The 56,019-nt window shown below is 61.7% G+C and carries 53 protein-coding genes (1 of these 53 only partly in view); 26 read left to right on the top strand and 27 right to left on the bottom strand.

What is annotated here, in order from left to right:
• From urtA to zigA, 14 genes are all read left to right on the top strand, one after another.
• Positions 1-474 carry the final stretch of an urea ABC transporter substrate-binding protein gene (urtA, locus tag CDPAHKCJ_RS01795; protein WP_084208274.1) on the top strand. It extends 801 nt beyond the left edge of the window, so the window shows 474 of its 1,275 coding nt (coding positions 802-1,275); its start codon lies off the left edge, out of view; the stop codon is at positions 472-474.
• 179 nt (positions 475-653) lie between these two features.
• A complete protein-coding gene (gene urtB, locus CDPAHKCJ_RS01790) occupies positions 654-2,261 on the top strand; it encodes an urea ABC transporter permease subunit UrtB (protein WP_166018595.1) in 1,608 nt (535 codons plus the stop codon).
• Positions 2,262-2,264: 3 nt separating this feature from the next.
• Positions 2,265-3,434, top strand: coding sequence for an urea ABC transporter permease subunit UrtC (gene urtC / locus CDPAHKCJ_RS01785; protein ID WP_166018340.1), 1,170 nt, complete (start codon positions 2,265-2,267; stop codon positions 3,432-3,434).
• The gene (gene urtD, locus CDPAHKCJ_RS01780) at positions 3,431-4,258 is read left to right on the top strand and encodes an urea ABC transporter ATP-binding protein UrtD (RefSeq protein ID WP_166018338.1); all 828 of its coding nucleotides are present in this window, start codon (positions 3,431-3,433) and stop codon (positions 4,256-4,258) included. Before urtC ends, urtD begins: the two co-directional genes overlap by 4 nt.
• 107 nt (positions 4,259-4,365) lie before the next feature.
• Positions 4,366-5,115 (top strand): urea ABC transporter ATP-binding subunit UrtE, encoded by a 750-nt coding sequence (urtE, locus tag CDPAHKCJ_RS01775; protein ID WP_166018594.1) that lies wholly within the window; start codon positions 4,366-4,368, stop codon positions 5,113-5,115.
• Between the two features lie 11 nt (positions 5,116-5,126).
• Positions 5,127-6,023, top strand: coding sequence for an urease accessory protein UreD (locus tag CDPAHKCJ_RS01770; protein WP_166018336.1), 897 nt, complete (start codon positions 5,127-5,129; stop codon positions 6,021-6,023).
• Between the two features lie 42 nt (positions 6,024-6,065).
• A complete protein-coding gene (gene ureA, locus CDPAHKCJ_RS01765) occupies positions 6,066-6,368 on the top strand; it encodes an urease subunit gamma (RefSeq protein ID WP_107336425.1) in 303 nt (100 codons plus the stop codon).
• 11 nt (positions 6,369-6,379) lie between these two features.
• Positions 6,380-6,709 carry an urease subunit beta gene (locus CDPAHKCJ_RS13285; protein WP_205700768.1) on the top strand — a complete coding sequence of 110 codons (330 nt, stop codon included), beginning with the start codon at positions 6,380-6,382 and terminating at the stop codon, positions 6,707-6,709.
• A 102-nt stretch (positions 6,710-6,811) separates the two neighbouring features.
• A complete protein-coding gene (ureC, locus tag CDPAHKCJ_RS01760; RefSeq protein ID WP_205700763.1) occupies positions 6,812-8,515 on the top strand; it encodes an urease subunit alpha in 1,704 nt (567 codons plus the stop codon).
• Positions 8,516-8,576: 61 nt separating this feature from the next.
• Positions 8,577-9,167, top strand: coding sequence for an urease accessory protein UreE (gene ureE, locus CDPAHKCJ_RS01755; protein WP_166018334.1), 591 nt, complete (start codon positions 8,577-8,579; stop codon positions 9,165-9,167).
• The gene (locus CDPAHKCJ_RS01750) at positions 9,157-9,858 is read left to right on the top strand and encodes an urease accessory UreF family protein (RefSeq protein WP_166018332.1); all 702 of its coding nucleotides are present in this window, start codon (positions 9,157-9,159) and stop codon (positions 9,856-9,858) included. Before ureE ends, CDPAHKCJ_RS01750 begins: the two co-directional genes overlap by 11 nt.
• 81 nt (positions 9,859-9,939) lie before the next feature.
• Positions 9,940-10,578, top strand: coding sequence for an urease accessory protein UreG (gene ureG, locus CDPAHKCJ_RS01745; RefSeq protein WP_054556181.1), 639 nt, complete (start codon positions 9,940-9,942; stop codon positions 10,576-10,578).
• 104 nt (positions 10,579-10,682) lie between these two features.
• Complete coding sequence (locus CDPAHKCJ_RS01740; RefSeq protein WP_166018330.1) at positions 10,683-11,267, top strand: HupE/UreJ family protein; 585 nt, start codon at positions 10,683-10,685, stop codon at positions 11,265-11,267.
• A gap of 287 nt (positions 11,268-11,554) precedes the next feature.
• Positions 11,555-12,823 (top strand): zinc metallochaperone GTPase ZigA, encoded by a 1,269-nt coding sequence (gene zigA / locus CDPAHKCJ_RS01735; protein ID WP_166018328.1) that lies wholly within the window; start codon positions 11,555-11,557, stop codon positions 12,821-12,823.
• Positions 12,824-12,973: 150 nt separating this feature from the next.
• On the opposite strand, the gene CDPAHKCJ_RS01730 is transcribed toward zigA, so the two are convergent.
• On the bottom strand, positions 12,974-13,843 hold the full coding sequence (locus CDPAHKCJ_RS01730) for an EamA family transporter (RefSeq protein ID WP_240916624.1): 870 nt from the start codon (positions 13,841-13,843) through the stop codon (positions 12,974-12,976).
• A 133-nt stretch (positions 13,844-13,976) separates the two neighbouring features.
• Between CDPAHKCJ_RS01730 and CDPAHKCJ_RS01725 the strand changes: the two genes are divergently transcribed.
• Positions 13,977-14,462 carry a MarR family transcriptional regulator gene (locus tag CDPAHKCJ_RS01725; protein WP_166018324.1) on the top strand — a complete coding sequence of 162 codons (486 nt, stop codon included), beginning with the start codon at positions 13,977-13,979 and terminating at the stop codon, positions 14,460-14,462.
• A 47-nt stretch (positions 14,463-14,509) separates the two neighbouring features.
• On the opposite strand, the gene CDPAHKCJ_RS01720 is transcribed toward CDPAHKCJ_RS01725, so the two are convergent.
• A complete protein-coding gene (locus tag CDPAHKCJ_RS01720) occupies positions 14,510-15,349 on the bottom strand; it encodes a metal ABC transporter permease (RefSeq protein WP_166018322.1) in 840 nt (279 codons plus the stop codon).
• On the bottom strand, positions 15,349-16,137 hold the full coding sequence (locus CDPAHKCJ_RS01715) for a metal ABC transporter ATP-binding protein (protein WP_166018320.1): 789 nt from the start codon (positions 16,135-16,137) through the stop codon (positions 15,349-15,351). The genes CDPAHKCJ_RS01720 and CDPAHKCJ_RS01715 overlap by 1 nt, the downstream gene beginning before the upstream one ends.
• A gap of 134 nt (positions 16,138-16,271) precedes the next feature.
• Between CDPAHKCJ_RS01715 and CDPAHKCJ_RS01710 the strand changes: the two genes are divergently transcribed.
• The 6 genes from CDPAHKCJ_RS01710 (at position 16,272) to CDPAHKCJ_RS01685 (ending at position 22,330) form a co-directional block, all read left to right on the top strand.
• Positions 16,272-17,363: a zinc ABC transporter substrate-binding protein gene (locus CDPAHKCJ_RS01710; protein WP_166018318.1), complete on the top strand. Its 1,092-nt coding sequence runs from the start codon at positions 16,272-16,274 to the stop codon at positions 17,361-17,363.
• A gap of 92 nt (positions 17,364-17,455) precedes the next feature.
• Positions 17,456-17,884, top strand: a complete 429-nt coding sequence (locus CDPAHKCJ_RS01705; protein ID WP_077373864.1) for a DUF4440 domain-containing protein — start codon at positions 17,456-17,458, stop codon at positions 17,882-17,884.
• A gap of 139 nt (positions 17,885-18,023) precedes the next feature.
• Positions 18,024-18,923: a GTP cyclohydrolase FolE2 gene (gene folE2, locus CDPAHKCJ_RS01700; RefSeq protein ID WP_166018316.1), complete on the top strand. Its 900-nt coding sequence runs from the start codon at positions 18,024-18,026 to the stop codon at positions 18,921-18,923.
• Positions 18,924-19,454: 531 nt separating this feature from the next.
• Complete coding sequence (locus CDPAHKCJ_RS01695) at positions 19,455-20,417, top strand: TRAP transporter substrate-binding protein (protein ID WP_240916612.1); 963 nt, start codon at positions 19,455-19,457, stop codon at positions 20,415-20,417.
• Between the two features lie 3 nt (positions 20,418-20,420).
• Positions 20,421-21,050, top strand: a complete 630-nt coding sequence (locus CDPAHKCJ_RS01690) for a TRAP transporter small permease (protein ID WP_166018311.1) — start codon at positions 20,421-20,423, stop codon at positions 21,048-21,050.
• Positions 21,047-22,330, top strand: a complete 1,284-nt coding sequence (locus CDPAHKCJ_RS01685; protein WP_166018309.1) for a TRAP transporter large permease — start codon at positions 21,047-21,049, stop codon at positions 22,328-22,330. Before CDPAHKCJ_RS01690 ends, CDPAHKCJ_RS01685 begins: the two co-directional genes overlap by 4 nt.
• Positions 22,331-22,747: 417 nt before the next feature.
• On the opposite strand, the gene CDPAHKCJ_RS01680 is transcribed toward CDPAHKCJ_RS01685, so the two are convergent.
• From CDPAHKCJ_RS01680 to CDPAHKCJ_RS01635, 10 genes are all read right to left on the bottom strand, one after another.
• Positions 22,748-24,328 (bottom strand): aldehyde dehydrogenase (NADP(+)), encoded by a 1,581-nt coding sequence (locus tag CDPAHKCJ_RS01680; protein ID WP_166018307.1) that lies wholly within the window; start codon positions 24,326-24,328, stop codon positions 22,748-22,750.
• Positions 24,325-25,356: an amidohydrolase family protein gene (locus CDPAHKCJ_RS01675; protein ID WP_166018306.1), complete on the bottom strand. Its 1,032-nt coding sequence runs from the start codon at positions 25,354-25,356 to the stop codon at positions 24,325-24,327. The genes CDPAHKCJ_RS01680 and CDPAHKCJ_RS01675 overlap by 4 nt, the downstream gene beginning before the upstream one ends.
• A gap of 73 nt (positions 25,357-25,429) precedes the next feature.
• On the bottom strand, positions 25,430-26,710 hold the full coding sequence (locus CDPAHKCJ_RS01670) for a TRAP transporter large permease subunit (RefSeq protein WP_166018305.1): 1,281 nt from the start codon (positions 26,708-26,710) through the stop codon (positions 25,430-25,432).
• The gene (locus tag CDPAHKCJ_RS01665) at positions 26,707-27,357 is read right to left on the bottom strand and encodes a TRAP transporter small permease (protein WP_166018304.1); all 651 of its coding nucleotides are present in this window, start codon (positions 27,355-27,357) and stop codon (positions 26,707-26,709) included. The genes CDPAHKCJ_RS01670 and CDPAHKCJ_RS01665 overlap by 4 nt, the downstream gene beginning before the upstream one ends.
• A 145-nt stretch (positions 27,358-27,502) precedes the next feature.
• The gene (locus tag CDPAHKCJ_RS01660; protein ID WP_166018303.1) at positions 27,503-28,546 is read right to left on the bottom strand and encodes a TRAP transporter substrate-binding protein; all 1,044 of its coding nucleotides are present in this window, start codon (positions 28,544-28,546) and stop codon (positions 27,503-27,505) included.
• 117 nt (positions 28,547-28,663) lie between these two features.
• The gene (locus CDPAHKCJ_RS01655; protein ID WP_166018302.1) at positions 28,664-29,674 is read right to left on the bottom strand and encodes an amidohydrolase family protein; all 1,011 of its coding nucleotides are present in this window, start codon (positions 29,672-29,674) and stop codon (positions 28,664-28,666) included.
• 37 nt (positions 29,675-29,711) lie between these two features.
• Positions 29,712-30,710 (bottom strand): TRAP transporter substrate-binding protein, encoded by a 999-nt coding sequence (locus CDPAHKCJ_RS01650; RefSeq protein ID WP_166018301.1) that lies wholly within the window; start codon positions 30,708-30,710, stop codon positions 29,712-29,714.
• 161 nt (positions 30,711-30,871) lie between these two features.
• The gene (gene araD1, locus CDPAHKCJ_RS01645; protein ID WP_166018300.1) at positions 30,872-31,879 is read right to left on the bottom strand and encodes an AraD1 family protein; all 1,008 of its coding nucleotides are present in this window, start codon (positions 31,877-31,879) and stop codon (positions 30,872-30,874) included.
• A gap of 10 nt (positions 31,880-31,889) precedes the next feature.
• Positions 31,890-33,062: an L-rhamnonate dehydratase gene (locus tag CDPAHKCJ_RS01640; RefSeq protein ID WP_166018299.1), complete on the bottom strand. Its 1,173-nt coding sequence runs from the start codon at positions 33,060-33,062 to the stop codon at positions 31,890-31,892.
• Positions 33,063-33,122: 60 nt separating this feature from the next.
• The gene (locus CDPAHKCJ_RS01635; protein WP_166018298.1) at positions 33,123-34,151 is read right to left on the bottom strand and encodes a 4-hydroxythreonine-4-phosphate dehydrogenase PdxA; all 1,029 of its coding nucleotides are present in this window, start codon (positions 34,149-34,151) and stop codon (positions 33,123-33,125) included.
• Positions 34,152-34,375: 224 nt separating this feature from the next.
• Here CDPAHKCJ_RS01635 and CDPAHKCJ_RS01630 point away from each other — a divergent pair, with 224 nt between their 5' ends.
• The gene (locus CDPAHKCJ_RS01630; RefSeq protein ID WP_166018297.1) at positions 34,376-35,104 is read left to right on the top strand and encodes a FadR/GntR family transcriptional regulator; all 729 of its coding nucleotides are present in this window, start codon (positions 34,376-34,378) and stop codon (positions 35,102-35,104) included.
• Positions 35,105-35,357: 253 nt separating this feature from the next.
• Here CDPAHKCJ_RS01630 and CDPAHKCJ_RS01625 read toward each other — a convergent pair whose 3' ends face one another.
• The 6 genes from CDPAHKCJ_RS01625 to CDPAHKCJ_RS01600 form a co-directional block, all read right to left on the bottom strand.
• Positions 35,358-36,023, bottom strand: a complete 666-nt coding sequence (locus tag CDPAHKCJ_RS01625; RefSeq protein WP_166018296.1) for a GntR family transcriptional regulator — start codon at positions 36,021-36,023, stop codon at positions 35,358-35,360.
• 174 nt (positions 36,024-36,197) lie between these two features.
• The gene (locus CDPAHKCJ_RS01620) at positions 36,198-37,346 is read right to left on the bottom strand and encodes a mandelate racemase/muconate lactonizing enzyme family protein (RefSeq protein WP_166018295.1); all 1,149 of its coding nucleotides are present in this window, start codon (positions 37,344-37,346) and stop codon (positions 36,198-36,200) included.
• Between the two features lie 47 nt (positions 37,347-37,393).
• Positions 37,394-38,035: a 2-dehydro-3-deoxy-6-phosphogalactonate aldolase gene (locus CDPAHKCJ_RS01615; protein ID WP_166018294.1), complete on the bottom strand. Its 642-nt coding sequence runs from the start codon at positions 38,033-38,035 to the stop codon at positions 37,394-37,396.
• A complete protein-coding gene (locus tag CDPAHKCJ_RS01610; protein ID WP_166018293.1) occupies positions 38,029-38,949 on the bottom strand; it encodes a 2-dehydro-3-deoxygalactonokinase in 921 nt (306 codons plus the stop codon). The genes CDPAHKCJ_RS01615 and CDPAHKCJ_RS01610 overlap by 7 nt, the downstream gene beginning before the upstream one ends.
• 1 nt (position 38,950) lies before the next feature.
• Positions 38,951-39,622 carry an RraA family protein gene (locus CDPAHKCJ_RS01605; protein ID WP_166018292.1) on the bottom strand — a complete coding sequence of 224 codons (672 nt, stop codon included), beginning with the start codon at positions 39,620-39,622 and terminating at the stop codon, positions 38,951-38,953.
• Between the two features lie 34 nt (positions 39,623-39,656).
• Positions 39,657-40,646: a C-terminal binding protein gene (locus tag CDPAHKCJ_RS01600; RefSeq protein WP_166018291.1), complete on the bottom strand. Its 990-nt coding sequence runs from the start codon at positions 40,644-40,646 to the stop codon at positions 39,657-39,659.
• A gap of 436 nt (positions 40,647-41,082) precedes the next feature.
• On the opposite strand from CDPAHKCJ_RS01600, the gene CDPAHKCJ_RS01595 reads away from it, so the two are divergent.
• The 3 genes from CDPAHKCJ_RS01595 (at position 41,083) to CDPAHKCJ_RS01585 (ending at position 43,932) form a co-directional block, all read left to right on the top strand.
• Positions 41,083-42,069, top strand: coding sequence for a TRAP transporter substrate-binding protein (locus CDPAHKCJ_RS01595; RefSeq protein WP_166018290.1), 987 nt, complete (start codon positions 41,083-41,085; stop codon positions 42,067-42,069).
• 88 nt (positions 42,070-42,157) lie between these two features.
• On the top strand, positions 42,158-42,655 hold the full coding sequence (locus tag CDPAHKCJ_RS01590) for a TRAP transporter small permease (RefSeq protein ID WP_166018289.1): 498 nt from the start codon (positions 42,158-42,160) through the stop codon (positions 42,653-42,655).
• Entirely contained in the window at positions 42,652-43,932 is a 1,281-nt protein-coding gene (locus CDPAHKCJ_RS01585) for a TRAP transporter large permease (protein ID WP_166018288.1), read from the top strand. Before CDPAHKCJ_RS01590 ends, CDPAHKCJ_RS01585 begins: the two co-directional genes overlap by 4 nt.
• A 265-nt stretch (positions 43,933-44,197) precedes the next feature.
• Here the strand turns inward: CDPAHKCJ_RS01585 and CDPAHKCJ_RS01580 are convergent, their stop codons facing one another.
• From CDPAHKCJ_RS01580 to CDPAHKCJ_RS01565, 4 genes are all read right to left on the bottom strand, one after another.
• Positions 44,198-44,824, bottom strand: a complete 627-nt coding sequence (locus CDPAHKCJ_RS01580; protein WP_166018287.1) for an XRE family transcriptional regulator — start codon at positions 44,822-44,824, stop codon at positions 44,198-44,200.
• Positions 44,825-45,036: 212 nt separating this feature from the next.
• A complete protein-coding gene (locus CDPAHKCJ_RS01575; RefSeq protein ID WP_200017195.1) occupies positions 45,037-45,417 on the bottom strand; it encodes a nuclear transport factor 2 family protein in 381 nt (126 codons plus the stop codon).
• Between the two features lie 134 nt (positions 45,418-45,551).
• Positions 45,552-46,928 (bottom strand): FAD-binding oxidoreductase, encoded by a 1,377-nt coding sequence (locus tag CDPAHKCJ_RS01570; RefSeq protein ID WP_166018285.1) that lies wholly within the window; start codon positions 46,926-46,928, stop codon positions 45,552-45,554.
• Positions 46,929-47,118: 190 nt separating this feature from the next.
• Complete coding sequence (locus CDPAHKCJ_RS01565; RefSeq protein ID WP_166018284.1) at positions 47,119-48,888, bottom strand: BCCT family transporter; 1,770 nt, start codon at positions 48,886-48,888, stop codon at positions 47,119-47,121.
• A gap of 627 nt (positions 48,889-49,515) precedes the next feature.
• Between CDPAHKCJ_RS01565 and CDPAHKCJ_RS01560 the strand changes: the two genes are divergently transcribed.
• Entirely contained in the window at positions 49,516-51,246 is a 1,731-nt protein-coding gene (locus CDPAHKCJ_RS01560) for a thiamine pyrophosphate-dependent enzyme (protein ID WP_166018283.1), read from the top strand.
• 196 nt (positions 51,247-51,442) lie between these two features.
• Here CDPAHKCJ_RS01560 and CDPAHKCJ_RS01555 read toward each other — a convergent pair whose 3' ends face one another.
• The 4 genes from CDPAHKCJ_RS01555 to CDPAHKCJ_RS01540 form a co-directional block, all read right to left on the bottom strand.
• The gene (locus CDPAHKCJ_RS01555) at positions 51,443-53,671 is read right to left on the bottom strand and encodes a YjbH domain-containing protein (protein ID WP_240916611.1); all 2,229 of its coding nucleotides are present in this window, start codon (positions 53,669-53,671) and stop codon (positions 51,443-51,445) included.
• Positions 53,672-53,736: 65 nt separating this feature from the next.
• Complete coding sequence (locus tag CDPAHKCJ_RS01550) at positions 53,737-54,669, bottom strand: capsule biosynthesis GfcC family protein (protein ID WP_166018282.1); 933 nt, start codon at positions 54,667-54,669, stop codon at positions 53,737-53,739.
• Between the two features lie 109 nt (positions 54,670-54,778).
• Entirely contained in the window at positions 54,779-55,615 is an 837-nt protein-coding gene (locus CDPAHKCJ_RS01545; protein WP_166018280.1) for a YjbF family lipoprotein, read from the bottom strand.
• Between the two features lie 5 nt (positions 55,616-55,620).
• Positions 55,621-56,019: hypothetical protein (locus tag CDPAHKCJ_RS01540; RefSeq protein WP_205700762.1), on the bottom strand; the 399-nt coding region annotated here is incomplete at its 5' end.

Below are 56,019 nucleotides of genomic sequence, written 5' to 3'. Positions count from 1 at the left end.
CATCTCGCGGCCTGGAACTACTTCATGAGCGTGGACAGCGACACCAACTACGACTTCATCGATGAGTGGATCGCCTACACCGGCAAGGAAGATGCGGTCACCAATGACCCGATGGAAGCCCACTACATTGGCTTCAACATGTGGATGGAAGCCGCTCGCAAGGCGGGCAGTGTCGAGGTCGATGCGGTCAAGGACGCCATCATCGGCGTATCCGTTCCCAACCTGACCGGCGGCTACGCCACCATGATGCCCAACCATCACATCACCAAACCGGTGCTGATCGGCGAGATCCAGGACAACGGTCAGTTTTCCGTCGTCTGGCAGACCCCTTCCACCGTGGCAGGCGATGCCTGGTCAGACTATCTGGAAGGTTCCAAGGACCTGATCAGTGACTGGCGCAAACCGATGGAGTGCGGCAACTACAACGTCGTGACCCATTCCTGTGGGGCTCAACAGAACGTCGCCACGCAATGAGGCGTAGCACGTTCTGAGAGTGAGGCGGCGCGCATGTGAACCTGCGTGCCGCCTCGCTGAGTGTCGGCTCCGAGGTCGCGACGCCCTCGGAGACCGATGACGCCTTCGCGCGTTCACCATGGATGGCCTTCTTGATGTCTATCTCCGTTGCAATGATGTTCCGCTGGTGCTGGCAGAGGATGCTGCTGATCTGTCTTCTGTCCTTCCCCCTGTTTGCCGCTGCCCAGTCCGAATCCGCGACTGGGCAGTCAGCGCGTCTGTCTGACAGCGCTGCCCAGACCTTGCTGACCCGACTTGCCGAGGCGCGCAACCCTGCCAAGCGGGACGTGATCGATGAGATCGCCGTGAGCGGCGATGCGCGCGCGCGTGGTTGGCTGGAAGCCTTCTCCTCAAGCAAGCTGGCTCGCCTCAAGAGCGGCGAGCGTTTCCTGATCATCGACAACAATCGCGGCCGCGAATGGGCCGTTTCCGACGCCCTGTCCGGCGATTCCGCCGGCAAGGTCTCGCGGCGTGAACTCGAGACACTGCGCAGCAACAACTCGCTGCGTGGGCATATCGATGGCGTGCTATCGATGATCGACCTGTCGTCCCCGGAGGCCGAGGTCAGACTCGCGGCGGCGCGCGGCCTGCGCGGCAGTGTCGATGAGGCCATGGCCGAGCGGCTGCCGAGCCTGATCGAGCAGGAAGGCGATGACACTATCCGCGACACCCTGGCGGAGGCGCTCGCCATCCAGCAGCTGGAAGCCACTGGCGACCCTGCTGCGCTGGAGACGCTGTCCGGCAGCCTGAACGCCGCCGCCATCGCCGCCATCAATGGCGCCGCGGCGAGTGATGACCCGCAGCTGGCCCAGGCCGCCAAGGTGGCGCTGGCCGGTATCGAGCAGAAGCTGAAGCTCAACAGCGGGCTCGAGACGCTCTACTTCGGCCTCTCGCTGGGCTCGGTACTGGTACTCGCGGCCATTGGGCTTGCCATCACCTTCGGTGTCATGGGCGTGATCAACATGGCGCATGGCGAACTGATCATGCTGGGCGCCTACACCACCTGGGGTATGCAGCAGCTGCTGCCCGGGCAGCCGGGGCTGGCACTGCTGCTGTCGATTCCGGCGGGTTTTCTGGTCGCGGCGGCGGTGGGCGTGATCATCGAGCGCAGCGTCATCCAGCATCTCAAGGGGCGTCCGCTGGAAACCTTGCTGGCCACCTTCGGCATCAGCCTGATCCTGCAGCAGCTGGTACGCACCACCATTTCCCCCCTGAATCGCATCGTGGTCACGCCGGAATGGATGAGTGGCTCGTTGATGATCAACGAGGCGCTGTCATTGACGCTCAATCGCCTCTACATCATCGGCTTCGCGCTGTTCGTGTTCGCCGGTCTGATGCTGATCATGCGCCGCACCCGTCTCGGGCTGGAAGTGCGGGCGGTGACCCAGAACCGTGCCATGGCGCGCTCGATGGGCATCAAGGCGACGCGTGTCGACATCATGACCTTCGCACTCGGCTCCGGCGTTGCCGGCCTTGCCGGTGTCGCGCTATCGCAGATCACCAACGTCGGGCCGAACCTGGGCCAGAACTACATCATCGATTCCTTCATGGTGGTGGTGTTCGGCGGGGTCGGCAATCTGTGGGGCACGCTGGTGGCCGGCATGTCGCTGGGGCTGCTCAATCAGTTCCTCGAGCCCTGGGCGGGTGCGGTCCTCGCCAAGATCGTGGTGCTGGTCTTCATCATCCTGTTCATTCAAAAGCGCCCGCGGGGACTCTTCCCGCAGAAGGGCCGTGCCGCGGAGGGTTGATCCATGCCTGATTCACGTTCCTGGCTGGCGCGCCCCTTCACGGAGCGCTCCACCCAGATCTTCCTCGCGGTGCTGACACTGTCGGTACTCGCGATAACGCTGCTGCATGTGCTGCTGCCCGAGAGTAACCCGCTGCATGTCAGCACCTTCACCGTCACCTTGCTGGGCAAGTACCTGTGCTATGCGCTGCTGGCGGTGGCGGTGGATCTCGTCTGGGGCTACCTGGGTATCCTCAGCCTGGGCCACGGCGCCTTCTTCGCGCTGGGCGGTTACGCCATGGGCATGTACCTGATGCGCGAGATCGGTGATCGCGGCGTCTATGGCAATCCGGAGCTTCCGGATTTCATGGTCTTTCTCAACTGGCAGGAGCTGCCGTGGTTCTGGCAGGGCTTTGACATGCCCGGTTTCGCCTTCCTGATGGTGCTGCTGGCACCGGGGCTGCTGGCGCTGGTGTTCGGCTTCCTGGCCTTCCGCTCCCGCGTCACCGGCGTCTATCTCTCCATCATCACCCAGGCGCTGACCTTCGCCTTGATGCTGGCGTTCTTCCGCAATGAGATGGGCTTTGGCGGCAACAACGGCCTGACTGACTTCAAGGACATTCTCGGCTTCGATCTGCGCACGGATGCGGTACGCATCGCGCTGTTCATCGCCAGTGGCGTAGCGCTGGGACTCGGTTATCTGCTGTGTCGCGGCATCGTCGGCTCCAAGCTCGGGCGCGTGAGCATCGCCTGTCGCGACGCCGAGGCGCGCACGCGCTTTCTGGGCTATCGCGTCGAACGTGTCCAGCTGTTCATCTTCGTGGTCTCGGCGATGCTGGCCGGAGTGGCGGGAGCGCTGTATGTGCCGCAGGTCGGCATCATCAATCCCGGCGAGTTCTCGCCGCTGTTCTCCATCGAGGTGGTGGTGTGGGTGGCGCTCGGTGGCCGTGCGACGCTCTACGGCGCCGTGCTGGGCGCGTTGATCGTCAATTACGCCAAGACGGTGTTCACCGGCATCATGCCGGACGCCTGGCTGTTCGCTCTCGGCGGTCTGTTCGTGCTGGTCACCGTGCTGTTGCCCAAGGGCATCGCCGGTCTGTTCGCCCAGCGTGGCTGGGGCAGACGCTCGTCGTCCAGGGCGAAGATTGATCCGACGAACGCGACTCGTCCCACCGAGCAGGAGGCCACTGCATGAGCCTGTTGAAAGAGATGGCCACGCGGGATCGCGTGTTCGACTTCCTGTCCCCGCGCGTCTCGCCGGTGGATGTGACCCACGGGCCGATCCTCTACCTGGAGGATGTCAGTGTCAGCTTCGATGGCTTCAAGGCGATCAATGACCTCAACCTGACCATCGACGATGGTGAGCTGCGCTGCATCATCGGCCCCAACGGCGCCGGCAAGACCACGATGATGGACATCATCACCGGCAAGACCCGCCCCGACAGTGGCTCGGTGTGGTTCGGCAGCCGCCACGACCTGCTGCACATGAGTGAGCCGGAGATCGCCACCCTGGGCATCGGGCGCAAGTTCCAGAAGCCCACCGTCTTCGAGGCGCTCAGCGTGTTCGAGAATCTCGAACTCGCGATGGCCACCGACAAGCGCATCTTCCCGACCCTGACCGCGCGCATGACCGGCGAGACTCGGGATCGGATCGAGGAAGTGCTGCAGACGATTCATCTCAAGGAATGGCATGCGCGCGAGGCGGGCATCCTGTCCCACGGCCAGAAGCAGTGGCTGGAGATCGGCATGCTGTTGATGCAGAAACCGCGTCTGCTGCTGGTCGATGAGCCGGTGGCCGGCATGACCGAGCAGGAGATGGAGCGCACCGCGGAGCTGCTGACCAGCCTGGCGGGCCGCCAGTCGGTGGTGGTGGTCGAGCACGACATGGGCTTCGTGCGCTCCATCGCACGCAAGGTCACGGTGCTGCATCAGGGCTCGGTACTGGCGGAAGGCAGCATGGATGCGGTATCGACCGACCCGAAAGTCGTCGAAGTCTACCTGGGAGAGAGTGACGGATGACGCAAGCGCAGATGACCGATACCCCGATGCCCAACGCATCGACGAGCCATGACCCGGCGACGAATGACACGGAGACGAGTGACCCGGTGACGAACGGCGAGTCGCCGCTGCTGAGCATCGAGTCGCTCAATCAGTTCTACGGCGAGAGTCATACGCTGTGGGATCTCACGCTGGAAATTCCCGCCGGCCAATGCACCTGCGTGATGGGCCGCAACGGCGTCGGCAAGACCACGCTGATGAAATGCATCATGGGTGAGGAGAGCGTCCGTGACGGCAAGCTCCTTTACCGCGCCGATGGCGATGCCAGTGACAGCGATTCCGGTCGCGATGCCAGTGGCCACGAGCCCCTTGATCTGACACGTCGCAAGCTTGAGGAGCGCGCCCGACTGGGCATCGGCTATGTCCCCCAGGGACGTCAGATCTTCCCGATGATGACGGTGGAAGAGAACCTGCGCACCGGGCTGGCCGTACGTCGTGATGGGCTGCGTCAGATTCCCGAGCGCATCTATGAGCTGTTTCCCGTGCTCAAGGAGATGCGTCACCGGCGCGGGGGCGACCTGTCCGGCGGCCAGCAGCAACAGCTCGCCATCGGCCGCGCGCTGGTGATCGAGCCGCGCCTGCTGATTCTCGATGAGCCCGGCGAAGGCATCCAGCCCAATATCGTCGCTCAGATAGGCGAGGTCATCCGCCGCCTGATCAAGGAAGACGGCCTGACCGTCTTGCTGGTGGAGCAGAAGCTGCCCTTCGCGCGCAAGTACGCCGATCGCTTCGTGATCATGGATCGCGGCCGGCGGGTGGCCGAAGGCGAGATCGCGGCGCTGTCCGATGAACTGATCAGGCAGCACCTGACCGTATGACGATCCAGCGCATGATTTCCGCAGACGGCGCGACGGATGTCGCGTCCGGCCATCGCTTCGATGATCAGCGTCAGTGGCAGGCCTCGCTGGCGCTGCGCTTCGAGACCGACACCCGCGATGGCGCAGGCCCCATCACGCGACTGACGCGTCGCCGCCATCACGGCCCGCTGCGCGTGCAGCGACCGTTCTATCCGGAAGGCCGCCACGGCTGCTGCCATGTCTATCTGCTGCACCCTCCCGGCGGGCTGGTCAGTGGTGATGCGCTGCATATCACGGCAGAGGTCGAGGAAGGCGCGCAGGTGCTGTTGACCACGCCGGCGGCCGCCAAGCTCTACAAGGCGGATCGCAACGGCGTGGCCTGGGGCCAGCATACCCATCTCAAGGTCGCCGACGGCGCCACTCTGGAATGGCTGCCTCAGGAAACGCTGGCCTTCAATGGCTCGCGCGGCGAGCAGACCACCACCCTCGAGCTTGAGGGCAATGCCCGTTGTCTGGGTTGGGAAGTGCTGGCACTTGGCCGGCCCGTCGGTGAGCTGCCCTTCGTCAGCGGCCATCTGGAACAACGCTTTCGCCTGACGCGTGACGGCAAGCCATTGTGGATCGAGCGCCAGTCGCTGGACCCGCTGCATCCACGCTTCACGGGGCGCTGGGGGCAGGGCGGCTGCAGTGTCCAGGCCACGCTGTGGGCGGTCGGGCTTGCAGATGAAGCGGCGGCCATCGAGGCCCTGCGCGAGGCGATGCCTGCCACTCCGCGATGGGCGGTGACACGCCGCGAGGGCGTGTTGCTGCTGCGCTATCTCGGCCATGAACGCAACGAGGCCTGGGCACTGTGCCAACAGGCATGGCGGATCCTGCGCCCACTGATGACCGGGCGTGAGGCACAGGTGCCACGTATCTGGCTGACCTGACCTCGAGAGCCCCCACGCAATGACAACCACAAGAGCCACGACATGGAACTGACGCCAAGAGACAAGGACAAGCTGTTGCTGTTCACCGCAGCACTGCTGGCCGAGCGCCGCAAGGCCAAGGGCCTCAAACTCAATTATCCGGAATCCATCGCCTTGATCAGCGCCGAGATTCTGGAAGGCGCCCGCGAAGGTTTGAGCGTGGCCGAGCTGATGGGGCGCGGCGCGGAGGTGCTGACCCGTGAGGACGTGATGGAAGGCATCGCCGAGATGATTCCCGAGGTGCAGGTCGAGGCGACCTTCCCGGATGGCACCAAGCTGGTGACCGTTCACAACCCCATCGTGTGAGGTAAGCAATGATGATTCCCGGGGAATATCAGGTAGCGGACGGCGAGATCTCTCTCTGCGAAGACCGCCTGCGCACCACGCTCTCGGTCGGCAATACCGGCGACCGACCGATCCAGATCGGCTCGCACTATCACTTTGCCGAGGCCAATCCGGCGCTGGTGTTCGATCGCGAGGCCGCCCTCGGGCAGCGCCTGGATATCGCCGCCGGCACGGCGATTCGCTTCGAGCCCGGGCAGACGCGTGACGTCACGCTGATTCCCTTCGCCGGCAGTCGCCACATCTATGGCTTCCGTGGCGAGGTGATGGGGCAGCTCAAGGATGACGGCAGTGTCGAGCGCTGAGCGAGAGACAACCTTTCCGTCAAGGCGTCAGGCAATGGCACCGACAGGCATTTACCTTGGAGCTCATTCAGAGACTGCGGCTCAGGGATCAAGAGGCAACCCATGAAGATAACGCGACAGGCCTATGCCGACATGTACGGCCCGACCACTGGTGACCGCGTACGTCTGGGCGACACGGCACTGTGGATCGAGGTGGAAAAGGACTTCACTCACTATGGCGAAGAGGTGAAGTTCGGCGGTGGCAAGGTGATCCGCGACGGCATGGGCCAGAGCCAGCGCGCCGATGACAGCGTGATGGATACCGTGATCACCAATGCGCTGATTCTGGACTGGTGGGGCATCGTCAAGGCGGATGTCGGCCTCAAGGCCGGGCGCATCGCGGCCATCGGCAAGGCCGGCAATCCCGACACCCAGCCTGACGTGGACATCGTGATCGGTCCGGGCACCGAGATCATCGCCGGCGAGGGCAAGATCCTGACTGCCGGCGGTGTCGACCCGCACATCCACTTCATCTGCCCCCAGCAGGTGGAAGAGGCGCTGATGAGCGGCATCACCACCATGCTCGGCGGTGGCACGGGGCCGGCCACCGGCACCAATGCCACCACCTGTACGCCGGGGCCCTGGCATATCGGCAAGATGCTGCAGGCGGTGGACAGCCTGCCGATGAACATCGGCTTGCTCGGCAAGGGCAATGCCTCGCTGCCCGAGGGGCTGGAGCAGCAGATCGAGGCCGGCGTGATCGGCCTCAAGCTGCATGAGGACTGGGGCACCTCGCCGGCCTCCATCGACAACTGTCTGACAGTCGCCGATGCCTACGATGTGCAGGTGGCGATCCATACCGACACCCTGAATGAATCAGGCTTCGTCGAGGATACGCTGGCGGCCTTCAAGGACCGTTGCATCCACACCTTCCACACCGAAGGCGCCGGTGGCGGCCATGCGCCGGACATCATCACTGCCTGTTCGCGGCCCAACGTGCTGCCGTCCTCCACCAACCCGACGCGGCCTTACACCGTCAACACGGTGGATGAGCATCTCGACATGCTGATGGTCTGCCACCACCTGGACCCGAGCATCCCCGAGGATGTGGCCTTCGCCGATTCGCGCATTCGCCGCGAGACCATCGCCGCCGAGGACATCCTGCATGATCTGGGTGTCATCTCGATGATGTCCTCGGATTCCCAAGCGATGGGCCGTGTGGGCGAGGTGATCTGCCGCACCTGGCAGACCGCGCACAAGATGCGCGAGCAGCGCGGCCTGCTGGCGGAGGATGCCGAGCGCGGCACCGACAATTTCCGTGCCCGCCGCTATATCGCCAAGTACACCATCAACTCGGCCATCACTCACGGTATCGCCCATGAGGTCGGCTCCATCGAGGTCGGCAAGCTGGCGGATCTGGTGCTGTGGTCACCGGCGTTCTTCGGCGTCAAACCGGCCTGTATTCTCAAGGGCGGCATGATCGCCGCCGCGCCGATGGGCGACCCGAATGCCTCGATTCCCACGCCGCAGCCAGTGCATTACCGCCCGATGTTCGGCGCCTTCGGCAAGGCAGCCAGCGCCACGCGCCTGACCTTCGTCTCTCAGGCGGCGCTCAAGGCCGGTGTCGGCGAGGCCCTCGGACTCGACAGCCCGTTGTCCGCCTGTCGCGACGTACGCCAGGTGCGCAAGCGTGACATGAAACTCAACGATGCCTGCCCGGAGCTCAAGGTCGACCCCGAGACCTACGAAGTCTTCGCCGACGGTGAGCTTCTGACCTGTGTGCCTGCCACCGAGCTGCCGCTGGCCCAGCGCTATCACCTGTTCTGAAGACCGGTTCTGAGGGCCTGTTTCAAGAGCCTGCTCTGATTCCCTATTCGAGATTGACGCCATGATGGAACTGATACATCGCCTGCCAGACGCCAGTGGCTCAGGCGACCCAGCGAGCGCTCACACCGAAGTCGAGCCCCTCGACACCCTGACCCTGCCGCTGGAGCTGCGCATCCGCGGGCGGCTGCGTGCCACCACGGACGGCGGGCGCGAGGTCGGCCTGTTTCTGGATCGCGGACCGGTGCTGCGTGACGGCGATCGCCTGGCCTCACGCGAGGGTGAGGTGATCCGCATCCGCGCCGCGGATGAGCCGGTAGTGACTGCCTACATCGCCGCAGGGCGCCCGATGGCAGCGCTCTGCTATCACCTGGGCAATCGCCATGTGCAGCTGGCGATCGGCATGCAGGAAGCCGAGACCGGCTGGGTGCGCTTCCCGCCGGATCACGTGCTGGAAGCGCTGGCCGAACGACTGGGCGCGACCCTCACCCATCACGAGGCGCCTTTTGACCCTGAGCCGGGCGCCTATGCCCAGGCGGGGCAAGCGCATTCCCATGCTCACGGCCATGACCATAGCCACGATCATGGTCATGGTCATGAGCACAGCCACGGTCATTCTCACAGCCACGCCCATGAGCACACGCATGAGCATTGATGCCATGGCGGGCCTGCCGGCTCAGGAGGACCTGGCACTGCTGGGGCTCCTGCAGCTGGTGAGTCCGGCCTTGCCCATCGGTGCCTTTGCCTGGTCCCAGGGGCTGGAGAGCGCCTTCGAGCTTGGTTGGGTCACTCAGGAGCGCGAGCTTGGCGAATGGATCGACGGCGTGCTGGAAGACGGGCTCGGCCGTTGCGAGCTGCCGTTGCTGGTGCGCCTGCAGCAGGCGTGGGCCGAGGGGGATGCATCGGCGCTCGACGAGTGGGGTGGCTGGCTCAAGGCGACACGCGAGACCGCCGAACTCAGCGATGAGGACGCACGTCTCGGGGCGGCGCTGCTGCGCCTGCTCAGAAGCCTCGAACTTGAACCGCCAGCGGCGCTGATGCCCGAGACACCGGGCTACGTCACGGTGTTTGCCTGGGTGGCGCACCAGCGTGGGGTGCCACTGCGCCAGACCTTGATCGGCTTTGCCTGGGCCTGGCTGGAAAACCAGCTCGCGGTGGCCTGCAAGGCCATGCCGCTGGGGCATACCGCCGCGCAGCGCCTGACCGAACAACTGCGCCCCCGCGTGGTGGAGGTCGTCGCACAGGCGCTTGAGCGCCCGGATGCAGCGCTTGGCCCGATACTGCCGGGGCTGGCACTCGCCTCCGCCCAGCACGAAACCCAATATTCCCGTCTGTTCAGGAGTTGAGCGAACGCCGCCTGTCCTGAGGCGGCAGCGCCTGAACCGACCGACACGAACGCCTGATATCTCACGAGAAAGGAAGCTGTCATGAAGCATTGTCTACGCGTAGGAGTGGGGGGGCCGGTGGGCTCCGGCAAGACGGCGCTGTTGCGTCAGCTGTGTCTGGCCCTGCGCGATCACTACGACATCGGGGTGGTCACCAATGACATCTACACCCGCGAAGATGCCGATTTCCTGCTGCGCCATGAAGCGCTGGAGGCGGACCGCATTCTCGGCGTCGAGACCGGCGGCTGTCCGCATACCGCGATCCGCGAAGACGCCTCGATGAATCTGGCGGCCATCGATGATCTCCAGGCCCGCCATCCGAACATGGAGCTGGTGCTGGTGGAATCCGGCGGTGACAACCTGTCCGCGACCTTCAGCCCCGAACTTTCCGATCTTACCCTCTATGTGATCGATGTCTCGGCAGGCGACAAGATTCCGCGCAAGGGCGGGCCGGGCATCACCAAGTCGGATCTTCTGATCATCAACAAGATCGACATCGCCGAGCAGGTGCATGCCTCGCTTGAGGTGATGGACCGTGACTCACGCAAGATGCGTGGCGAGCGGCCCTTCGTATTCGCCAACCTGTATGACGGCGTCGGCCTGGAAGAGATCATCGCCTTCATTCTGGATCGCGGCATGCTGCCGGAGCGCCGCCCGGAAAAGCTGGCCGCACAGGCCTGACGGCTCAGCGTTTTCTGCCACTTGCCTGTCGCCCATTGTCTCCCGGTAGTCGACACATGGCGGATATCGGGTGAATTCATCATCATCTTGTTCAGGAATGACACATGAAGCGTTCTCACTCTGCACTGCTGGCCACCTCACTGTTGCTGGTGGCGACCTCGGCCTCCGCACATCCGGGCCATGATGCCCAGGGACTGATGGCCGGTTTGACGCATCCCTTCACCGGGCTGGATCACCTGCTGGCCATGCTGGCCATCGGCATCTGGAGTGCACGCCAGTCACGGGCCTTGAGGCTTGGCACGCCGCTGCTGATGGTCATCGGCATGCTGGCGGGAGCGGGGATTGCGCTTCTCAGCGGTGGACAGGCGCTGCATGCGCTGATCGCGGAACAGGGCATCCTGCTCTCGGTGCTGGTGTCCGGTGCTCTGGTGGCATTGCTGATGCGTCTGCCGACTCTGGCTGGCGCCGTCATGGTGGCCGGCTTCATGACGTTTCATGGTTTCGCCCACGCCATGGAGATGCCAGCGTCAGGTAGCGTTACGCTCTATATGGCAGGTTTTGCGGTCGCCACAGTGGTACTGGCGTTGCTGGGCCGTGTAGCGGGTCAGCGTCTGATGGGCGTGCCAACCATCGCATCTCGTCTTGTGGGCGGGGCAGTGATGGCCTCTGCCGTGATGATGGCGGTCTGATCGTCACCTGACATTCTGCTCACGACGAGAAACGCCCCGCTGGCTTGCCAGTGGGGCGTTTTCTTTCTTTCTGATGCTGATGAGACAAGGAGGTGGGGCGGTTCATCAGAAAATGGCTGACGGAAGATTATGTTATAACGTATCATTTATCGCATCTGATGATCGAGAAACCAGCGGTCCCCCACGTCCAGGCACTCACCTGTCCCTCGCCCTGACCCTGCGCCGGCAAGAATGCCTCCAGGCGAAAGCGACGTGGCCAAGACCCTATCCTATCGAGGTACCGCCTGATGACTTCCCCCCGAGTGTCTCCAACGCAACACCCGTCTCAAGCCCTGTCGCGGCCCCTGCCACAATCCCTGCCAGTCACTGTGCTGTCCGGTTTTCTGGGCGCCGGCAAGACGACGCTGCTCAATCACATCCTGGCCAACTGCGAAGGGCGGCGGGTGGCGGTGATCGTGAATGACATGAGCGAGGTCAATATCGACGCCGCCATGGTGCGTGGCGCACCCGGCACAGGCAGCGAGGTGGCGCTCAATCGCGCCGAGGAGCAGCTGGTGGAGATGAGCAATGGCTGCATCTGCTGCACGCTGCGCGAGGACCTGCTCATCGAGGTGCACCGGCTGGCCGAGGAGGGGCGCTTCGACTGCCTGGTGATCGAATCCACCGGCATTTCCGAGCCCCTGCCAGTGGCGGAAACCTTCACCTTCGAGGACGAGGATGGCCAGTGCCTCTCCAGTGTCGCGCGTCTCGACACCATGGTGACCGTCGTGGATGGTGCCAACTTCCTCACCCAGTATCGCGAGGCGCAGTCACTGGCGGAAGCGGGAGAAAGCCTCGGCGAAGACGATGAGCGCAATGTCGCGGATCTGCTGGTCGATCAGATCGAGTTCTGTGATGTGCTGTTGATCAGCAAGACGGACATGATCGAGGCAACCCAGCTGGATGAGCTGAAGGCCGTGCTGCGCTCGCTCAATCCCGAGGCTGACATCCAGTCCATGGCCCACGGCGCAGTCCCGCTGGAATCGGTGCTCAATACTGGCCGTTTCAGTTTTGACCGGGCACAGCAGGCACCGGGCTGGCTGAAGGAGATGCGCGGCGAGCACGTGCCGGAGACCGAGGAGTACGGTATCTCGAGTTTCTCCTACCATGCGCGCGTACCGTTCCACCCCGAGAAATTCCATCAGCTGCTCCACGGAGACTGGTTCGGCGGCAAGCTGCTGCGCTCCAAGGGCTTCTTCTGGCTGGCCACGCGCCCGCAGTTTGCCGGGCAGTGGAATCAGGCCGGCGGCATCGCCCACTACGGGTTCGGCGGTATGTTCTGGAAGGCAGTCCCGGAGGTTGAATGGCCAGAAGACCCCGAGTATCTGGAGTCGATCCAGGACAAGTGGGAAGAGCCCTTCGGTGACATGCGCCAGGAGCTGGTCTTCATCGGTCAGAACCTGGATGAAGCCCGTATCCGCCAGGCGCTGGACGACTGTCTGCTCGATGACGCCACGCTGCTGGCGGGCAAGGAAGCCTGGCGTGACCTGCCAGACCCATTCCCCGCCTGGGAGTGAGCGACGGCATCTGAGTCTCTGAACTGCTGACACTCACCAAGACACCCCACTGATCCGCGCTCAGTGGGGTGTTCTGTTTCTACGTTCCTGGCAGAGATGGCTTTCCCATTGAAGGCCGGCTGCCCATGCACGTCGGGTTTCCCCGGTGGGTCATCGAGTCAACTCATGACGGCTTGGCTGAGCGCTACGTCGCTTGAGCGATGCCCAGAGGGGGAATGTCAGGGCAGAAGTGATGCAGAAAGTGCCAAGCCATTGAAGGGGCCCGAATGACTCGCCCATCCACGCAAAGCCCAGCACCGTTGCCGTCAGCGGGCTGAAGATTCCCAGCAGTGATGCGGAAAAGGCGGGCAGTCGCTGGATGCCGGCAAACCAGAGGCCATAGCCGAGTACCCCACCCGGCAGGATCAGGTAGCCATAGCCCAGCAGATGTTGCGGCTCGAGACTGGTCGGTATGCCTTCCGACCAGGCGGCCAAGGGCAGCAACAACAGTCCACCGAAGATCAATTGCCAACCCGTCAGACTCAATTGACTGACGTCGGGCGGACGTTGCCAGCGCTTGCTGAGTACGATGCCGGCAGCCATCGATACAGCACCGAGCAGTGCGATCCCGACCCCTGTCATGTCCAGCCCACCCTGGCCGGGATTGAGCAGCAGCACCACTCCCACCATGCCCAGTCCACACTGCATTGCGGCTGTCATGCTGAAGCCTGTCCCCAGCCACCAGCGGCTCAGCAGTAGAACCCACACCGACTGACTTGCCAGCAGCAAGGCGGCCATGCTGCCGGGGATGCGGTAGGCAGCGGCAAACAGGCAGGTAAAGAAGAGTCCGATATTGAGAGTGCCCAGCACCATGGCTTTCACCCACCATCCTCCTGACAAGGTCTGTCGTGTCCAGAGCAGAATCAGCATTCCCGCGGGAAGGGCGCGAATGGTGGCTGCGGTGAATGGGGTGTCGGCAGGGAGAAGCGTCTGTGTCACCAGGTAAGTACTTCCCCATATGATCGGGGCCGTGGCGGTCATGGCGAGAACCTTCAGGTGTGAAGATGGCATATTTGTCTCTCCTTGAAGTATCTTTCTAAAAAGACAGATGTGAGAGTACTCGCAAAACCGCCATCATCAAAGTATCTTTTTGGAAAGATAACTGGGAGTTTTCATGATGACGGATGCCGTGGATCGCATTCTTGCGCAGTGGGAGAAGGCTCGCCCCGATCTGGATTGCCGGCCGATGGGCATATTCGGGCGTATCAGCCGAGCAGGTCGCGTGTTTGGCTCGAGGATGGAGCAGGTATTCGAGAAGGAGGGCCTGTCGACTGTCGAGTTCGACATCTTGGCGACGCTGCGACGTTCACAGGCGCCTTTGACACCGACGCAGCTGTATCAGACGTTGATGCTCTCTTCCGGTGCCATGAGCACGCGGATAGATCAGCTGGTGAAGCGAGGGTTGTTGCAGCGACAGGCCAGTGATGAGGATCGGCGCAGCAATCGGGTCGCTCTGACCGAAAAGGGGGCCCGCCTGATCGACGGTACGCTGGAGGCGCATGTGGAGAACATGCATCGTATGGCGAGTGCACTGGACAGCGATGAGCAGCATCAGCTTGCCTGTCTGCTGCGCAAGCTGATGCTGGAAGAAGAACGCTAGTCAGGTGTCATGCCGGCCCAGGCGGCCGCTGCCTGGGCGCGCACACGTCAACCTCGAGCAGAGGTTCCGCTGCCGGCCTGTGAGCCACGGCGGATGAGACGGGCTGATACGCTGCTCAAGGCAAACAGCGAGGCGGCGAGACACACGATGGTCGGGCCGGTGGGGGTATCCAGCCAGTAGGCCGCCTGCAGTCCGCCGGTGGTGGAGACTCCGCCGATGATGGCCGCGGCGATTGCCATGAGTTCGGGGGTGCGACAGAAGGGACGCGCCGTGGCCGCGGGGATGATCAACAGCGCGGTGATCAGAAGCGCCCCGACCACCTTCAGGGCAACCGCGACCACCACGGCCAACGACAGTGTCAGCACCAGCTGCTCACGTCGTGGGTTGATGCCGCTGGCGCGCGCCAGGTCCTCGTTGAGCGTGGCGGTGAGCAATGCCGACCAGCGCCAACGGATGAGACCGATGACCAGCAGGCCACCTGAGGCAATGATGGCGAGATCCGTCTTGCTGACGGCCAGAATGTCGCCGAACAGGTAGGCCATCAGATCGATGCGCACCCCAGGCAGGAAGGAGACGGCGACCAGTCCGAAGGCAAGCGCGGAGTGCGCCATGACGCCAAGCAGTGTGTCCATGGCATAGCCGCGCCCACTGAGCAGCGTGACCAGTGTTGCCATGATCAGCGAGACGGCGAGCACGCCGATCAGAATCGAGGTGGACATCAACAGCGACAGGGCTACGCCGAGAATCGCGGCGTGGGCTGTGGCATCACCGAAATAGGCCATGCGTCGCCAGACGACGAAACAGCCCAAGGGTGCTGCTGCAAGCGCGACGGCAATGCCTGCCAGAGCGGCGCGGACCATGAAGTCGTCCAGGAAGGCGTCAAGCATCAGTGCAGTCTCTCTGAAACGGGAGTCGTGGAGGTATGTGACGGGATACTGTCATCCAGCGGCGGTGCCGAGTGGCTGTGGTGATGGCTGTGTCGATGGTCATGACGGTAGAAGGCGAGGGCGTCAGCGGTGTCGAGTCCGAACAGATCCTGATAGGCCGATGACGCCATGACGCGCTCGGGCGTGCCCTGACAACAGACGTGCCCATGCAGGCAGACGACGCGGTCCGAGGCGCGCATCACCACATGCAGCTCATGACTGACCATCAGGACTCCGCAGCCGAGGGTGTGACGGACACGGTCGATCTGACGATAGAAATCCGCGATGCCTCGGTGATCCAGCCCCTGAGTCGCTTCATCCAGCAGCAGGAGATCAGGGGAGTCCAGCAGTGCGCGGGCCAGCAGAATGCGCTGGAACTGGCCGCCGGAGAGGCTGGCGACCTGTTGCACCTCGGCTCCGGGAATACCGGCCTGCAGGAGGGCATGGGCCACGGCATCCAGCGAATGCCGATGTGGCAGGTTCAGGAAGCGTTCCACCGTCATCGGCAGTGTCGGGTCCAGACTCAGACGTTGAGGGACATAGCCGATCTTGAGTCCGGGCTGTCGCGCTATCTGGCCACGCGAAGGGGTGATGGCCCCGATGATGCTGCGAAGCAGCGTGGACTTGCCCGATCCATTCGGTCCTACCAGAGTGACGATTTCACCGCGCTCCACCTGCAGATCGATATCCTCGAGAATGCGGTGTTTGCCAAGGGTGACGGTGAGATTCTCGATCGATAACAGCGGCATGGAGTGGCCAGGGCCTCCAGGTGATGAAGTGTTGACGGTTCAATGACACGAAGTGTTATGTTATAACATATTTTGTCGGGGCGGTAGCGTCGCCGACTTTCCTTCCGTGACATCGCATCTTCTGGAGAACCGTCATGCGCAATCGGTCGCTGCCCTTCCTCTCGCTGCCTTTGATGATGGCTCCGGTCATGGCCATGGCTGACGTGCCCTCGGTCGCGGTGGACATCCCCCCGGTGCATTCATTGGTCGCGCGCGTCATGGGAGAGCTGGGCAGTCCCGAGCTTGTCATTCAGCCGGGTGCCTCTCCGCATGGGTATTCCATGCGGACCTCCGAAGCCAGATCACTCGCCGACGCGGATGTCATATTCTTCGTCAGTGATGACCTGACACCCTGGCTTGCCAAGGCGCGTGCGTCGCTGGCGGCGGATGCCGATGTCGTCGAGCTGATGGAAGTGCCCGGCACCCTTCATCTGAGCTATCGCGAGGGGCCCACCTTCGAAGCGCATCATCATGATGACGAGGCGTCTTCTGAACATGATGAAGTGCATGGCGATCATGAAGAGCATCATGATGGTGATCATGACGAGCACGGTGATCATGAAGAGCACGGTGACCATGACGAGCATCATGATGGCGGTCACGAAGCCCATGCGGAGCACGACGAGCATCACGACGGCCATGACGAGCACCATGAGCATGCCCACGATGGCATGAACCCGCATGGCTGGCTGGACCCGATGAATGCGCGTCTCTGGCTGGCAGCGATCGCGGAATCGCTGGCAGCGCAGGACCCGGAGCACGCGGCGACCTATCGCAGCAATGCCCGGGCCGGTCAGCAGGAGCTAGAGGCGATGACGGACGCACTGTCTGCGCGTCTGGCGCAGGTCCAGGGCACTCGCTATATCGTCTTCCATGATGCCTACCAGTACTTCGAGCACCGCTTCGAAGCTCCGGCCTCCGGTGCCATCTCGCTGGGGGATGCCTCCACGCCCAGCCCGGCGCGCATCAAGGAGATCCAGGCGCGTGTAGCGCGAGACAACATCCAGTGCGTCTTCCGTGAGCCACAGTACAACCCGGCGTTGATCGAGAGTGTCTTCGAGGGGACCGGCGTCAAGACCTCTATCGTCTTCGAGCCGCTGGGGGTCGGGCTGCCGCTGGGCGAGACACTCTATCCGCAGCTGATCGAGCGCCTGGGGCAGGGCATCCTGCAGTGTGCAGACGCCTGAGCGATCACGTGACATCAGGGCGGGGAGGCCGGCAGGTCCCCGTCTTTCCTTCCAAGTTCTCAAGAGCCTCATCCTCAAGGGAGAGCCACAGCATGCCTCATCCGACGTCCCCTCCATTGACGGAACGTGACGCTGAATTCTGCATCAATGCCGCGACGCGCACGCTTGAGCGCTGGGCGATCGCCGTCACTCGCGGCGAAAAGGAGACGCTTCTCTCGCTGTATGCCGAGGATGCGATTCTGGTGCCGACGGTCGCCGATGACGTGCGTGAGAATCGCCAGCAGCGTCAGGCCTACTTCGATGGCTTTCTCGCCAATGAGGCACTGGCCTGCGAGCTGGGTGAGTACTCGCCACGGGTCAGCCGCAAGCTGGGGACCGTCGTGATTGGCGGGCACTATACCTTCGAGTATCGCGCCGCTGACGAGACGGTCACGATACCGGCCCGTTTTCTGTTCACCTTCGAGGAGATCCTCGGCGAGTGGAAGATCACCGGCCATCACTCCTCGCGACTGGCGGGATGAACCTGCGCTGATGTCGAGTCGTCCGCGCTGTGTTCTTCACCTCTCCTGACACTCCTCACACTTCGGCGGAACTCAGTGCCTGCCTCCCACCGACGTGAGGGCGGCGGCGCTGTTGAGAGCCGCTCTGGATATCTGACGAATGACCGCAATACTCCCCGACGTTTCCCTGACCGAGCGCTCCCGCTCCCTGAGCCCTCTGGAGTGGGTGGGCATGCAGGGGATCGATCTGCCCGTACTCATCGAGGAGGGCGATTATCGCCGCGAATTGCATGCCCACGTGGATGCGCAGGTCGACCTGCCGATGCCGCATACCAAGGGCATTCACATGTCGCGCCTCTACCGCCTGCTGGATGGGCTGGCGGAGGGCAAGGCGCTGACCCCGGGCAATCTGCAGGAGGTACTTGCCGCGATGGTGGCAAGTCACCATGACTGCGCTTCACGCAATGCCCGCGTGAAGATGGCGTTCGCACTGCTGGTGAAGCGTCCGGCGCTTGTCACGCCGGAGCTATCTGGCTGGAAGTCCTACCCCGTCACGCTGGAGGCCAGGCTGCAGGAGGGTAGGTTCTCATTGCTGGCGAGCGTCACGGTGGGCTATTCCTCCACCTGCCCCTGCTCGGCGGCCCTGTCGCGCCAGCTGATCGAGCAGGCGTTCCTGGAGGCTCACCGCAATGACGCCACGCTGACGCCTGAGCAGGTCGCCGAGTGGCTCACCCACCATGCCACCCTGGCCACGCCCCATAGCCAGCGCAGTGAAGCGCTGGTTCAGGTCACGCTCAAGCCTGAAGCCGAGGATCTGGGGCTGATCGCACTGATCGATGCCATCGAGCAGGCCGTGGCCACGCCCGTCCAGACAGCCGTGAAACGCGCCGATGAGCAGGCGTTTGCGGCACTCAATGGTCAGAATCTGATGTTCGTTGAAGATGCCGCACGTCGCTTGATCAATGGTCTGGCGATCACCGACGGCGAGGCGCATGTCCATGTGCGGCATATCGAGAGCCTTCACCCCCATGACGCCGTCGCCTGGGGACGCCGTGACTGAGTGACGCCCCGTCGGACTGTCAGCCGGGTTTTTCAAACTAGCGCCTCAGCCGGCTGTCCAGTCGGGCTGTCCAATCGTAGTCTTCGCCCCCTTTGCCGTCCCCTTTTGCGGAGACGTTGATATCTCTGCCCTGTCGGAAAGCCCTGCCGAGGACATCGGCGGGGCTTTTGGTTTTGAGGGGGGCTGAAAATCCTTTAAAGACCGCGGCTGACAACATCAGATGATTGATGTCGGTATGTGGTTTGCCATTCAGTCCAGATAAGCTCGGGGAAGGGGGATTGTTGCGTTTATCGCTAGACAAAGGTCTATTTCTGCGGCGCTTTGATTGACCGGTGAGGCAGTGGGCGACTAAGTTTTGCTTCATCTGGTATGGTTTGCAGTCCACTTAAGGGAGTGGCGTTTGAGCGTGAGTCACCTGGGTCTGCCTCGCCAGCACAGGCTCAGGCCCGAAGCGATCAAGCGACAAGCCAGACCCGATACGCCCATCTCCAGAATCATAACAATCAAAGGGATTCGACAATGAAGCGAGCCATGCTTGCCGCCACGCTGTTAGCCGCCACCCTGGGTACCACTTCCGCACATGCCGACAAGATCGTGTTTGCCATCGGGGGAAGCCCCAACAGTCTGCAGGGCCTGACTGCACAGCATTTCGCCGATAGTCTGCAGGCGCGACTCGGCGATGAACATCAGGTCGAGTACTACCACAGTGGCCAGCTGGGTGATGAGCGCCAGCTGATCCAGAAGCTGCGCCTGGGTACGGTCGACCTGGCCGCGATTTCCTCGGTGATGTCGTCCGTGTCACCAAGCTTCGCCCTGTTCGACATGCCGTTCATGGTCAAGGACCGTGAGCACCTCAAGCGCATCGATGACGAGATCGTGATGACGGACCTGGCCGAGGATGCCAAGGCCAAGGGCCTCAAGCTGGTCTCCACCTGGGAGAACGGCTTCCGCCAGATCACCAACAATGAACATCCCGTGGTGGAGCCGGAAGACTTGGACGGGCTGAAGCTGCGCACCCCGCAGAGCGAATGGCGTACCGGCATGTTCACAGCGTGGGGTGCCAATCCGACACCGATGGCCTTCTCGGAAGTCTTCGTGGCACTCCAGACCGGGGTAGTCGACGGCCAGGAGAATCCGCTGTCCAATATCGATGGCGCCAAGTTCCAGGAGGTGCAGAAGTACCTGTCACTCTCCAATCATGTCTATTCGCCCATCTGGCTGACCAGCAGTCAGGCCGGCTGGGGCAAGATGCCCGAGGACGTGAAGGCCGCGATTGCCGAGGTGTCTGCCGAGACCCAGAGCTGGGCCTTCGCCAAGGGCGCAGAACTGGATGACAAGCTGCTGGCGAGCCTCAAGGCGGGCGGCATGGCCGTCAATGAGGTGGATCGGGATGCCTTCGTCACCGCGAGTGCGCCGGTCTATCAGGCGTTCTCCGACAAGGTCGACGGTGGCCAGGCGATGGTTGACCGGGCCATGGCACTGGCCAAGGAGTAAGTCATGAGCTCGCATTCCCATGCGGCCAAGGCAACCTTCCCCACCGAGAGTGGGGAAGGACTGACGGCCACGGCTGACTTGACAGTGCTGGAAAGGATCAACCGTGTGGTAGAACGCTGCCTTGAGGTATTTACCGTCAGCCTGCTGTTGTCGCTGACGGTGATCGTGCTGGCGGCGGTGGCCTTGCGCACCTTCGGTGGCTCCTTGCCGTGGTATGACGAGGTCGCCTCGATCAATCTGGCATGGCTCAGCTTCTATGGCGCCTGTCTCGCGGCCTTGAAGCGTTCGCACATGGGCTTTCCCGGCTTGATCACCAAGGCGCCCATCGCACTGCGCAGTACGCTGTTCATTACCTCTGAGCTGATCGTGATCGGATTCTTTGCCGTGGTGGGCTGGTTCGGGTATCAGGTGCTGGACGTGCTGGCCTGGGATGCCTTGATCGCCTTGCCAAGTATCGGCCTGGATGTCACCCAGTCGGTGATTCCGATCAGTGCGGCGCTCTTCATCCTGTGTGAACTGCTGAGCCTGCCCCACGCATGGCGCAAGATGTGTGCAGGCGTCAACAGCGAAGAGGAAGAGATCGCGGAAGCCATCCGCCTCGCCGAGCAAGACCTCAAGGAGCACCGCTCATGACGCTACTGATCATTATCGCGGCCCTGTTCGCACTTGTGCTGATCAACGTGCCCATTGCGGTCGCCATCGGCACCGTCGGGGTCGTGGGAGTGGTGATCTTCATGGGCGTGGACGCGCTGGTGAACGTGCCGCTGACGCTCTTCAATGGCGCGACCAAGTTTCCGCTGATCGCGATTCCGCTGTTCATCCTCGCCGGTGCGCTGATGAACACGTCAGGCATCTCCATGCGGCTGATCAATCTCGTCACGGCGATGGTGGGGTTCGTGCGCGGTGGCCTGGCCATGGTCAATGTCGGGGTGTCGCTGTTCTTTGCCGAGATTTCCGGCTCGGCGGTCGCGGACGTGGCAGCCACGGGGTCGGTACTCATTCCCGAGATGAAGAAGCGCAAGTACACGCCAGAGTTCTCGGCGGCGATCACGTCATCCTCCGCGTCATTGGCGATCATCATTCCGCCGTCGCTGTCGATGATTCTCTACGGCGCCATCGCGGACACGTCCATCGTCAAACTGTTCGTCGCCGGCATCATCCCGGGGATCCTGGGTGGTCTGGGGCTGGCGATGCTCTGCTACTACTACGCCCGCAAGTACGACATGCCGCGTGAGGCTGCCTTTTCGCTGTCGACGCTCGGCAAGGCGTTCCGCGAGGCCTTCTGGGCGCTGACGCTGCCGGTCATCATCCTGGGTGGCATCTTCGGCGGCTTCGTGACCGCGACCGAAGGGGCTGGCATCGCTGTGCTGGCGGCGCTGGTCATCGGGGGCCTGGTCTATCGTGAGCTGAACCTGCAGGTGCTGTATCGCGCGGTGATCGATGGCGTGATCCAGACGTCCGTCGTCATGCTGCTGGTCGCCACGTCCGCGGTGCTGGGGCTGTTCCTGACCGAGATGCAGCTGCCGCAGCAACTGGCGCAGGAAATCACCTCACTGACCACGGACCCGGTGGCGGTGCTGGCGTTACTCAATATCCTGCTGCTGTTGCTGGGGATGTTCCTGCATGGTGCAGCGGCCATCATCCTGGTCGTGCCGATCGTGATGCCGTTGATCCAGCAGATCGGGATCGACCCGATCCACTTTGGCCTGATCCTGACGCTCAACCTCGCCATCGGTCAGCAGACCCCCCCCGTCGCCTCGGTGCTGGCGACCTCCTGCTCGATTGCCAGAACGGACATGTGGGAAACCACCAAGGTCAATCTGCCGATGATCTTCGTGCTCTTCCTGGTGTTGATGCTGGTCACCTACGTGCCGGCGATTCCCATGAGCCTTGTCGAGCACTTCTATGGTTAAGCAATATGGCTGAGAGGGCAGTGGTGGAGACTGCTCGCCAGACATGCCAAGGCCGCCCTTTGAGGCGGCCTTGGCATGTCTGAAGCCAGCAAGCGACCCCCGAGGTGCATGCCCCTCAGGCAAGTCACGCTGCAGAAGGCGGGGGATTTCACTTTTCCGGTCCAGCAACCGGCACGCCTTGTGCTATCTGGCGGGGGCCGGACACATGCTGTTCGGCGCGGAGAATCCGGGTGACACCTCCAGGCATCAGCAGCATGCCCAGCACTTCGTTGGTCTGGGGCCATCGTCGAAGCTCAGGACATATAGTGCGACGGGGCAGGATGTCTTGGCAGCAGCCCTGAACGTGAAAGAGCCACCCCGTGGGGTGGCTCTTCTAACAGGCGTGGACTGCACTACATATTGTTCAATGGCGAGGCATCACCCCTCCCGCACCCCACCCACCAGTCGACTGATGCCGGAGGGCGCGTCGTGCTTGAGTTCCGGTGGTAGCAGGGTATCCGGCAGGTCCTGATAGCAGACCGGACGCAGGAAGCGGTGAATGGCGGCGGTGCCCACCGAGGTGGTGCGGCTGTCGGAGGTGGCGGGCCAGGGGCCGCCGTGCACCATGGCGTCACAGACTTCGACTCCTGTCGGCCAGCCATTGACGAGGATGCGTCCGGCGCGGCGCTCCAGCACCGGCAGCAGCTGACGTGCGGCGTCGTGATCGGCGTCATCCAGGTGCAAAGTGGCGGTCAGCTGACCTTCCAGCGCGCTGCAGACCTGCTTGAGCTGAGCGAGATCATCGCATTCGATGATCAACGAGCTGGAGCCGAAGACTTCCGCCTGCATGGCTTCATTGGCCAGGAAGTCACTCGCCCGGGTGCTGAACAGCTGGGTCTGGCAGGGGCTGGCGATGGGAGAGTCGCTTTCGCCACTGGCCAGGCAGGTAATGCCGGGCTGTGAGGACAGGCTTGCCACGCCCTCGGCATAGGCCTTGTGGATGCCCGGCGTCAGCATGGTCTGCACCGGACTTGCCTTGATGGCGGGAATGGCGGCTTGCTTGAAGCGCTCCAGTGCTTCGCCCTTGATGGCCAGCACCAGCCCCGGGTTGGTGCAGAACTGACCGGCGCCCATGTTGAGCGAGCCGACGAATGCGCTGCCCAGCGCTTCGGCGCGGGCTTCCAGGGCCGCTGGCATCAGGATGACCGGATTGATGCTGCTCATCTCGGCGTAGACCGGAATCGGCTGCGGACGCGATTGGGCGAGCGTCAGCAGGGCGGTGCCACCACTGCGCGAGCCGGTAAAGCCGACTGCCTGAATCTCGGGATGCTTGACCAGTGCCTGACCGACCTCATTGCCGGGTCCGAACAGCAACGAGAAGACGCCTTCTGGCATCTGACAACGCCTGGCGGCGCGAGCGACGGCCTGACCGACCAGTTCCGAGGTGCCCGGGTGGGCCGAGTGTCCCTTGACCACGACCGGACAGCCTGCGGCCAGCGCAGAAGCGGTATCGCCGCCGGCCACCGAGAAGGCCAATGGGAAGTTGCTGGCACCGAAGACGGCCACCGGGCCAAGCGGGATCTGACGCTGGCGCAGGTCTGCCCGCGGCAGGGGAGTGCGCTCCGGCAGCGCAGGATCGACGCGCACATCCTGCCACTCACCGCGACGCAGCACCTTGGCGAACAGCTTGAGCTGGCCGCAGGTGCGACCGCGTTCACCGTTCAGGCGTGCTTCAGGCAGGCCGGTTTCCTGCATTCCACGCTGGGTCAGGGTCTCGCCGAGTGCCTCGATCTCCTCGGCGATGGTCTCGAGGAAGAGGGCTCTTTCTTCGGGCGTCGTGGCGCGATAGGCATCAAAGGCCTGACCTGCCAGTCGGCAGGCGTCTTCCACATCCCCTGCATTGGCCCCCGGGTAGCCGGGCGCCAGGCGCTCTCCGGTGGCCGGGTTGATGGCGTGGATCGCCTCGCCCTTGGCGGCAAAGCTGCGCTGTCCGATGAGCTGATGGCCGTTGAGTGTCATGGTGCCTCCTGTCTGGCATGTTGGGTGGGTCTGGCATCGTGGGTGATAGCGGCATCGTGGGTGATAGCGGCAATCGGCAGCCGATACCAGTGAATGGCGTTATCGTGCAGAACCTGGTCGAACGCGATCTGGCGTTGGTCGTGAGACGCCGTCTGCGCGATGGCACCCGTCACCAGCGATAGCCAGTCGCCATAGCTGACCTTGAGTCCGGAGACCGGGAAGTTGCTTGCGAACAGGCAACGACGGGGGCCGAAGATGTCCAGTACCTCGCAGAGCAGCTCGTGATTGGCGCTGGCATCCCAGGCATGCCAGGGCGTGCCCAGTTCCGAGAGCTTGACGGCGACATTCGGGTTCTCAGAAAGCGCCCGCATACCTGCGCGCCACTGGGCGAGGCCTTCCGGCGTGCGATCCCACGGCAGGCCGCTGTGATTGAGAATGACGCGCAAGCCGGGATAGTCCTGAAGCGTCGTGGCCGCCTCTTCGAGATGCCAGGCGGGCACGCGCAGGTCCCAGCTCAGGTCACGCTCCGTGAGCAGCGCCAATCCCTCGCACCAGCGCGGGTCTTGCAGACTGCCACTGGTGCCCGCCACCGACTGGCGGGTCTGGGGCGTGGCGGCGGTGACTGGCTTGGCACGCACGCCACGAAACAGCGGTGAGTCACATTGCGCGTCCAGCTGTGCGGCGCACGCTTCAGTACCAAAGGCCGCCCAGCCGACATGCGCACTCGGCAGGCCATGAATGGCTGCTTGCTCGGTAATCCAGCGCGTCTCTTTCTCAGCCTGTGGGCGTGACGCTTCGGCTTCGCAGTGCACACTGCCGACCAGCTCGAAGCCCTCAGGCACCAGACGCTTGAGATCCGCGACCTGAAAGGGCTGGCGGATCGCGGCATAGTCGCCGAGAAAGAAGTTCTCTACCGGCGAGTCTTCCAGCCAGGGGTACGCCACCTGGCCATCCAGCGCCCAGAAGTGATGGTGCGCATCGATCAAAGGGTGCGCGTGAATGTTGCTGTTGATCGAAGGCGAGGTCATCTGCATCTCCTTGCATTCATGATTGAGCGCAGGGTTGCCCTGTGTAGCGTCCACGTCTTCATCGTCAAAGCCATCATGAGGTCATCCAGTACAGGGGCGCGGTGATGATCTGCGGGAAGGCCACGAACAGCAGCAGAATCACCACATAGGCGAGGGCGAAGGGCGCGACCCCGCTGACGGCCTTCTCGAACTTGAGGTTGCCGACGCTGGTGATCACGTTGAGCACGTTGCCGACCGGTGGGGTGATCAGGCCGATGGCACAGTTGAGGACGAACATGATCCCGAAGTAGACGGGGTCGATACCGGCCAGCTTGACGATGGGCATCAGGATCGGCGTGAGCACCAGAATGGTAGGCGTCAGGTCCATCACCATGCCGACCACCAGCACGATGCCCATGATGGCGAGCATCAGGATGCGCGGGTCATCGGCCAGCGGCTGCAGCAGGCCGGCGACCATCAACGGCAGCTGGGCGATGCTGATCAGCCAGGAGGCGACCATCGCCGCAGCCACCAGGAACATCACGATGGCGGTGCTGCGCGCGGCCTGGGCGAGCACGTCATACAGCTGGCTCAAGTCCAGTTCGCGGTAAACCACGGTGGCGACGAAGATGGCGTAGACCGCCGCGACCACACCGGCCTCGGTCGGTGTGAAGATGCCGCTCTTGATGCCGCCGATGATGATGACCGGCAGCATGATCGCCCAGAAGCTGTCCTTGAGTGCCTTGAGGCGCTCACGCCCAGTGGCCTTCTTCGTGACGACCAGATCTTCCTTGCGGGTCATGAATAGCCACATCACCACCAGGGTCACGCCCATGATCAGCCCCGGCACGATACCGGCGAGAAACAGCTTGCCGATGGAGATGCCACCGGCGACCCCGATGATGATCAACGGGATGGAGGGCGGGATGATTGGCGCGATGATGCCGCCTGCGGCCATCAGGCCGGAGGAGCGGCCCAGTGGATAGCCCGCCTTGCGCATCATCGGCAACAGCATGCTGGCCAGCGCAGCGGTATCCGCGACCGCCGAGCCGGACAGGCTGGCCATGATGATGGCGGCAAAGATGGCGACGAAGCCCAGGCCTCCCTTGCGGTGTCCGACCATGGACATGGCCAGACTGACGATGCGCTGGGAGAGACCACCGCGTGACATCACCTCGCCTGCAGTCAGGAAGAAGGGGATGGCCAGCAGGGTGTAGCTATCCGCGCCATTGACGAGGTTCTGCGCCAGTATCTGGGAATTGAACAGGTCCAGGTGCAGCATCAACACGATGGCACTGACCAGCAGGGCGAAGGCGATCGGGAGGCTCAGGCCGATGGCGGCCAGCAGGGAGCCGAGGAAGAGCCCGATGGTCATGGCGTGTCTCCTTGCTGTTCAGATGAAGGACTGGTGGCATTCGGTGGCGTGATGCCATGCAGGGCAAGGGGCGTCAGCAGTCGCCAGAGCAGGATCAGCGACATCAATACGCCTGCCATCAGGCCGGCGAGATAGAAGACGCCGACGGGAATGCCACTGATGGGGGAGAGATTGCGCCAGTTGAGCACCGTCTGATCGAAACTGCCCTTGAGCAGCATCAGGCAGCAGCCGAGCATCACCAGGGTGACGACGCGATCCAGCACCCTGCGACATGCCGCCGGCAGCTTGTCGGCGAAGGTGTTGACGCTCAGGTGCTCCTGGCGGATCAACGCCGTGACGGCGCCCATGAAGGTGACCCAGACGAACAGGAAGCGGGACAGCTCGACGCTGATCGAGATGCCGCTGTTGAAGCCGTAGCGCAGCACGACATTGACGAAGACCAGCGCGATCATCGCCACCAGTGCCAGCACCATCAGCAGAGTGAGGGCCTTCTCCAGTCCCTTGAAGATCGTCGTGATGCCGGTGGCAGTGCGGGTAGGCGCCGCTGACGCCAGCGGGGTGGCGTGGCTTCCCCGTGACTCGGCGGATGGCGCGATGGGCGGTTTGATCGACATGGATAACGGCATCTCGTGGGTCAGTTTGTTCATGGTGTTATCCCCGAAGGAAGCATCTCGATGACGGCGCGACAGTGCGACGCTGTGGCGAGTCGTGGCAGCACTGCCGCGGGTCGTTTTCTGAGACTGGTCACCGGAACGGGTTGCTCAGACTGGTTGCCGGGACTGGTTATGTTGACTAACGGGCGTCGGCCAGCGCTGCCTGGAATTGCGTCACCACCGCCGGGTCCAGTGCCTGGGTGTGCTGCTGGATCACCGCTGCCAGTGCCTCGCGCATGCGTTGACGTTCACTGTCCGCCACCACGTTGACGGTCATCTTTTTCTCTAGCGCGCTCAGCAGTTCCTCGTTCATGGCACGGCTCTGTTCACGCTGATAGAGCGTGGCTTCACGAGCGGCCTCGCGGACCAGCTGGCGTTGGGCGTCATCGAGTGACTGCATGAAGCCTGCCGAGGCGACCAGTACCTGGGCGTCATAGGCATGCGCGGTACGCGACAGGTACGTCTGGACCTCGAAGAAGCGCTTGGCGTCGATGACGGTGTAGGGATTTTCCTGACCATCCACCGTGCGGGTTTCCATGGCGGTGAACAGTTCATTGACCGCCATGGGCACGGCGTTGGCGCCCAATCCATTGAAGAGGTCGATGTAGAGGGCGTTCTGCATGGTGCGGATCTTTAGTCCTTCGATATCCTCGAGCGTCTCGATGGGGCGCCGGCTGTTGGTCATGTGACGGAAGCCGTTCTCCCAGTACTCGAGCGCCACCAGCTTCTTGTCATCGAGGCTTGCGAGCAGGGCGCGGCCAGCCTCGCCATCCAGTACGGCATCGGCGTGTTCACTGTCATCGAACTGGAAGGGCAGGCTGATGATATTGAAATCAGGATTGAGGCTGCTCAGGGTGGCGGTGGAGGGCACGGTGAAGTCGAGCGTCCCGGACTGCAGCATCGAGGTCATGTTGACGTCGTTGCCCAGAATGCCGTTGGAGAACACCTTGATAGTGACCTCACCGTCAGTCTTGTCCTCGACCAGCTCCGCGAACTTCCTGGCACCCAGCGTCTGCGGGTGAGCATCCGGCAGACTGGTACCCATGCGCGCGGTGATCTCTGCGTGGGCGGTGGTCGCGAAGCTCAGCATCAGTCCCAGGGTGGAGACCGTCTTGAGCAGGGTATTCGTGTGCCGGGAGTTTTTTAACGGAGTTTTTTTGAGCAAAGCGTGGCGGATGGACATGGCAAATTCCTTGCAGGTTGTTGTTATAGGGACTGTTGTTATAGGGACTTTTTCAGAGCCCGTGGTCATGGGGACGGATGTCATGACGTCGAACGAGCGCTAGGTACTGATGTCCAGCTAGGTACTGATGTCCAGCGAGTAGCAGCGCACGGCGTTGTCACAGAACAGCTTGAGGCGGTGTTCGGGACTCAAGGCGCGACTGAGGTCCTTGAAGGCCTGCCACAGCGTATCGAGCGAGGTCACCAGCCCATCGACCGGGAAGTTGCTGGCGAACATCACGCGGTGGACCCCGAAATGGCGCAGCACGATCTCGAAGACCTCGCGGTTGTCTTCCAGCCGCCAGGGCTGGCCCGCGATGCCGAGCCCCGAGAACTTGATCATCACATGTGGCCAGGCGGCGACCTTGTCCAGGGCCCGTGACCAATGACGCAGGGTGTCGGGATGACGATCTCCGGGCACGCCGGCGTGATTGATCACCACCGGCATCTCGGGATGGCGTTGCAGCAAGGGCAGCAGTTCCTCGAGGTGCCACCAGGGCACCTGCAGCTCGAAGATCAGGCCACGACGTGCGACTTCACCGACGCCGTACTGATAACGCGGGCACCGCAGCGAGCCGGGCAAGGCGTGGGTGGCAAGCCTCGGATCGTGACGCTCCAGTGCGACCGGCTTGTGACGGACACCCTTGACCATCCCTGACATGCAAAGCCTCTCGAGCTGCTCGCCGATGTCATCCTGATCCAGCCAGGCCTGGGCGATCATGGCGTTGGGCCAGCCGCTCTCGCGGGCAGTCTCCTCGATCCAGCGCACTTCCTTGAGCGCATCGCCCCGCACCCATTCCGCCTCCATGTAGACACACCCGAGCAGTCGGTGCGCCTCGCTCGCCGCCTGCAGATGCTCGGCGGGCAGGTAAGGGCGACGGATCGCGGAGTAGTCGCCGTAGCGGAAGGGGATTATCGGCTCATCACACAGCCAGGGGTGGTAATTGAGCGTCGGATCCCAGACATGCATATGGGCATCGATGATCGGCAGGTCATTTTCTTGCTGCGTGGCCAGATAGCGCTCGCGCTGCTCGCCCAGTTCGGCAAGCGATACGGGCCCCACCGGGGATTCGAGTGAGTCAGAGAGCATGGCGGGCTTCCTCTGGTGGCGAGTCAGGTGAGCGTGATCAGCGCGCAAGCGCGGTGTCGATGCGATCCAGCAGCTCGCTGCCGTGCTTTGCGGTGAACTCGGCGCGTACCGGCTCGGCGACCTTGGCACGCATGCTGGCGGTGTCGGGCTCGCGCACGACCTGCATACCCTGATCTTCCAGGAAAGCCAGATCGCCCTGCTCATTGTCATGATTGAGCTGACGCTGATAGCGGGCCGCTTCCTGAGCTTCCTCCTTGAGCAGCGTCTGCAGTTTGGGCGCGAGGCTGTCGAACGTCTGCTTGTTCATGATCAAGGGCGCGGCGGTGTAGGCGTGTGCAGTGAGCGACAGGTGATCCTGCACGGAATACAGGTTGGCGGAGCGGATCAGGCTGACTGGATTCTCCTGGCCGTCCACGGTGCGGGTTTCCAGCGCGGTATAGAGCTCCGCGAAGGGCATCGGGGTCGGGTTGGCGCCGAGTGCCTGGAAGGCGGCGATATGCGCCGGATTCGGGGTGGTGCGCAGGGTCAGGCCGCTGACGTCATCGGCAGTCTCGACAGCACGCCGTGAGTTGGTCAGGTTGCGAAAGCCGATTTCCCAGAAGGCGAGTCCTTCGATCTGTTGCGGCTGCATGGCGGTCAGCAGGTCCTGGCCGATATCGCCGTCCAGTACCTGATAGGCCTGCTCGCGGGTGTCGAACAGGAAGGGCAGGTCGAGCACGTTCAGCTCACCGACCAGCCCGCTGAAGTAGGGGTTGCCTGAGAGCTCGATATCGATGGTGCCGCTGCATACGCCCGAGATCATGGCCTGGTCATTGCCCAACTGGCCGTTGGGGAAGATCTTGACGGTCAGCTCACCGTCACTGCGTTCTGCCAGACGTTCGGCGAAGCGTTCGGCGGCCAGGTGCTGCGAGTCGGTGACCGGATGCGCATGCGCGAAGGTCAGCGAGGTGGCGGCGTGTGCGGCTCCTGCCAGTAGCAGACTGGCAAGGGCGGCGGTGATGAGTGAGGCGGCGGTGTGGCGGGTCGAGAGTGTCATGGCGAAGCCCTTTTCTCGTTATTGTCGTGATGCTTCTGGTGCGTACAGGCGTTATTGACGCCGGTGTTGCTGGTGCTGGTGCTGACGGGGTCAGGGCCGGGTGGTGGCGACACCCTCCAGGCCCTGATCCCTCCTCTATGGCTCGTACTTATCAAGCGTGCTCACAGCACTGCCATGGCGGATGGCTGCTCAGCGTCGTTGGCGTGGATCTCGAACGCGACGGGATTGCGCAGTGCACGCCCGAAGGCGGGCAGTTCGATCTCGAAGCGATCACCCTCCTGCACCTTGATCTGATCGGCGAAGCTCAGGGTGGCGGTGCCGAAGAAGTGCACGTGCAGATCTCCTGGCGCGCGGAACTGGGCGTACTTGAAGTGGTGGTGTTCCAGATTGGCCAGGCTGTGGGCCATGTTGGCCTCACCGGTCAGGAAGGGCTTCTCCCACAGGGTCTGGCCGTCGCGGGTGATGCGGCTGGTGCCTTCCAGGTGCTGGGGCAGCTCGCCGATCAGCAGTTCAGGGCCGTAGCTGCAGGCGCGCAGCTTGGAGTGGGCCAGCCACAGGTAGTTGGCGCGCTCGGTGATGTGGTCGGAGAACTCGTTGCCTACCGCGTAGCCGATGCGATGCGGCTGACCGTTGGCATCGTTCAAGTACAGGCCGACCAGCTCGGGCTCTTCGCCGGCGTCTTCGGCAAAGGCCGGCACGCTGATCGCGGTTTCCGGTGCCACCACGATGCTGCCGTCACCCTTGTAGAACCACTCCGGCTGCGCGCCGACCTGCCCCTCGGCAGGCTTGCCGCCCTCGAGTCCCATGCGGAACATGCGCATCGAGTCGGTAAGGCTAGCCTCATCCTGCGCCTGAGCGGCGGCATGCATGGCGTCGCGGGTATCGGCGCTGCCCAGATGGGTCAGGCCGGTACCGGTGACGGTGCAGCGCGCGCGATCCGGGTGGGTGACCGGCGGCAGCAGTTCGCGGCGATCGATGGCCTGCTTGTAATCGACCAGGGTGTGGGAGTAGTGCTGCTCGATCAGCGCGCTGAGCCCGATGCCCAGCTCGATGGCGCGGGAGGCCAGCTCATAGGTGCCGCCCGGGAAGTCGAGCAGGCGCAGCTGGTCGCGGCTCTCGACCACGGCGACCCGTGGGCCATTGGCGGTGCGAAGTTGGACGAGTCTCATGATGGCTTCCTCACTCGATGATGTTGAACTGATCGAAGTAGTCGCTGTTCAGCTCAAGGCCCAGCCCCGGGGTTTCTTCGTCGAGATCGATGAAGCCGTTCACCGGCTCCGGGTCGCCCTTGAAGATGTAGTAGAAGAGCTCGTTGCCGATCTCGACATCGTGCACCGGGAAGTACTCGCTCATCGGGGAGGCCAGCGAGGCCATGGTCAGGTGGTAGTTGTGCATCTGGCCGGCATGCGGGATGACCGGCACGCTGAAGGACTCGGCTAGCGCATTGATCTTGCGCGCGGCGGTGATACCACCGACCCGGTTGGTGTCGTACTGGATGACGGAGACGGCACGCTTTTCCAGCAGCTGGCGGAAGCCGTAATGGGTGAATTCGTGCTCGCCACCGGAGATGGGAATGCTGGTCAGCTGATTGAGTTCGGCGTAGCCATCGATGTCATCGGCGATCACCGGCTCTTCCAGCCAGCGCGGCTGGAAGCGTTCCAGCTTCGGCAACATGCGCTTGGCGTAGTCCAGGTTCCAGCCCATGTAGCACTCGAGCATCAGGTCGACATCCTCTCCGATGACTTCGCGCACGGCGGCGACGCTATCCAGATTGGCACGTACGCCTTCGACGCCGTCACGCGGACCGTAGCCGAAGCGCATCTTCATGGCGGTGAAGCCTTGATCCAGATAGGACTGGGCCTCTTCCTGCATGCCCTTGAGGTCGGTGCGGTAGAGCTTGGAGGCGTAGCAGGGGATCTTGTCCTTGGTGCGCCCGCCCAGCAGCTTGAAGACCGGCTTGCCGACCGCCTTGCCCATGATGTCCCAGATGGCGATATCCACGCCGGAAATGGCGGCCATGCCGATGCCCTTACGGCCCCAGGCGTGGGTGGAGCGGTACATGCGCTGCCACAGGTATTCGTAGTCGAAGGGGTCCTGGCCGATGATCAGCGGCGCGAGGTATTGATCGATGATCGCCTTGGCGATGCGCGGCGCCAGTGCCACGTTGCCAAGTCCTATCAGCCCGTTGTCGGTCTCGATTTCCACCACCGTCCAGCCGTGGAAGCGGAAGGTGCCCATCGAGTCGCCCTTGTCCCACAGCTCATCCATGGCGTTGGAGCAGAAGTGGGCAGTGGGAGGAACGGTATGGCCTTTCCATTCGAAGACGCGGGTTCTGACCTTGGTAATCTTCATCGAATTATCCTTGTTGTGGATGGCGTTGATTCAGGTTCATGAGCGTGAGGCGCAAGCGCATCAGGCCGACGCGGTCTCGAGCCGCAGCGCACGCAGGTTGGTGCCCATGCGCTTGGCGATCGCGAAGGCATTGCGGGTCGGGTTGACGTCCGCCTTGCCCTGGCCGGCGATATCAAAGGCGGTGCCGTGAGCCGGCGTGGTGATGGGGATCGGCAGGCCGCCCTGGACGGTGACGCCGGACTTGAAGCCCAGCAGCTTGATCGCGATCTGCCCCTGGTCGTGGTACATGGTCACGATGGCGTCGTACTCGCCGTCGCGTGCCTTGAGGAAGATGGTGTCAGCCGGGAAGGGGCCTTCCACGGGGTAGCCCTGGGCGCGGCACTCGGCGACGGCCGGCGCGATGACATCGATCTCCTCACGCCCGCAGGTACCGCCCTCGCCACCATGGGGATTGAAGGCGGCCACGGCGATGCGCGGGTGCTCGACACCGGCCAGTGTCAGCGAGTCATGGATCAGCTGGCTGGCGGCGATGATGCGTGGCTGGGTGACGTATTCGGCAGCGTCCTTGAGCGGAATATGCGACGAGATACGCGAGGTCCACAGCGTCCCCAGCGTATTGAACTCGCAGAAGTAGCCGCTGACGCCAAGCTTCTCGGCGAAGAAGTGCAGTTCGTCTTCATGGCCCAGGCCGCCTTTCTTCATCGACAGCTTGTTGAGCGGCGCGAAGCAGATGGCGTCGACTTCCTCGTTCTGGGCCGCTTCCAGGCAGCGAGACAGCACCGCGAGGGTCGAGGCGCCACAGGCAGCGCTCTCCTCGGCGATGGTGACATCGGCCTTCGCGACGCTGTCCACGGTCATCATGGTCAGGCCCTCATGCTCGCGGGCAGCTGCAAAGCTTTCGACACGGGGGAGATCACTGAACAGGCCGGCCTGCTGCTGGCCCTGTTCCCACAGCCATTGATCGCCGATCAGCACCGTATGGGTATCCGCGAACTGTTCGCGCTCCGCGATCAGGCGGGCGATCAGTTCGGGGCCGATGCCGGCAGGGTCACCAAGGGTCAGGGCAATGACGGGGCGTGTTGCGGACATGTGAGTTCCAGCCTTGTGAGAGTTGGCGTTGTTGTTGGTATCTACAGTGAATTCGCATCTTATGGTCTGCTGGTTGGTTTACCAGACCAGTTGATGAAAAAGCTAGCTGACAAGTTCTCTTCTGGTCAAGGTTTTTGGTGAATTTGCGACTATGGTCGGTTTTCTGGTGCGGCATACGAGCGTTTCAGTTATGCTGGTATGAAATGTATACCAGTGGGGGCCACATGAACCAGACGCCTTTCGCCTTCGAGAAAGCGCTGAAGAATCAGACCAAGAAGGAAATTCTCGCCGACAAGCTCATCGAGATGATCCTGACCGGCCTGCTGCGCGATGGAGATGAGCTGCCCAGCGAGCGTGAGCTGGCGCAGTTGTTTGAAGTGAGTCGCGAGACCGTTCGTGGGGGGCTGGCGCTGTTGACGGGCTATGGCCTGCTGAATGTCTCGCATGGCAGCAAGTCAAGGGTCTGCGCGAGCGAGGCGGTGATCGACAGTTTCCGCAATCATCCCGCGCGTCAGCAGGGCGACGAGCTCAACAACCTGGATATCGAGAGCGTCTTCGAGAGTCGGATCGTGGTGGAATCGGCCATTGCCCGTCGTGCCGCACGACATATCGATGAGGCAGGGCTCAAGAAGCTGGACGCCTTGCTGGATGCCCAGTCCCAGCACTTCGACTCACCGGTGAATTTCCAGCTCTCGGATCAGAATTTCCATCACGTCATCGCCGAATACTCGCGCAATGAGATCCTGATCCGCTATGCCGATGAGCTGTATACCTACGCGCTCAACATTCGCCGCCAGGTCATGGCCGAGCATGGCTCGATCAAGCGCAGCTATGAAGAGCACGTACGCATCGTCGAAGCGCTGCGCGCCGGCGACCCTGACGCCGCCGAACGCGCCATGCTCTCGCATATCGACAGCGTCTATTACACGACGCGGGACAAGATGAAGCGCTGATGGATGGTGATTTTAACGGCTAATCCTGGCAGGCGGAATCGACTGACATAACGCAGTGCTAACTCGCTCACTGGCTATTGCTGAGGTGCCAGGCTCGCATGATTTCTTCTGGGGATATGGCGGTCGCATTGAGTCATGTTTAAAGCTAAAGCCTCACTAGGCACTCAGATGATGTTCAGACCTTTTCAAGGGAGAGCCCACATGAGTTGGGAGTCAGCGAGACAGGTCGATGGCTTCCCTGTGGGTGCTGATTTCACAGTTGGGTAATATCTTCCACACCAACTTCGTAAGTCTCTTGGGTGCGGCCAATGTGTGCATCCAGTAGCGCGCGCAGAGCGGTGATGTCCTTGGCTTGAACAGCGTCGACTATCTCGGTGTGTTCTCTGAGCGAAAGACGGGTATGGTCCGGCCGGGTTGCCAGGTGAGTGCGTAGGGCGGCGATCTTTCCAGCGTATTGCTCGTAGGAACTCTTTAAGTAGGCGTTTCCACAATGGTTGAAGAAGGCCATGTGGAAGGCCGAATCCAGGTCCAGATAATCGGTTATGCGCCCAGATCCGTGTGCCACCTGCATCTGGCTTTCTACCTGTCGGAGCTCGTGATAGAGGCCAGGCTGATCAAACTCGATTGCCAGTGCCAGTGCGGCTGGCTCCAGCGTACGGCGAAAGGTACAGATGTTACCGACTTCGCGGGCGCTCAGGGTGAAGACCTGAGCACCAGATTGCGGTTTTATGATCACCAGGCCCTCGTGCTTGAGCCGAGCCAAAGCTTCACGCACCGGTGTCTTGGATACGTTCAGCAATGCCGATATACCGCGTTCAGAGATAGCTTCGCCTAAGGCGAGTTCGCCGCGTACGATCATGTTACGTACGTGATCGGTGACGAGGGTTCCTAGGGAGGGGGGGCGTTCAAAGTCCTGCATCTCGGTCCTTGTAGGCTGTGGTTCAGGCCCGAGACGGGCCCTGGGATTTAGCCACAGAGTAGCACAGGCGACTGGAATACCAGATGCCTATGTCATTGGGAAGATTGATCAAAGATTTTAGACCTATGGCAGCAGGGCCGAGCAAGCATGTGAACTTGTTTTCCAGCCCGTGTGTCAGTATGGACGGGCGTGTTCACGCAGGAATTCACGATCGATGGTAAACCCGAGGCCATCACCTGTGGGGACGGTGACCCAGCCTTCACTTTGAGTGATCGCTGCGGTGACCAGGTTGGAGCGGAAAGGATGGCTCGAGGTGTCGTATTCGAAGATCGGACCGCTGGCCGCCAAGGTGGGATTGACTAACGGCATCGCGGCGATTGCATGCAGCGATGCATACTGACCGATCGCGGTCCCCCAGACATGGGGGTTCACCTGGATACCGTTGGCGAGGGCCAAGGCAGTGATATGCGTCATCGCGGTCAAGCCGCCGGCCATGGCCACATCTGGCTGGGCGATATCGATACAGCGTCCGGCCAGTAGGTCGCGGAATCCGAAGAGAGTGAATTCTGCTTCGCCACCTGCCAGGGGTATCAGCGTCTTCTGCTTCAAAAGACGATAGCCCTCCTTATCATCAGGATTCACCGGTTCCTCGAACCATCGTAACCCGTATGCCTTGAGGCCATCTGCCAGCTGCGCTGCTTCGCTGACGGTATAGGCGTGATTGGCGTCAATCATCAGTTCGACATCATCGCCCACAGCATCACGTATATCGGTCATGACTTTGATGTCATTGGCCACCCCGAAGCCCAGTTTTATTTTCATGCTGGCAAAGCCTGCGTCACGGTGGCGACGCGCTTCTTCGACAAGACTGGCGGTGTCTGTACCAAGTTCGATGCGAAAGAAGCCGGTAGCGTAGGCTTGCACCTGTTTGCGAAAACCACCGCCAAGTAGCTCAAAGACAGGTCGTTGCGTGATCTTGCCCTTGAGATCCCAGAGAGCGATATCGATAGCACTGATGGCGGCGATCACGACTCCCTTGCGTCCGTAGTCTCGAGTGTGATTGTAGAGCTCGTGCCAAATGACCTCGCTTTCGAACACTGAACGGCCGATCACCAATGGCGTGATTATGTGCTTGAGGACTGAAGCGGACAGTTCCGGTTCCAGCAGCCCTGCGCACAGCGCTTCACCCCAGCCGCTTTGTCCATCCTGAGTTACCACTTCCACTAGCGTTGCGGATCGACGGGTGATCCATTGCTGGGAGAAGGCGAAGGGGCGTGGCAGCTCGGATGTCATTGTGTAGATGTTGACTTGCTTGATGATCATGGAAGTACTCCAGCGGAGGTAAGGAGCTTGCAAGCGCGTTGTGCTACCTATGGCTTGGCTGTCGCAGCCCAGCTGGCGTGGGCTGCGATAAATGCTCTTGCTCGCCTGGCGACCTCTGTATTGGCGATGCCAGATTGATAGAGCGCGCCACCGAGGCCGAACCCCCGTGCTCCTGCCTCGAGGTAACCTGCCATGGTGGCTGGCGTGATGCCTCCCACCGGCAACAACGGCGTTGTCTCTGGTAGCACAGCACGCATGGCCTTGACTGCCGCAGGCGAGATCGCCTCGGCAGGGAATAGTTTGAGAAAGTCGGCACCGGACTCGATGGCAGTGAAAGCCTCACTGACAGTGCCTACGCCGGGGCCGTAGATGAGCCCTCTGACCGAGGCTTCGCTTGCGATCCGGGGATCCAGGTTAGGGGCAATGATCAGGCGGCCACCAGCCTGCTCAACATCGGCTACGCTATCTGGCGCGGTGACTGTTCCTGCCCCCACTAAGGCATCGTCCCCGACATGGGCTGCCAAGCGGCGAATGCTTTCCAGTGGGTCGGGAGAATTGAGCGGGACCTCGATCAGCCGGAATCCTGCCTCAAGCAGGGCATCGGCTACCGGTATGACTTCCTGGGGTTTGATGCCGCGCAGGATGGCGATGAGAGGGCAGGCGTCGAAGGCCTGTTGCCAGTTCAGCATGTAATCAGCTCCGCGGCTCTTGCGATGGCCAGCTGTCCGTGGCGTGACAGCCCGGGCGTCGCCATAGTGGAGGGTAGTGACAGAAAGTCGGTGGCAATACGGTATCGTTCCGCAAGATCATGGCGGCCGATGATGGTGACCTTGCCAGGGGCTGCCCCCTGTTGTAACTGGCCGAGGCATTCCTCGCCGATCAGCAAGCCGGAGAGGTAGTCAGCGCTTTGCTCTGGGGATAGCTGGTCGAATAGGTGAAGCGCGCGAGTGGTGAATAGGGTCGCTAGAAGTTGTCCAGGATGCTGGCGGGCGGTCTGTAACCCACGCTGAAAGGCTTCTGGTGAGAACTCGCCTTGGCGTATGGTGCGGCCAAGCAGTGAGTGCTCACGAAGAATCGCATAGAGTTCGCCGGTCATGCAGGTGACAAAACGGGTGATCTTATCGTGCTCGACCGTCAACCATTTGTTGTGTGTCCCGGGCAGCAGGAAGGTGCCATCGCTGACACCTTGGGTAGACAGATACCCGACTATCTCGGTTTCTTCGCCACGTATGACATCGGGGCGCTCGCCATCGGGCGATTGCACCGCGCCAGTGACGAAGTGCACCTGGCCGAGGTCGGGAACGGTTTCGCAGACCAGAGCATTGGCCAGCTCATTGATCCCCAGAGGGAGAGGTTGGTAGGGCGTCTCAATCCAGCCATTACGGCTGGTTATCATGCCCGAGGCAAGAATCGGGATGCCGGGGAAGTCGGTCAACCAGCTTTTGATGCTGTAACGAAGGAAACCTGCAAAGTCCCTGTCGGATACCGCGAGAATCCCGTTGGGACTCTCGCGGGTATCGAGGGCCTCGCCGTGACGATTGACGAGGCTTGCACGAAACGATGAGGTTCCCCAATCGATGCCAATCATGAGGGGGCGCGACATCCTAGATTCTCCCGAACTCGGCCAGCAGGTCCTCGACGGTCTTGCCTTGCTGAACCCATGCGCGGGTAGCTTCCTCACGCTCGGCCTGCTCCAATGCCAGTTCGACTACCTCGGCTGCTCGGGCCAGCGGAATGACGGTTACCCCCATCACATCGGCCACGATGAAATCACCAGGATTGACCGGTACGCCGCCACAGGCGATAGGCACGTTGATCGACAGCTCCTCCTTGCGATCGGAGAACATGGTGTGGGTACCACGCGGAGTGATGGCGCGTGTCCAGATCGGCCATTGGATATCTTCGAGTTCATCGGTATCACGCCCCGCGCCGTCCACTACCATGGCTCGAATGCCACGATTCTGGGCCAACGCGCCCATCAGGCCACCACATACCGAAGTGTTGGGATCCCCACCGGCGTCGACAACGATGATGTCACCTGGCTGACCCATCTCCAGTGCTTTGAGGGGATCGACCAAGTCACCTTTTGATAGCTGCACGGTAATTGCCTGGCCACAGACCTTGGCGCGGAAAGCCGGCTTGATGCCGCTGTCCATCACGCCAGTTCGGTACTGGGAGTCGGCGAAGACAGCCGTGGCGGAGTAGTAGGACAACACCTTGTCGAATTTCTCGAGCAGTGCCGGATCACGCTTGAAATCATTGAATTGCTTGAGCATGGGTTAGTTCCTCTGATCGTTGTGTTTTCGTGTTTCAGCGAGCCGGCGTGTTGACCGGATTAAGTGGTGCCTGGCCGGTCAGCACCCGGGCGACTTCCTGGGCAGCGATAGTGCGGGCCGCACGCAGTGATTCCTCCGAGTAGTAGGCCGCATGAGGGGTCACGATGACGTTGGGGAGTGAGAACAGAGGGTTGTCGTTGGGGGACCAGTGTTTACGTTTGGCTGGCTCCTCCTCGGGATCATCGAGTCCCGCCCCAGCTATCCATCCCTCTGACAACGCCTTGTAGAGCGCGCGGTTATCGATGGTGGGGCCACGGCCAGTGCAGATCACCAATGCGTTGGGTTTCATTGAGCGAAATTCCTCCTCGCTCAAGAAGTGACGAGTTTCCGTTGTCATAGGCACCTGCATCATGACCACGTCGGACTCTGCCAGTAGTGCACCCTTGTCCACTGCCGCAACCTGATGGGCCGCGATGGTGGCGCTATCGACGTAGGGGTCGTGAATGATCACCTGGGCGCCGAATGCCTTGGCACGCTGTGCTATGGCCTGGCCGATGGCACCAAAGGAAACGATGCCAACAGTCTGGCCACGAAGACGATTTAGAGGAGCCGCGGTCTGCCAGCGCCACTCACCACGATGGGTGGCCCGGTCGTAGGCGAACAGCCCGCGCGCCAAGGCCAGCCAGAGACTGATGGCGTGGTCAGCAACTTCCTCGGTGCAGTAATTGCGCACGTTGGTGACCTGGATCCCCTTGGCGGTGGCTGCCGCCACGTCAACGATGTCCGTGCCGACGCCGTAACGGGCGATGACCTTGCAGCGCTGCATGGCGGCGATGGTGCTGGCACCGATGTAGGCATATTGGTTGATCATGGCAGCGCAGTCGGCAGCGTGTTCTAGTAGGTCCTGCTCCGATTTGGCTTGCAGGGCTATTACTTGGGCTCCCGCCTTCTCGAGAATTTCGCGCTCCAACTCGATATCGGCGAAGTCGTGATCAGTGATGATCACCTTCTGTCTGGTGGGCATGGCACTACCTCGTAATTGTTCGTTGCTGTCTTTTGTTCAACTGGTGTACCAGGCACCAGATGAGCTGAAATATACAAGCTAGCGGTGAGCTGTCAAAGAGGATTGGTCGATAGTGTCATTAGACATTGGTCATGTGAACTAAAGTAACCACGGTGCCGAAGTCGCTATCTTGAGGTGTTGGAAATCGATGCTTCGTGCGCTTTCTAACCTAATAATTATTCATTTAAAACAATGTTCTAGGTGTGTCTTTCGGAAGGCGTGACGCTACCGGTTTGGCGGGGAAGTAAGGCAATGCAAAACAGAGGTAGATCAGAAGAGGGGCGATAGCGCCATGGCGCTTTCTTGACAGATCCTTTTGGCATCAATCAATCTTCATTTCGAGATCTGGAATACCAGTTCCGAATTGACTACTCAATAACAATAGTGAGAGTTCGCCATGATCAAGAAATGGATGCTTATCAGCCTGCTGGTCGCCGCCACGCCGGCTCAGGCCACCACCATCATCAAGCTGGGACACGGGACCAATGAAAATTTCCATATGGCGCGAGCGATGGTGGAGTTCGAGCGTCTGGTGGAAGAGGGCTCACATGGCGAGATTGACGTACAGATCTTCCCGTCGTCCCAGCTGGGGGGGGATCGATCCATGATTGAAGGGGTGCAGACAGGCATTCTTGAAATGGCGGTGTCGCCGTCATCGTTTTTCACCAACTGGGACCCGGCTTTTGGCGTGGTCGAGCTGGCCTATATCTACCCGGACAAAGACACTGCGCTTGAGGTACTCGACGGCCCAGAAGGCGATGCCTTGTTGGGACGACTCGATCGGATCGGTCTGAAGGGACTTGGCTGGGTCGAGAGTGGCATGCGCCACCTCACCAATAATGTTCGTCCGATCAAGACTCCGCAGGATCTGGAGGGCATCAAGCTGCGCACCATGAAGGTGCCTGCCCATGTCGATACCTTCAAGGCGCTGGGGGCCAATCCGACGCCGATGAACTTCGGTGAAGTTTATTCCGCTCTACAGCAGGGAGTCATCGATGGTCAGGAAAACCCGCTTTCGTTGATCGACACGCAGCGCTTCTATGAGGTGCAGAAGTACCTGACACTTACGGGGCATATCTTTACGGCCTATACGCCGGTCATCTCCCAGACATTCTTTGACTCTCTGCCTGAAGGTCAGCAGCACTTGATTGAGCAGTCGATGGATCAGGCCATCGCCTACGATCGTGAGCTGGTAGCTGAGGAGGACGCCGATCACCTGGCGCATATCCAGAGCTCTGGTGTTGAGGTAAACAACCTGTCCGATGAGCAGCATCAGGCCTTTGCTGATATCGCCGCAAGCGTCAACGCCCAATATCGGGAACGTATTGGAGTTGATGTCTTTGATGGATGGATGGCTGCCATCCATCGCGCCTCTGAACAGTGATTAAGCACAGAGCCGGCACGCCAACCGCGAGATGCGACCAATTGGAAGAGGTCTCTCACTCAATGCGCGAAGCCGGGAATTCGAGGACATGCCGATGATTCGTTGGCTGAATGAAAGCTTGGAAGAGTGTTTGTCAGTTGTGCTGCTAGCACTGATCGTCGCACTGGTATCTGCCAATGTGCTGGCGCGCTACGTGTTCAACGCGTCCCTGTCCTGGGGGGAGGAGCTGGTGGGTTGGCTCTTTATCTGGTTTATCTGGATAGCGGTAAGCTACGTCTTTCGTCAGGACAAGCATATCGAGATTACCTTTTTGAAGGAGCAGCTGCCTGAAGCGATCCAGCGTTACTTGACACTGGTGGTTAGGCTGGTCGTGGTGGCATTTCTAGTCACCATCAGCCTCTACTGCATCCAGCTGATGCTCAATCCCATGGTGCGGTATCAGGTATCGGTGGTGCTCCAGATGCCGATGCCCCTTTACTACGCCTCTGCACCCGCCGGTGCGCTATTGTCGGCGTTTCGCATTCTGCAACATTGTTGGCTGGCGTGGAGATTGCCTCGCACCCGCCTTGAAGGAGGTGCCCTATGATCGCTGTTTCACTGATCGGCATGTTATTCGCCTTTATCGCTGTGGGCATGCCGGTGGCCATGGGGATGGGGCTTGCTACGCTACTGGTGATATTGCTGATCGATGGTGCGCCACCAGTGGTGCTTCTAGCGCGTTCGCTGGTGACGGCAGCGGACTCCTTTCCGCTGATTGCCGTTCCCCTTTTTGTACTGGCCGGCGATCTGATGCAAATGGGGGGCATGTCACGACGTATCGTCGGTTTTGCTCATTCGCTGGTAGGGCACGTCAAAGGCGGGTTGGCCTATGTCAATGTGCTAGCTTGCTGTTTCTTTGCCGCCATTTCCGGCTCGTCACCGGCTACCGTGGCAGCGATTGGGTCGAACATGGTGCCGGAGATGGAAAAGGTCGGTTACTCACGCCGCTTCTCGTCTGCTTTGACGGCAGCCGGAGGCATGGTAGGGGTGATGATTCCACCGTCCATCCCCTTCATCATCTATGGCGTATCCGCGGAGGTCTCGATCGGCAAGCTATTCATGGCGGGGATCGTCCCTGGCATCATGTTTGGTATTGCCTATATGCTGACCGCACGTCTGATGCTCAGGCACAATCGTAAGTTGTTGGAGGAGAGCACCAGCTTCTCGAGAAAGGCGATGACCACTTCGCTGCGCGATTCGATCTGGGCGCTGCTGGTCCCAGTCATTATCCTGGGTGGGATTTATGGTGGGATATTCACGCCTACCGAAGCGGGTGGGGTAGCCGTCATCTACTCGATCATCATCGGCGTCTTCGTCTACGGTGATATTCGCTTGTCGGAGTTGCCCAAGGTGTTTGCGCGTAGTGCCTCGACTAGCGGACAGATCCTGATCCTGGTAGTGGTGGCCGGTGGCTTTGGCCAGTTACTGACCATTGCCCAGGTGCCGAAAGATCTGGCAGCTGCCATTACCGGGTTTTCGACCAATCCTTTGGTACTACTACTGATGATCAACCTATTGCTACTGATCGTCGGCATGTTCATGGAGACCATTGCAGCAATCATCATCCTGACACCACTTTTATTACCGGTAGCGATTGCTGCGGGCGTCGACCCGATCCACTTCGGAGTGATCATGACCGTAAATCTTGCTATCGGCTTCTGTACGCCACCTTTGGGGGTCAACCTGTTCGTCGCCTCATCCGTATCCGGCGTCAAGATCATGGATGTATCGGCGGCAATCATTCCCTACTTTGTCGCAATGATAGCGCTGCTGCTGGCCATCACCTATCTGCCGGGCATCTCGATGTTCCTTGCAGGCGGCTAGCTGTACCAGCGGATATTTCATACCGTTGCTTGTACTCTTCAACCGGCGCTTCGATCCTGTATCGTGTGCCGGTTTTTTGTATATGGCCGCATATCGGTACTTTGTTTCTCCTCGATGTAGCTTGTGGAATCAGCATGTAGGATCAGTAAGAGCTTGCTGTGCGGAGAACTTTCGTAAAGGAGTGATGTTCGTACGGGGTACAGTGTCGGGCCTAGCGAGGCGACCCCCAGCACCTTTTTCAGAACTAGCCTGTTACCCCATTGCATCAATACTCCACGCCCGTCATCACCCAGACGATGCGGGTCTCGGTCTCACCGGGGTTGCGAATCCAGTGCGGTTCCTCACCGGTCAGCGAAAAGCTGTCGCCCGGGTTGAGCAGGAATACCTGCTCGCCGATGGTCAGCTCCAATTGGCCACTTTCCACATAGCCCGCTTCCTCACCGCGCCGCTCACGAGGCGTCTCACCGCCGCTGCCGCCGGGCTGCAGGCGGGTCATGATCAGGATGAGCTGACCGCTCAGGCGGGGGGAGAGCAGTTCTTCCCGTGCACCGATGGCGCTGAGATTCATGGCACGGCGTTGATCCGCGCGCACGATAGTTTCCTGCTCGGCCGCCGAGTCACTCCCGCCCGGCTGGAAGAACCAGCTGACGCGCACACCGAGGGCATCACTCAGGGCCTGTAGTACCCCGATGGGGAGGGATGAGACGCCGCGCTCCACCTGGCTCAGATAGCCGACGGATTTTCCGACGCGCTTCGCCAGCTGGCTGAGTGTCATCTGCCGGGACTTGCGCAGGTCGCGCAGCTGTCTGCCGATACGACGGTCTTCCTGTTCTGCATTGCTGAGTGCGGTGCTGCCGACTGATGCCTGTGAGGAGTCTGTCTCCGTGGTCATCCGGTTTCCTCTTGGCAATGGGAGCTGGCGGTCAATGCGTGGCGTTTCATGTGGATGAAAAGCATGCTGCAGTTTTCATCAGCAAGATTATCAGCATGCGGCGTGAAGAGATAAGCCTGTGTCGTTATCAAATCGTCGTGTTGAAATAGGTATTGATAAGCAAAAGGCCAGTCATGATGACTGGCCTTTTGCTTATGCGCTGCGCGTTACCCTCAGGCAGCTGGAGTGAAGGCCGGTCGTTGCTTGCGGAAGGCCTGTTTGCGGGTGATCTTGCCCTTCTCGATGGTGAAGAGATCCACGCTGTCGGCCTCGACACGCAGGCCATCGGGCTGGGTCGCCATGAAGGTGCATTCGGAGACGACACGCTGATCGGCGAAGAAGAACTCGCCCTTGGCCCACTTTACATCGGGCATGGTCGTCCAGGTGTTCACGAAGGCATCGCGTACGGCGGCCTTGCCGACGATTCGCGTGCCGTGCGCCTCATCGCCGGACACGGTGTCGAAGACCACATCATCGGCGAAGTACTCCATGACGTCATCGATGGCGTGGCGATTGAAGGCATCGAACATGGCGGTCATCTGTTCACGGTTCATGGTACGGGTCTCTGGTGCATGCATGCCGCGAGTGGCATGCCAGTGGGAGGTGCCGCGACGTCATTCGGGAGCGCCGCGGCGTGTTGAGCAGCATGAAAGACGCTGGTCGATGAGCGTAGAGAGCGAGTCGAGGCTCAACTCACCTTGTCCAGCACTTGGAAATACTTGTAGAGCAGATGCTGCCCCATGCGCCGGATCGGCCTGAGCGGATGGGCGGGCAGCGGGGAGTTGAAGATCGGCAGGTGGCGCTCGGGCAGTGACTGACCGGCGATCAGCGCGGCGAGTTGTCTGGAGGCATAGGCCGAGAACGACACGCCGTTGCCGCTGTAACCCTGGGCATAGAAGATCTGCTGCTTGGGGTCCGGCTGCACGATGCGCGGCATCATGTCGTGGGAGATATCCATCCAGCCATGCGAGAACCACGGCGTCTCGATGCCGGCCAGCGCCGGGAACTTGCGTGCAATGGCGGCATGCACCACATCCAGATGACGAGCATTCTGCGCATCCGCGCCGCTGATGGCGCTGCGCGTGCCGATCTGCAGGCGTTTCTCGGGCAGCAGCCGATAGTAATAGCGCAGCTTGCGGGTATCCGTGGTAAGGATGGTCGAACGCAGGCCGCAAGCCTCGATCTCATCGTCGGTCAGTGTGCGCGTCCATACCGAGTTGGCCATGATCGGCATGTTGCGATAGGCAGTCAGTGAGTGGAGGTTGGGGCTGGTGTAGCCCGCCGTGGCGATGCCTACCGCGCGTGCCTTTACCGTGCCTCCCGGTGTCTGCAGATAGTGGATGCCGTTCTCTGTCGTCCACTGCTGCACCGGGCTGCTGGTGTGGATTCTGGCGCCGTGGCGGCGTGCGATACGCGCATAGCTGTAGGCCAGCTTGAGCGGCTGTACCGCGATGCCCTCGGGCTCCAGCATCGCGCCGTGACTTTCCTGATCGCCCATGAAGTCCCGATGTACCGTCGCACGGTCCAGTGTCCGGGTTCGGTAACCGAGGATGTTGTTGCACAGGCGTGATTCGGCCTCGAGATGCTGCATGGCCTGTGGGCTGTGGGCGATCAGCAGATTGCCCAACGGTTGAGGCTCGCAATCCACTTCCGGGTCCTGGGTCAGAGACTTGAAGACTTCGAAACCCTCGAGGCTATTGGCGTGCAGCTGGCGCGCCATGTCGACGCCCCATTTCCTGACCCACTGGCTGCGGCTCAGGCGTCCCCAGGCCAGATGCCCCTGGCCGCCATTGCGGCTGGTGCAGCCCCAGCCGATCTGATTGGCCTCCAGCACCACCGCCTTGATGCCGTGCTCGCGTGCCAGGAACATCGCCGTGGCAAGGCCGGTAAAGCCGGCGCCGATCAGCACCACGTCGGCCTCCATGTCGTCAGTGACGGGGCCATCATCCTCGGGAGGCGGGCCGGCGTGGTAGCGCCAGTAGCTCGGCGCATAATCCACTCCTTCACCCGGGGAGCTGTCCTTGAGAGGGTCGTAGTGAGGGTTGTAAGGCTGCTTGACAGTCATCGTGGGTCACCATCCGTGTTGTTGTTGGCGATCGTTGTCATTGGTGATCGTTGTCATTGGTGATCGTTGTCATTGGTGATCGTGGTTGTCGGTGATCAGTGTCATTGGCGATCAGTGGCGGTGCTTGTCCAGGTGCGCTGCGCTCTGGGGGCTCTGCCTGCCCGAGTCGACGTGAGGCGCGTCATACCGCTCAGGTCGCGCCCGGGATGGGTTGGCTTTCCGATCCAGGGAGGGCGTGCGGCGTTGGCGTGGCTGTAGCACTTGGCGTGATACTGGACGTACTAGCTGGCGTGGCGGGTGTGGCAGCGCTCGAGGCTTCTGGCTCGGCAATGTCGGCAGGCATCGGTCTGGCCTGAGAGGCCGGTTGCATGGCCGTCGCCGGCTGCTCGTGGGTCGCCTTGAGCATGCGATAGACCGAGAACATGTAGGCGATGCTGACGAGGAAGAAGGGCGCGCCGACCACGATCGCCAGGCTCTTGATGGCGTTGAAGCCTCCGGCGAGCTGGAAGACGATGCCGGTGACACCGATGATCACGCCCCACAGCAGGCGCATCAGGATCTTCGGATTCTCGTTGCCATTGGAGACCTGCATGGCCGAGAAGAACGAAGCCGAATCCGAGGTGGTGACGGCGAAGACGACGATGTTGAACAGCACTGCGAGGCATAGCCACCAACCGCCGGGCATGCTCTGCAGCAACAGGTAGATGCCGGATTCCGGGTTGCCCTGCACGCTTTCCCATAGCGGCACGATCTGATTGACCTCGGCATAGCCGGCCGAGCCACCCCAGATGCTGAACCACACGATCGACAGCAGCATCGGCACCACCACCACGCCGAATACAAATTCGCGCAGAGTGCGACCACGGGAGATGCGCGCGATGAAACCGCCGCAGAAGGGGATATAGGAGATGTACCAGAGCCAGTAGAAGATCATCCACCAGCCCACCCATTCGCGCTGTTCGAAACTGCCCGCGTCGGTCCAGAACTGAGTGACAAACACCGAGCCGAAGTAGTCACCGAACTGCTGGGTGATCATGTTCAACAGGTACTGCGCCGGGGCGTGACCGAAGGCCAGCAGCGCCAACAATATGGCACCGGCCATGACCATGTTGAGCAGGCTGAGGTACTTGATGCCGCGCTCAATGCCGGTTGCCGCCGATGCCACGTAGGCGATGATGATCACCAGCATCACCATGGCCTGACCGAAGGCACCGAACTCGAGCCCGAACAGCACCTTCAAGGCATAGCTGATGGAGGTGACGCCCAGGCCGATCATGGTGGCATTGCCGCCGATGGTGCCGATCACGCCCAACCCGTTGGCAAGCTTGCCCCACAGGCTGCTGTTGCAACGCTCCCCCAGAAGACCGTAGAGGCCGGTGGCGACCGTCAGCGGCTGTCCCAGGCGATAGGCCGGAAAGGCGATGGCCCAGGCGGCCACGGCAAACAGTGCCCAGCCATTCATGCCCCAGTCCATCAAGGTGTCGAGAATCGCGGTCGATACCCCGGCCTGCTGGCCGACTTGATTGAGGTCCTGCACATGCGAGGAGGTGTAGAGATGCGTCAATGGCTCGGCGACGCTGAAGAACACGAAGCCGATGCCCAGTCCGCAGCTGAAGATCATCGAGATCCACGCCACATAGCTGAATTCAGGGCGTGAGTCGTCCGGCCCCAGCCGGATGCCGCCAAAGGGGCTGAGCAACAGATAGAAGCTGAAGATCAGTGTCGCGGCGACCCCGAGCACGAAGCTCCAACCGAAGTTGAAGATCAGGAAGTCACGTATGCCGGACAGCGCCGCGCCGGTCTGCTCCGGTGCCGCCAGGGCGTAGATCATGATCAGGGTGTAGATGCTGAGAACGGGCCAGAACAGCCCCTTGTCGTAGTCACCAAGCAGACCGGACGAGCGCGGAACGCCATTGCTGCCAGCGCGCTCAGCCGCTGCGGGATTGCGTGTTGCTGTCACTGGGTTGCCTCCAGGAAGGGGCCCTGATGCTCCAGCCAGATCTCGTCAGACACCTGACAAGCCGACAGGAATATCGAGAGCAGATTTTATTGTTGTCATGGGAGCGGGGGCTGGGACTTCGCCATTCATCGAAGCGGCAAGGTCCCCATTCATCGACAGTGAATGCGCTGCAGCTCATACAGCACTCGATGAATACTCTCGCGTCACAAGTGAAAATAGACGTCGGCATAAATCACGCAAGTGAAATTTTAAGGTATTTTTTCATTCACATGTAAAGTGATCCCGTGTCGACACCAACTCATTGAAATACAGCGAAATTAACGCCGGTACGCAGCCCGGTCCGATGGTGGCAGCTCAGTGAACAGAGGTCGGGATGGGAATAGAGAGGGAGGGGTGGAGAGAGCAGGGAGCAGGGAACAGGGAGAGCAGCAGGGGAATCGGCAGCGGAGGTGGAAGACAGTTTTCAACTCCGGCCCCACTGCACGCAACGCCGTGTGCCACTTGTGCCTTGTGCCCTCACCATTGCATTTCCTCGGGTCATCCCAACGTCTTGTGTACTGTTTATTCGAATGAGTGAATGTATTGCTCATCCTTCACCGCAACTCCACGGAAAAGGAAAGCGCCCCCATGTCCAAGTCCCATTCTTCAGCACATAGCGTCTCCGAGATCATCACCGAATCCCTGCTCGAGGCAGGTGCCAAGCGCTGTTACGGCATCGTCGGCGATACCATCAATCACTTCACCGACGCCATTCGGCGTTCCGAGATGGAGTGGGTGCATGTGCGGCATGAAGAGGTGGCCGGCTTCGCGGCAGGGGGCGAGTCCTTCATCAGCGGGGAGCTTTCCTGCTGTGCCGGCACCTGTGGCCCGGGGAGCACCCACTTTCTCAATGGTCTGATCGAATCACATCGCAATGGGGCACCGGTGGTGTTCATCGCCTCGCAGATCGATACCGCCGAGATGGGCGTGGGCTTCCCGCAGGATGTGGATCAGAAGGCACTTTATTCCCAGTACAGTGTGTTCTGTGAATACCTGACCAATCCCGAGAATGCTCGCCGCATGGTGGCCATCGCGGCGCAGAAGGCGCTGGCGGAAGGTGGGGTAGCGGTGCTGATCGTCCCGGGGGACCTTTTCCCGCAGAAGCCGAAAGCCTCGCTGCCCTGGCGCGCCCACCGCTTCTCGCCGGTGATCCGCCCGAGTGAGCAGGAGCTGGCCGCCGTCGCCGAGGCGCTCAATCAGCCGGGCAAGGTGTCGATCTACGCCGGGGTCGGCTGTCAGGAGGCGCAGGAAGAAGTGCTGGCATTGGCACGTCGCCTCAAGGCGCCGGTGGCCTGGACGTCGCGCGCCAAGGACTTCATCGAGCCCAACAACGAGCAGGAAGTCGGCATGACCGGCGTGTTCGGCCTGCAGGGTGGCTACGAGGCCGTCGCGGAATGTGACATCTTGCTGCTGCTGGGCTGCAGCTTTGCCTGGTCCCAGTTCTATCCGGACAAGGCCACCGTGATACAGGTGGATCTCGACCCCGGCAAGATCGGTATCCGTCACCCGGTGGATCTCGGTGTCGTCGGTAGCGTCAAGGACACCTGCGATGCGCTGCTGACCCGCGTGGACCCACGTGACGACAGCGGCTGGCTCGATAGCTGCCGCAAGAAATATCTCGAGGCACGCGACGAGGCCGCCGTCACCTCCGACGATGAGCATCTGATTCACCCGCAGGAGCTGACCCTGGCGCTGGACCGTCATGCCAGTGAGGACGCCGTCTTCACCGCCGATGGCGGCAGCCCCATGGTGTGGTGTCTGCGTCATATCCGCGCCAACGGCAAGCGCCGCACGCTGCCAAGTCTGATGCATGGCACCATGGCCAATGCCTACCCTCAGGGCATCGGCATCCAGAAGGCTTACCCTGAGCGTCAGGTGATCGCCATGTGCGGTGATGGCGGTCTGTCGATGCTGATGGGGGACCTGCTGACCATCAAGCAGGAGAAGATTCCGCTCAAGATCGTCATCTTCAACAACAGCACGCTGGGCTTCGTGGAGCTCGAGCAGAAGGTCGAGGGCATCCTGGATACCTACACCGAACTCGAGAACCCCGACTTCTCGCTGGTCGCCCAGTCCATGGGGCTGTGGGGGCGTCGTGTCGAGGAGAAGCACGAGCTGGATGAGGCAGTGCAGAGCCTGCTGGCCCAGGAAGGCCCCGGCATTCTCGAGGTCAAGGTCAACCGCATGGAGCTGGTGATGCCGCCGCATATCGAAGCCGGCCAGGTCGCCTCCACCGCACTCTACTCTGCCAAGGCGGTGCTCAATGGGCGCATGGATGATGTGGTCGATCTGGTGCGCAACAACTTCACCGGTCGCTGAGTATGGCGTGAGAGGTTGTGACCCACTCATGCCTTCACTCAAGAAGGCATGAGTGAAGGCGCAGACCAGAAGTTGCCAACGACAAGGCCCCGATCCAGAGGATCGGGGCCTTCTCGTTGGCACGGCAGATGACGGAAGGAAACTTCAGCACGACCGGCCGTCGTCTGCGAGAGCAGAGGTCAGCTCGCGGCCAGGATCACTTCCATACCTGTGAGGCGAAGCCACGCCAGTAGTCATCCATGTCGCGATAGCTGGTCATGTCATACAGGCTGAACTTGCGATTGAGGCGAGCGCCACCATCGCGGGTCAGCGGGTTCCAGGCCAGGCCGACAGTGTCGCGACTGGAGTGCATGAAGAATGCATCCAGCGGCAGCACGATGTAGAGGCCCTTGTCGAAGCTACCCTCGCCGAAGTCGTCGCCGGCATCGGTGAAGGTGGCCCAGGCACCCATGCGTGCACCATTGGCGAAGCCGCGTGAGACATCCAGCGTCATGCCGACATCTTCTGCCAGGTAGCGGCCGAAGCTGGCCTTGGCCAGCACGTCTTCATAGCCGGTATCCCAGTAGATGCTTGCATGGCCAGTGGTGGTCGAGTAATCGCGCAGCCCGAACTGCTGATCGAACTCGCGCTGCTTGACCCAGTTCACATCGACCCCGTAGGCCAGTGGTGAGCCCAGCGGGCGATAGAGCACCTCGGCGCCGACACCGGCATACATCATCTCCAGAATGCCGCCGTAGGCCATGCCATACCAGTCGCGCCCGAACTGGTGAGTGCGGGTGTACTGCAGGTTGTCGATACCGACGTCGGTCTCTTCGATGTAGCGACCGATATAGGAGCGTACCCTGGGCAGCTTGGAGTCCGAGATGTAATCGAACTTGTCGAAGTTGTCGAACAGGGTCAGCTGTGCCGAGCCGGAGAGCCAGCCGTGGCGATCGGTACGCCAGGCGGCCGAGCCACGCAGGTAGGCCTGATACAGATAGCCATCCGGGCCGCCGATGTTCTGGTTGAGGCCAGGCGAAAAGCCGGCGCTCCAGCGATCATCAGGATTCTCGAGCAGCACCTTTTCACCGGTATAGCGGGCCGCACCTTCACCATCCCCATCGGTCGGCTCGGTGGCCGCCAATGCATAGACGCTGTGGGTATAGCGCAGCTGCTGGCGTGCATCGTGACCGGCGTTGACGATATCGGCGCGCTGGTGGACATCTTCCCGAGTATCCAGACCCCCGGAGCGCAGGCGGTAATGGAAGCTCTCGAAATAGTCATCCAGTCGGTTGTGCAGCACGCGGTTGGCACGGCCTTCGGCCTGAGCGGTAGAGCGGAAACGCGTGCTCTCGCCACTGACGATCAGCGCTGTGCCTTCGCGGGACAGGCTATCGACACGAATGCCGGATTGCACCTGGATCTCGCGGGAAAGCTCGGGCCAGCTGACCTGGTTGCGCGTGGGGGCTTCGGCATTCAGGCGCTCCGGTGGGCTATCCAGCTTGGCCTGCGATAGCCCGGCGAGATCCACCCCGAAATTGACGCCGAACATCGCGGTATTGCCACGCTCCCAGCCGGCCTTGACGGTCAGGTTGTCGGTCACGCTCAGGCGGGCACCCAGGTTGATCGGGCTGTCCTGCGCTTGATCGTTGTCCTGCGGCTCGCTCTGATAGTCATTGCCATCAAGCTCTGCCATCAGCACCAGCGGGTCCCACGGCGTCTGCCATTCCACACCGCCGAAGATGCCGACATCACCCTTGAACAGGCTGTTGAGAGAGAACTCACCGCCCTGGTCACCGCCGGTCTCGCCACGGCCGGGACGGTCGTTGTAGCTGTCACGCACCCAGCCAAGCGGGTTGCTGATGTCACCGCGTGAGCCGAGATAGCCCCAGCCAAGCCCCAGCGTGAAGTCAAGGTCATACCAGCGCTTGCTGGCGACCAGGTATTCACTGCCGAACAGGCTGGTACCGCCCATGTCGCGCAGGCCGACCGCGACTTCAGGCAGATAACGGCTCTCTTCCCAAAGTCGGAACTTGGCGTCGACACCTTTATCCAGGTAGTCGCGGTCACCGGCGATGGCTTCGCCATACAGGCGGTTGGTGACTTCCGTGTAGCGGAAGCCGACCTCCAGCCAGTCGAGCGGCTGCAGGCTGACGTTATAGCGCTGGTACGGTTCGACCTGGCTATAGGAGAAGTGAATGCTGCCCGGCTTCTGCATGCGCGCGGTCGGTGTCTGCATCAGGCCGACACCGCCGAAATCCGATTGTCCATGCCCCAGGCCGCTGAGACGTGTCTCGATCGGCTGCGGACCATCCAGCAGGCCGGCGTAGCTCATCGGGGCCAGCAGCATGCCCGCACTGAGCATGGCCAGTTGCCGGATGGCGCGCGTCAAGGGAGTGAGCCGGGCACGCGCCGGCGCCATGGAAGTGAAGTGCGAATGATCCATGCTGTCTGCTGCCATCCTTTGCCTGCCTGAGCACGAGGCGTCCTGCTGTGTCATTGTCGCGTCGCTCATGGAGTCTCGCCCTGAGGGTGCGCGCCACTGTCCGTGTCATCACTTTCATTACTGTCATCACCCTCAGCGTATTGGCGCGCTATCTGCAGATAGTCGCGCTGCTGGGGCTCACCCGTGATGGCGTCCACGCTGCGGCACTCCTTGCCCGGCCATTGCAGACTCAACCACTCGGGCAGGCTGCGATTGACCCAGGCGGCGGCCGCCGAGATACGCGGCATGTTGACCACGACACGGTCACCCGGCGCCAGCGTATAGGGCTGATCATTCCAGGCGCTGATGCCGCGGACGATGATTCTGCCGCCCAGTGTGATGACGCTGGCGTGTTCCGAGTCCGCCTGCGCGCCTGGCAGGCCAGCGATGGCGTCGTGCAGCGTCAGGCCGGGGCGCCAGTCCAGCTGGCGCACCCCAACGGCACTCCAGAGCTGAATGCGAGTCTCTGTCTGGCATTGGCCTATCCAGTCGCCCGTCGTGAGCGGGATGTCCAGGCGCGGAAAACGCCACAGAGCGATGGGATCGATCCGCCCGACCTGCCGTCCCTCGACCGGCGTGCGACCGATGATGCGCATCCAGTGCTTGAGCCCTTCAGCCGACAGTCGATCATCAAAGACGGCCTGCGAGCTCAATTGACGCAGCTCGAAGAACAGGCGGCGCCCAAGCTGACGTGTCCTGTCGCGCGTCTGCTGGGTGGCCACGAACGCATGCGGCCACTCGATACCGTTGGCATTGGTCAGCACGCCGAGCTGGCGCGATAGCGCCTCACTGATGGTCAGTGTCTGGGTGCTGGCCTCCTGGTCTTGGGATAGGCCTGACGATACTGTCGGAGTCTCGCTGGCCAGCGCTGCGCCAGGCAACAGGAGCACGCCGCAAGTCGATGCGAGCACCGCTGCGCCAAGGGCGGCCTTCAGACGTTCATGCAGATAGCGTTTCACGGCACCTCGGCGGACAAGAGAAGTGACACCACGATGGACAAGCGATACACCGCCGGCTCGTGCAGGCGGGGCGGCATGATCCTGGCGCTGAAAGAAAAATTCTTGGCACTTACCACCAGCCACGCGCCACCTCCCAGCTCCAGTAATGGGAATCCGGCCAGGGTTGAACATCCGCCGCCCAGATTCTTGGTGCCGCATTGGCATCAGTCGCGGAGGGATCAATCACAGCAGCAACCGCATAGCGATTGACGCTACGCGAGCCATCTTGCCAGAGGATGTTTTCCTCACACTGGGCCACTGTCTGATCACCCAACGGCAAGGCCTGCACGGAGGGAGGCGCGCATTGCCAGCTTGCCTGGCCCTGGGCGTAGCCCTCTATGCCATCAGCGCGCTGCCAGCGTGAGTGAATCGCATAGCTGGGTGTGGATTCACCCCTTTCCAGCGCTGACATCAGCGTGGCCAGTGATGCGTCGCGTCGCATGTACAGCAGGTCGGTGTCAAAGCCGGCGGTACCGCTCAGCCAGCCGTTCTCCAGGCGCACGAAGGCATGATCCGCGGTTTCGAAACGTGCCAGCTCTGTCGTGCTCGAAGGCTGGTTTGCCTTCGATTCAACAGGCGTGGCGGAAGAGGGCAGGGCTGCCAGTGGTGTCAGCCCTGTGGGTTCTTGCTGATAGGTCGCGTCCGTTGCGTCCATGTCTTTGCGGTTCGCTGTCTCCAGCGACGCCAGCACCACCATCCCGGTGTTGCCGTCATAGCTGAAGCGCAGCGTGGCATAGGGCAGGGCGCGCGCGCGCTCGGCATCGAATTGATCGCTGCCGAGTATTGCGCTGGCCGTCTGCCCCAGCTGCCCCTGCTCAAGTGCGGAGCAGCCCCCAAGCATCAATGCGCCGGACACAAGCAAAGGGGCCGCCAGGCGGCCCCCCATCATGATGGATGTCGGCTTCATGGTGATCAGAAGGTACCTGTGGTGCCGGTGGTGCCAGTCGTACCGGTAGACCCTGTGGTGCCAGTCGTTCCGGTTGTACCCGTTGTGCCAGTGGTACCGGTGGTGCCTGTCGTGCCCGTTGTACCATCGCCATCACCCGGCTCGCCGCCTTCATCGGGGTCACTGCCGTCATCGGGATCGGTGGTGCCGGTAGAGCCTGTGGTGCCGGTGGTACCAGTCGTGCCGTCGCCGTCACCCGGATCCGTGCCATCGCCCGGATCAGTACCGCCGTCGCCACCATCACCCGGATCAGTACCGCCGTCGCCGCCGTCACCCGGATCAGTGCCGCCATCGCCGCCGTCGCCCGGATCAGTACCGCCGTCGCCACCATCGCCTGGATCAGTACCGCCGTCGCCACCATCACC

It is taken from the genome of Cobetia sp. MB87, assembly GCF_011319755.1.
Lineage (GTDB): Bacteria > Pseudomonadota > Gammaproteobacteria > Pseudomonadales > Halomonadaceae > Cobetia.
Note: the sequence above shows the minus strand (reverse complement) of the source record. Positions and strands in the feature narration are given on the sequence as shown.

What these genes read in the sequence shown, in the direction of transcription:
- CDPAHKCJ_RS01570 (WP_166018285.1), bottom strand. Translation starts at nt 46,928, where the DNA reads ATGACTGTCAAGCAGCCTTACAACCCTCACTACGACCCTCTCAAGGAC.
- folE2 (WP_166018316.1), top strand. Translation starts at nt 18,024, where the DNA reads ATGACCGCAATACTCCCCGACGTTTCCCTGACCGAGCGCTCCCGCTCC.
- CDPAHKCJ_RS01695 (WP_240916612.1), top strand. Translation starts at nt 19,455, where the DNA reads ATGCTTGCCGCCACGCTGTTAGCCGCCACCCTGGGTACCACTTCCGCA.
- CDPAHKCJ_RS01690 (WP_166018311.1), top strand. Translation starts at nt 20,421, where the DNA reads ATGAGCTCGCATTCCCATGCGGCCAAGGCAACCTTCCCCACCGAGAGT.
- CDPAHKCJ_RS01650 (WP_166018301.1), bottom strand. Translation starts at nt 30,710, where the DNA reads ATGACACTCTCGACCCGCCACACCGCCGCCTCACTCATCACCGCCGCC.
- CDPAHKCJ_RS01620 (WP_166018295.1), bottom strand. Translation starts at nt 37,346, where the DNA reads ATGATCATCAAGCAAGTCAACATCTACACAATGACATCCGAGCTGCCA.
- CDPAHKCJ_RS01580 (WP_166018287.1), bottom strand. Translation starts at nt 44,824, where the DNA reads ATGACCACGGAGACAGACTCCTCACAGGCATCAGTCGGCAGCACCGCA.
- CDPAHKCJ_RS01715 (WP_166018320.1), bottom strand. Translation starts at nt 16,137, where the DNA reads ATGCCGCTGTTATCGATCGAGAATCTCACCGTCACCCTTGGCAAACAC.
- CDPAHKCJ_RS01705 (WP_077373864.1), top strand. Translation starts at nt 17,456, where the DNA reads ATGCCTCATCCGACGTCCCCTCCATTGACGGAACGTGACGCTGAATTC.
- CDPAHKCJ_RS01610 (WP_166018293.1), bottom strand. Translation starts at nt 38,949, where the DNA reads ATGTCGCGCCCCCTCATGATTGGCATCGATTGGGGAACCTCATCGTTT.
- CDPAHKCJ_RS01555 (WP_240916611.1), bottom strand. Translation starts at nt 53,671, where the DNA reads ATGGATCATTCGCACTTCACTTCCATGGCGCCGGCGCGTGCCCGGCTC.
- CDPAHKCJ_RS01655 (WP_166018302.1), bottom strand. Translation starts at nt 29,674, where the DNA reads ATGCTCTCTGACTCACTCGAATCCCCGGTGGGGCCCGTATCGCTTGCC.
- CDPAHKCJ_RS01730 (WP_240916624.1), bottom strand. Translation starts at nt 13,843, where the DNA reads ATGACCGCCACGGCCCCGATCATATGGGGAAGTACTTACCTGGTGACA.
- CDPAHKCJ_RS01635 (WP_166018298.1), bottom strand. Translation starts at nt 34,151, where the DNA reads ATGTCCGCAACACGCCCCGTCATTGCCCTGACCCTTGGTGACCCTGCC.
- CDPAHKCJ_RS01590 (WP_166018289.1), top strand. Translation starts at nt 42,158, where the DNA reads ATGCCGATGATTCGTTGGCTGAATGAAAGCTTGGAAGAGTGTTTGTCA.
- CDPAHKCJ_RS01595 (WP_166018290.1), top strand. Translation starts at nt 41,083, where the DNA reads ATGATCAAGAAATGGATGCTTATCAGCCTGCTGGTCGCCGCCACGCCG.
- CDPAHKCJ_RS01750 (WP_166018332.1), top strand. Translation starts at nt 9,157, where the DNA reads ATGAGCATTGATGCCATGGCGGGCCTGCCGGCTCAGGAGGACCTGGCA.
- CDPAHKCJ_RS01740 (WP_166018330.1), top strand. Translation starts at nt 10,683, where the DNA reads ATGAAGCGTTCTCACTCTGCACTGCTGGCCACCTCACTGTTGCTGGTG.
- CDPAHKCJ_RS01640 (WP_166018299.1), bottom strand. Translation starts at nt 33,062, where the DNA reads ATGAAGATTACCAAGGTCAGAACCCGCGTCTTCGAATGGAAAGGCCAT.
- CDPAHKCJ_RS01670 (WP_166018305.1), bottom strand. Translation starts at nt 26,710, where the DNA reads ATGACCATCGGGCTCTTCCTCGGCTCCCTGCTGGCCGCCATCGGCCTG.
- CDPAHKCJ_RS01630 (WP_166018297.1), top strand. Translation starts at nt 34,376, where the DNA reads ATGAACCAGACGCCTTTCGCCTTCGAGAAAGCGCTGAAGAATCAGACC.
- CDPAHKCJ_RS01770 (WP_166018336.1), top strand. Translation starts at nt 5,127, where the DNA reads ATGATTTCCGCAGACGGCGCGACGGATGTCGCGTCCGGCCATCGCTTC.
- urtC (WP_166018340.1), top strand. Translation starts at nt 2,265, where the DNA reads ATGCCTGATTCACGTTCCTGGCTGGCGCGCCCCTTCACGGAGCGCTCC.
- CDPAHKCJ_RS01665 (WP_166018304.1), bottom strand. Translation starts at nt 27,357, where the DNA reads ATGAACAAACTGACCCACGAGATGCCGTTATCCATGTCGATCAAACCG.
- CDPAHKCJ_RS01605 (WP_166018292.1), bottom strand. Translation starts at nt 39,622, where the DNA reads ATGCTCAAGCAATTCAATGATTTCAAGCGTGATCCGGCACTGCTCGAG.
- ureG (WP_054556181.1), top strand. Translation starts at nt 9,940, where the DNA reads ATGAAGCATTGTCTACGCGTAGGAGTGGGGGGGCCGGTGGGCTCCGGC.
- CDPAHKCJ_RS01625 (WP_166018296.1), bottom strand. Translation starts at nt 36,023, where the DNA reads ATGCAGGACTTTGAACGCCCCCCCTCCCTAGGAACCCTCGTCACCGAT.
- ureE (WP_166018334.1), top strand. Translation starts at nt 8,577, where the DNA reads ATGATGGAACTGATACATCGCCTGCCAGACGCCAGTGGCTCAGGCGAC.
- CDPAHKCJ_RS01675 (WP_166018306.1), bottom strand. Translation starts at nt 25,356, where the DNA reads ATGACCTCGCCTTCGATCAACAGCAACATTCACGCGCACCCTTTGATC.
- ureC (WP_205700763.1), top strand. Translation starts at nt 6,812, where the DNA reads ATGAAGATAACGCGACAGGCCTATGCCGACATGTACGGCCCGACCACT.
- CDPAHKCJ_RS01585 (WP_166018288.1), top strand. Translation starts at nt 42,652, where the DNA reads ATGATCGCTGTTTCACTGATCGGCATGTTATTCGCCTTTATCGCTGTG.
- CDPAHKCJ_RS13285 (WP_205700768.1), top strand. Translation starts at nt 6,380, where the DNA reads ATGATTCCCGGGGAATATCAGGTAGCGGACGGCGAGATCTCTCTCTGC.
- ureA (WP_107336425.1), top strand. Translation starts at nt 6,066, where the DNA reads ATGGAACTGACGCCAAGAGACAAGGACAAGCTGTTGCTGTTCACCGCA.
- CDPAHKCJ_RS01545 (WP_166018280.1), bottom strand. Translation starts at nt 55,615, where the DNA reads ATGAAGCCGACATCCATCATGATGGGGGGCCGCCTGGCGGCCCCTTTG.
- urtD (WP_166018338.1), top strand. Translation starts at nt 3,431, where the DNA reads ATGAGCCTGTTGAAAGAGATGGCCACGCGGGATCGCGTGTTCGACTTC.
- CDPAHKCJ_RS01660 (WP_166018303.1), bottom strand. Translation starts at nt 28,546, where the DNA reads ATGTCCATCCGCCACGCTTTGCTCAAAAAAACTCCGTTAAAAAACTCC.
- CDPAHKCJ_RS01685 (WP_166018309.1), top strand. Translation starts at nt 21,047, where the DNA reads ATGACGCTACTGATCATTATCGCGGCCCTGTTCGCACTTGTGCTGATC.
- CDPAHKCJ_RS01560 (WP_166018283.1), top strand. Translation starts at nt 49,516, where the DNA reads ATGTCCAAGTCCCATTCTTCAGCACATAGCGTCTCCGAGATCATCACC.
- CDPAHKCJ_RS01725 (WP_166018324.1), top strand. Translation starts at nt 13,977, where the DNA reads ATGATGACGGATGCCGTGGATCGCATTCTTGCGCAGTGGGAGAAGGCT.
- CDPAHKCJ_RS01600 (WP_166018291.1), bottom strand. Translation starts at nt 40,646, where the DNA reads ATGCCCACCAGACAGAAGGTGATCATCACTGATCACGACTTCGCCGAT.
- CDPAHKCJ_RS01680 (WP_166018307.1), bottom strand. Translation starts at nt 24,328, where the DNA reads ATGACACTCAACGGCCATCAGCTCATCGGACAGCGCAGCTTTGCCGCC.
- CDPAHKCJ_RS01575 (WP_200017195.1), bottom strand. Translation starts at nt 45,417, where the DNA reads ATGAACCGTGAACAGATGACCGCCATGTTCGATGCCTTCAATCGCCAC.
- CDPAHKCJ_RS01720 (WP_166018322.1), bottom strand. Translation starts at nt 15,349, where the DNA reads ATGCTTGACGCCTTCCTGGACGACTTCATGGTCCGCGCCGCTCTGGCA.
- zigA (WP_166018328.1), top strand. Translation starts at nt 11,555, where the DNA reads ATGACTTCCCCCCGAGTGTCTCCAACGCAACACCCGTCTCAAGCCCTG.
- CDPAHKCJ_RS01615 (WP_166018294.1), bottom strand. Translation starts at nt 38,035, where the DNA reads ATGCTGAACTGGCAACAGGCCTTCGACGCCTGCCCTCTCATCGCCATC.
- urtB (WP_166018595.1), top strand. Translation starts at nt 654, where the DNA reads ATGCTGCTGATCTGTCTTCTGTCCTTCCCCCTGTTTGCCGCTGCCCAG.
- CDPAHKCJ_RS01710 (WP_166018318.1), top strand. Translation starts at nt 16,272, where the DNA reads ATGCGCAATCGGTCGCTGCCCTTCCTCTCGCTGCCTTTGATGATGGCT.
- araD1 (WP_166018300.1), bottom strand. Translation starts at nt 31,879, where the DNA reads ATGAGACTCGTCCAACTTCGCACCGCCAATGGCCCACGGGTCGCCGTG.